Genomic DNA, 55,619 nt, shown 5'->3' with positions numbered 1-55,619 from the left:
GAGCCCCACGCGTTCCCACGGGGCGGCGAAGGCGCGCGGCAGTCCCGCGCCGACCGCCATCTCCAGGACCGGCGCGTCGGGCGCGAGCAGGTAGACCGCGCCGGCGTGGGCGTGGACGTCGTCCATCATCGAGGCCAGGGCGAGGGAGAGCAGCGCACCACCGGCCGTCCCGCCGCTGTCCGGGTACGGCAGCCCGGGAGGCATCCCGTCGGGCACGGGCACCACCTCCTCCGGCTCTATCGCTCCAGCCTGCCTCCGGGCGGCGCGCCGCGCATGCGGGCGGCGGGCTGACCAGCGCGGATCCCGGCGGCCCGGATGCCGCGGCCGACCGGGTGCGGTCTCAACTGCCGTACGGCGTCGCACAGATGGCATGTCGCGTTTTTGTTCCATCCTCTTGGCGTTCGAAGGAAGCGATGCTTCAATGTGGCGCTGTTAGGAAGGTTTCCTAACTTCTGACTCCCCGGAGACCCCCGTGCAGATCCCCCCACACCGTCATGCACGCACCCTCAACGGCAGGCGCCTGGCGCTCGGCGCGACCGCCGCCCTCTCGGCGGGCGTGCTCGCCGTGGGCGTCGGCTCGCTCGCGTCCGCCGCTCCCGCACCCGTCACCACGGCCGCGACCGCGCACGCCGCCGCGGCGGCCAAGGTCGCGGCGACCGGCCTCGACGACCCCCACAAAAAGGACATCGCGATGCAGCTGGTGTCCAGTGCAGAGAACTCCTCGCTGGACTGGAAGGCCCAGTACAAGTACATCGAGGACATCGGCGACGGACGCGGCTACACCGCCGGCATCATCGGCTTCTGCTCCGGCACCGGCGACATGCTCGACCTGGTCCAGCTCTACACCGACCGCAAGCCGGGCAACGTCCTCGCCCGCTACCTCCCGGCGCTCCGCAACGTCAACGGCACCGACTCGCACAGCGGCCTCGGCTCCGGGTTCGAGAGCGCCTGGCGGACCGCCGCCGCCGACACGGCCTTCCAGCAGGCCCAGAACGACGAGCGCGACCGGGTCTACTTCAACCCCTCGGTCCAGCAGGCCAAGGCCGACGGGCTGCGCGCGCTGGGCCAGTTCGCGTACTACGACGCGATAGTGATGCACGGCCCCGGCGACGACAAGGTCAGCTTCGGCGGCATCCGCAGGACCGCCCTGTCCAAGGCCAAGAGCCCGGCGCAGGGCGGCGACGAGAAGGCGTACATCAACGCCTTCCTCGACGCCCGCAAGGCGGCCATGAAGACCGAGGAGGCGCACAGCGACACCTCTCGCGTCGACACCGAGCAGCGCGTCTTCCTCAACAACGGCAACTTCGACCTCACCCCTCCGCTGAAGTGGAAGGTCTACGGGGACAGCTACACCATCAACCAGTGATCCCCGCGCACCACAGGACCGGGCCGGCCCCCCGTGCGAGGGGGCCGGCCCGGTCCGCGCCGGCGCCCGTGGCGGCGCCGGTGCCGTCCCGCGGGTCAGGCGACGCAGACGCCCGGGACCGCGAGCCGCTCGTACAGGTGCGGGTGGGCCACCGTGCCGTCGGGGTAGCGCTCGGCGGCGTCGCCGAACTCGGGGCTGGTGAGCGCCGCGTGCAGATGCCCGGCGGACTCCCAGACCGCGATGTTCATCAGCGCGCGGCTGCCCCCGACGCCCTTGTGCATCTGGGCGGAGATGAAGCCGGGCTGCCGCTTGAAGTACGCGGAGTCCTCGGTCCAGGCGGCCAGCACCTCCGCCACCTTGCCGTCCGGCGCCACGATGGTGTTGACCAGGACCACCGGCCCGGTCTCCTCCAGCAGCTGCTTGGGATAGGGGGACGTCTCGTCGACGTCGGCGAGCTCAATCACGGCTGTTCCTGTCGTCGGGGAGCGGTGAGGGGTCGAGCGTCACGGGGAGTTCCGCCAGTCCGCGGAACGCGGGGAAGGGGACGGCCAGCCAGCGCGCGTCCTCGGGCGGCGTGACCGGCGCGACGTGCGGGAAGCGGCCGAAGAGCGTGGCCAGGGCGATCCGCGTCTCCAGCCGGGCCAGTGGAGCCCCGACGCAGTAGTGCGGCCCGTGCCCGAAGGCCAGGTGGGAGCCGGCGTCGGCGCGGGTGACGGTGAAGCGGTCGGGTTCCCCGAAGGCCGCGGGGTCGCGGTTCGCGGAGGCGAGCGCGATCTGCACGAGCGCCCCCTTGGGGACGAGGGTGCCGCGGATCTCCACGTCCTCGGCGGCGTAGCGGAACGTGGCGTTCTCCACCGAGCCCTCGAAGCGCAGCACTTCCTCGACGGCCCGCGGCCAGAGCTCCGGGTCGCGCAGGACCGCGGACGACTGGTCCGGGTGGGCCAGCAGGTGGTGGACGGCGTTGCCGATCAGATACGCGGTCGTCTTGTGGCCGGCGAAGAGCAGTACCCAGGCCGTCGAGACGAGTTCGCGGTCGGTCAGGGCCCCGCCCTCGTCCTGCGCCCGGACCAGCGCGCTCATCAGGTCCTCGCCCGGATGCGCGCGCTTGCGGGCGACCAGCTCCACCAGGTGGTCGCGCAGCGCCCCCTCGGCCTCCTCCAGCGCCTTCCTGGCCTCGGGGCCGAAGCCGGTCTGCGCGACGGTGGCCGACCATTGCCGGGCCTGCTCGCGCTCGGACTCGGGGACGCCGAGGAGTTCGCAGATCACGTTGAGCGGCAGCGGGAAGGCGAACGCCGGAAGCAGGTCGACGGGCTCCCGTGCCGGGCACCGGTCCAGCAGTTCGTCGGCGATGCGCTGGATGCGGGGGCGCAGCGCCGCCACGCGGCGCGGGGTGAAGGCGCTGTTGACGATCCGGCGCAGGCGGGTGTGCTTCGGCGGGTCGGAGAAGAGCATGTTGTCGTCGAGCGCGACGGAGGAGTCCCCGAAGATCCGCTGGTAGGCGTCCATCGCGCCGTACATGTCCTTGCTCAGCCGCGGGTCGGCCAGCGCCGCGCGGGCGTCGTCGTACCGCGTGATCAGGTACGTCTCCACTCCATGCGGGGGCCGCATCGGGCACACCGGTGCGGCCTGCCGCAGCGCGGCGTACACCGGGTGCGGGTCGACGCGGAACTCCGGTCGCCCCTCGGCGACGGCGGCCGCCGCGTCACCGGGGGTGGCTGCGTGGGTCATGGCTGGTCCTGACATTCGGGCTGCCGTCGGTCACTGCGGCACGTCGCGTCCGCCGGGTGCTCGACGGACACATCATCGGAAACGCCACTTCGGACATCGTAGGAAGACTCCCCGGGGTCCAAATCCGGGAGGGGGCAAATGGATGACGCGCGCGAGCGGACCCCTCACGGCACCTCCGCCTCCCCCGTCACATCCGTATCGGCGACGGGCACTTCGGAAAAGGCCCTACCCAGCTATGGGTGAAAGTTGTACGGTCCACGGGGCCACGTGTCGCCAGGGAGGTATGTCATGGCCCCGCCAGCATTAACCGCTGTACCCGCTGTGCTCAGTCGCGCCCGCACCACGGCCCCGCCCGGCTGGAGCCGGTGGCTCGTGCCGCCCGCGGCGCTCTCCATCCACCTCGCGATCGGCCAGGCCTACGCCTGGAGCGTGTTCAAGCCACCGCTGGAGGGCGCCCTCCAGCTCAGCGGCACCCAGTCGGCGCTCCCCTTCCAGCTGGCGATCGTCATGCTGGGGCTGTCCGCGGCCTTCGGTGGCACCCTCGTCGAGCGCAACGGCCCGCGCTGGGCGATGTGCGTGTCCGCGCTCTGCTTCTCCTCCGGCTTCCTCATCTCCGCGCTCGGCGCCGCGACCAGCCAGTACTGGCTGATCGTGCTGGGGTACGGCTTCGTGGGCGGGATCGGCCTCGGCATCGGCTACATATCCCCGGTCTCCACCCTCATCAAGTGGTTCCCCGACCGCCCCGGACTGGCCACCGGCATCGCCATCATGGGCTTCGGCGGCGGCGCCCTGATCGCCTCGCCCTGGTCGACCCAGATGCTGTCGTCCTTCGGCGCCGACACGTCCGGCATCGCCCAGACCTTCCTGGTGATGGGCCTGGTCTACGCCGTCTTCATGTCGTTCGGCGTGCTGCTGGTACGCGTGCCGGCCGACGACTGGAAGCCGTCCGGCCGGCCCCCCGCCGCCGAGTCGGCGCGCCCCCTGGTCACGACCGCCCAGGTGTCGGCCCGCACGGCGCTGCGCACGCCGCAGTTCTGGTGCCTGTGGGTCGTGCTCTGCATGAACGTGACGGCGGGCATCGGCATCCTGGAGAAGGCCGCGCCGATGATCACCGACTTCTTCGCCGACACCTCGACGCCGGTCGCGGCCACCGCCGCCGCGGGCTTCGTCGGCGTCCTGTCGCTCGGCAACATGCTCGGCCGGATCACCTGGTCGGCCACCTCCGACCTCGTCGGGCGCAAGAACATCTACCGCGTGTACCTCGGCGTGGGCGCCCTGCTCTACCTGCTGATCGCACTCGTGGGCGACTCGTCCAAGCCGCTGTTCATCCTGGCGGCCGCGGTCATCCTGTCCTTCTACGGGGGCGGGTTCGCCACGATCCCGGCCTACCTGAAGGACCTCTTCGGCACCTACCAGGTCGGCGCCATCCACGGGCGGCTGCTGACCGCGTGGTCCACCGCCGGCGTGCTCGGGCCGCTGATCGTGAACGCGATCGCCGACCACGAGAAGTCGGCCGGGCGCACCGGCCCGGACCTCTACACGACGTCCTTCGTCATCATGATGGTCCTGCTGGTCATCGGCTTCGTCGCCAACGAACTCGTACGTCCCGTCAACGCCCGTCATCACGACGGCCCGTCGCAGACACCGGCCGTCGAGGCGGCCGGGCCCGAGTCGGAAGGAGCCGTCCGATGACCGAACCGTCCACGCCGGCCGGTGCGGAAACTCCGGACCGCCGTCCCCTGATGGCGCTCGCCTGGCTGTGGGTGGGCGCGCCCTTCGCCTACGGGGTCTACGAACTCGCCCTCAAGCTCAAGCAGTTGTTCGGCGGCTGAGGCACGGCAGGTTGTTGCGGAATCCTTACCCCCGTCCGGTGGGGGTGGGCGGGCCCGCGGGCGCACTCGTACGCTCGCGGGCATGCCCGCCTCCCTGACGGCCAGACTCGCCCTGGTCACCGCCGTTCCGCTGGCCCTCGCTGCCGCCGGTCTCCTGGTGCACCCGCACACGCTGAAGACCGCGACGGCGCATGACTGGGTTGTACTGCACGTGTGGCTGCTGCCGTTGTTCCCTCTCCTGCCGCTGGGCCTGGCCGTCCCCCTGCACGGGCGCCTCCGGCGCGACGCCGCGGGCGTGGCCGCGGCGCTGGCCTGGGTGGGCGGCTACGGCTACGCGGTCCTCTACACCGGACTGGACGCGGTCGCGGGCATCGCGGGAGGAACGGTGCGCGTGTACGACGCTCCCGGCCAGGAAGCCCTGCTGGACCACCTCTTCGCCACCGGGGGCGCCCTCGGCCGGGCGGGTGTCTGGGCCCTCGCGGGAGCCGTGCTCGCGACGGGCGCCGCGCTGCAGCTGCATGGCGGCGCACGGGACGGACTGCGGGCGGTACCCGGCACGGCCGTCCTGCTCGCCGCGTGCTGGTCCTTCCGGGACAGCCACATCTTCTGGCCCCGGGGCGTGTTCACCATGCTGGCCTTCGCCCTCGGCTTCGCCCTGCTGCTGTGGCGGTCACCGCGCCCGCCCGCACAACCGATGACCTGACGGGCACTAAGCCGCCGTGAAGTGGGGTAACCGCCTTCCGAACGAACGCGCGCTCGCGCCGTCGAGCGCCCACCACGGAGGAAGCGAACCATGCCCCACAGCCCCCGGACGAGCACCCGCACCGACCGCGGCACGCTCGGCGTCATCGGTCTGATATGCGCCGTCGCCGGCTTCTTCGTCCTCGGCATCCTGCTCGGCCCGGCCGCCGTGATCTGCGGCTGGCTCGCCATGGGCCGCACATGGCGGGGCGCCAAGCCGCTGCTGCCGCTCGTCGCCGTGGTCCTGGGGGCGATCGACACCCTCGTGGCGGTGCTCTGGATGACCGGCCCGCACTGGAGCGGCGGCAGCGGCATCCTCTGACCCGGCGTCCGCTCCCCGTCCCCGGCCGCCCAGGAGCCCGTGTGCCCGCCCCCACTGTCGTGTCGCCGCTCCGGGCGGCAGCCCTGCTGACCGCGGCGGTACTGGCCGCCGGATGCGGCACCGGCCAACGCCCCGACGGGGGCGGGTCGGTGACCCTGCCGACGGCCGGCGCGCGCTTCGACTACCAAATCGGCGGCGGCTATCCGCCGGCGAAGGGCGTCCGCGTGGTCTCCCGCGACCGCGCCGACCGGCCCGCGTCCGGGACGTACTCCGTCTGCTACGTCAACGCCTTCCAGGCCCAGCCCGGCGAGTCCTCGTGGTGGCGGCGCCACCACCCGGACCTGCTCCTGCACGACCGGCGGGGCGCCCCGGTCGTCGACGAGGAGTGGGACGAGGTGCTGTTCGACGTCTCGACGCCCGCCCGGCGGACCGCGCTGGCCGACGTCGTCGGCCGTTGGATCGACGACTGCGCCGCGCGCGGTTTCCAGGCCGTCGAACCGGACAACCTGGACTCCTTCGAGCGCTCCCGGGGCCTGCTGACCCCCGCTCAGAACGCCGCGTACGCCCGGCTCCTGGCGGCACGGGCGCACGCGGCGGGACTCGCCGTCGCGCAGAAGAACACCGCCGAACTCCTCCCCCGGCACGCCGACGTCGGCTTCGACTTCGCCGTCGCCGAGGAGTGCGGGGAGTTCGACGAGTGCGGCGACTACGCCGCCGCGTACGCGAACCGCGTCCTGGTCGTCGCCTACACCGCGGCCGACTTCGGCCGGACCTGCCGCCGCTGGGGCGGCCGCCTCTCGGTGGTGCTGCGGGACCGGGACGTCAGGCCCGCCGGGCAGCGCGGGCACGTCTTCCGCACCTGCTGAGCGGCGGCGGCCGATTCACCCCGCGGACACCGCGTACCAGCGGCCGTCGCGCTGGTGCACGAGTTCGGCGGCGACCAGGGTGTCGATGTGGCGCACGATGGTGGCCGGCTGGTAGCCCACGCTGGCGCTCAGGTCGTCGATGGTCGTGCCGTCGCCGCCCGCGGCACGCAACTGCTCCAGGGTCTTGAGCGCCGTGCGGGGCAGCGCGGGCTCCGGCTGGGGCTCCGGCCGCGCCTCGGGCCGGCGTTCCGGACTCTGCTCCGACCGTGGGGCGGGAGCCACGGGCACGGCCGCCACCACCGGCGCCGGACCGCCCGCGGGAGCCGCCGCGGGGGCGCTGGAAGGCGAAACCGGGCGGACGGTGGGCCGTCCGGCGACCGGGGCGCCGGCCGCGACGGGGCGGGGGGTGCGGTTGACCGTGCGGTGCTTGCGGCCCTTTTGGTTTCGTCGGGTGCTCATCTCACGCTCCTCCTTGGCTGCGATCTTGCAGGGCCAACGTGCGAACGCGGTTTCGGTCACGCGGATACGTGCATGCGGGGGACACCGCCCCGGGGAATGCGCTCCCCGCGCGCGGGGTTCCATCACGAGAGCCGAGTGAAAAGGGGAGCCTCATGGCGTCCACCGACAGCACGCGTGGCCACACCGTCACGGCGGTGCCCGGTACGCAGCACGTGACGGTCGAGATCGACGGACAGGTGGTGGCCGACACCCGGCGTCCGCTGCTCGTCCACGAGACCGGCCTGCCGGTCCGCTACTACATTCCGCCGGAGGACGTCGACCTGGCGCGGTTCCGGCCGACCGACACCCACACCACCTGCCCGTTCAAGGGCCTGGCCTCGTACTGGTCGTTCGGCGACCACACCGACGTGGCCTGGGCCTACCCGGAGCCGATCGCCACGGTGCCGGAGATCAAGGACCACCTGTCCTTCTACGACACGATCGCCGAGATCAAGGTCGCGGACGGCGTCTGACCGCCCGGCCACCGGCGCCCTCCGACGGGGCGGCGCCGGCCCGCGGCCGACGCGGGCAGCGGCCGATGCGGTGCGTGACTGCGCGCCACGGACCGTGATGCATCGCCCCACCAGGCACGAGTGTTCGTTTTGGGGCGCGCGGCGGGCTCCGGGGAGCAATGATGGTCACATGGCGAATCCGACCATCCTCACCGTCGACGACGACCCGGCAGTCTCCCGGGCGGTGGCCCGCGACATTCGCCGCCGGTACGGGGACCGGTACCGTGTGGTGCGCGCGACCTCCGGCGACGAGGCGCTGAGCGCGCTGCGCGAGATCAAGCTGCGCGGCGAGCAGCTGGCCGTCATGCTGGCGGACTACCGCATGCCGCAGATGAACGGCGTCGAGTTCCTCGAGGCCGCGATGGACCTGTTCCCGCTGGCGCGGCGCGTACTGCTGACCGCCTACGCGGACACCGCGGCGGCCATCGACGCGATCAACATCATCGATCTGGACCACTACTTGCTCAAGCCGTGGAGCCCGCCGGAGGAGAACCTCTATCCGGTGATCGACACACTGCTCGAATCCTGGCTCTCCACCCCCGACCCGACCGCCAGCGAGACCCGGGTCGTCGGGCACCGCTGGTCCGCGCCGTCGTTCAAGGTGCGCGACTTCCTCACCCGCAACCTGGTGCCCTACCGCTGGCTGCCCTCGGAGGACCCGGAGGCCGTCCAGCTGCTGACCGCCGCGGGACTCACCCCGGACGACGTACCGCTGGTGGTCACCGACGACGGTTCGACGCTGGTGCGGCCGAGCGAGGCCGAACTCGCCGCGCACGTCGGCCTCAGCACCACACCGTCCGCCGACTTCTACGACCTGGTGGTGGTCGGCGGCGGCCCGGCCGGCCTCGGTGCCGCCGTGTACGGCGCCTCCGAGGGCCTGCGCACGGTGCTCGTGGAGCGCAGGGCGACGGGCGGGCAGGCCGGCCAGAGCAGCCGGATCGAGAACTACCTGGGCTTCCCGGACGGTGTCTCCGGCGCCCAGCTCACCGACCGGGCGCGCCGGCAGGCGCTGAAGTTCGGCGCGGAGATCCTGAGCACCCGCGAGGTGACGGGACTGGAGGCGGCGGGTGCCGGACGGGTGCTGTCCTTCGGGGACGGCTCGGCGATCACGGCGCACACCGTGGTGCTCGCCACCGGCGTGGCGTACCGCAGGCTGGACGCGCCGGGGCTCGCCGAGTTCACCGGCGCCGGCGTCTTCTACGGCTCGGCCATGACCGAGGCCATGAACTGCGCCGGCCAGGACGTCTACATCGTGGGCGGCGCCAACTCGGCGGGGCAGGCCGCCGTGTACTTCTCGCGCAACGCCCACCGTGTGCACCTGCTGATCCGCGGTGCCGACCTGGGCCGTTCAATGTCGCGCTACCTGATCGACCAGATCGCCGCAATCGACACCATCGACGTGCACCCCTGCACCGAGGTGGTCGGCGGCAAGGGCGGCGACCACCTGGAGCAGCTGCTGCTGCGGGACGCGAAGACGGGCGCGGTGACGACCGTGGACGCGGAGTGGCTGTTCGTCTTCATCGGCGCGGAGCCGCGCACGGACTGGCTTGAAGGTGTCGTGGAGCGCGACGCGCGCGGCTTTGTCCTGACCGGCCCCGATCTGCTCACCGGCGGGCGGCGGCCGGGCCGCTGGCCGCTCCCCCGCGACCCGTACCACCTGGAGGCCAGCGTGCCCGGGGTCTTCGCGGCGGGCGACGTCCGCGCGGAGTCCGTCAAGCGGGTGGCGTCGGCCGTGGGCGAGGGCGCGATGGCCGTATCGCTCGTGCACCGTTACCTGGAGGCGCAGTGACCACCACGCCGGACCGGCTCGGACCGGAGCAGCTGAAGACCCTGTTCCTTTTCGAGGCGCTCGGGGACAAGCAACTGGCCTGGCTCGCCGAACAGGGCTGTGTGGAGCGGACACCCGGCGGCAGCGACGTCTACTGCGAGGGCGAGCCCGCCACCTGCTTCTACATCCTGCTGAGCGGCACCGTGGCGATGACCAGGCTGCTCCACGGCGACCAGGTGGAGGTCAACCGCACCGACCAGCGCGGGGTGTACGCGGGCGCGACGCAGGCGTACCTCGGCGACCGGGTGGAGCAGGTCTACCCCAACTCCCTGCGGGCGATCACCGACTGCGAGTTCTTCGTGGTCCCGGCGGGCGAGTTCGCCGGGGCGATGCACCGGTGGTTCCCGATGGCGGTGCACCTGCTGGAGGGGCTGTTCTTCGGCGTACGCCAGCAGAACACGATCATGGGCGAACGCGAGCGGCTGCTGGCGCTCGGCTCCCTCTCCGCGGGCCTGACGCACGAGCTGAACAACCCGGCCGCGGCCGCGGTACGGGCGACCTCCGCACTGCGCGACCGGGTCGCCGGCATGCGGCACAAGCTCGCCCTCATCGCGGACGGCCGGCTCGACACCCGGCAGCTGCACGAACTGGTCGAGCTCCAGGACGCCGCGATCAAGCGCCTCGCCTCAGCACCGGAACTGTCGGCGCTGCAGGCCTCGGACGCGGAGGACGAGCTGACGGACTGGCTCGAGGACCACGGCGTCAACGGCTCCTGGGAGCTCGCGCCGACGCTGATCGCGGGCGGCGTGGACGTGGAGTGGCTCGGCACCGTGGTGGAGACCGTCGGCGAGGACCGCCTGGAGGCGTCCGTGCGCTGGCTGTCGTACACCCTCGACACCGAACTGCTCATGGGCGAGATCGACGACGCCGTCACCCGGATCTCCGGGCTGGTCGGCGCCGCGAAGCAGTACTCGCAGCTGGACCGCGCGCCGCAGCAGACCGTGGACGTGCACGCGCTGCTGGACGCGACGCTGACGATGCTCCACGCGAAGATCCCCGGCGGGGTGCAGGTGGTCAAGGAGTACGACCGCACGCTGCCGCAGATCCAGGCCTACGGCGCGGAGCTCAACCAGGTGTGGACCAACCTGATCGTCAACTCCCTGGACGCGATGGCCGGTTCGGGCACCCTCAGCATCCGCACCCAGTGGGACGGCACGGAACGGCTGCTGGTCGAGATCGGCGACACCGGAGCGGGCATCCCCGACGAGATCCGGCCACGGATCTTCGAGCCGTTCTTCACCACGAAGCCGGTCGGCGAGGGCACGGGGCTCGGCCTCGACATCTCCTACCGCATCGTGGTCAACAAGCACCACGGCGACATCCGCGTCGAGTCCACCCCGGGCGACACACGCTTCACCGTGTGCCTGCCGGTCGCCCTGAGCCACCCGGGCGACGCCTCGGTCCCGGACTGAACCGGCAAACCGTCAGCCGAGCGACTTCCGCGACTTCCCGAAGCCGGCGGTGGGCAGCTGCTGGTCCGCGGCGCTCTTGAGCGACCGCAGGGCCAGCAGCAGCACCCCGATGTCGTCGATGAGGATCGGGTCGGGCAGCAGGTCCACCGGGCACACCAGGTAGATCAGCGCCGCCCAGAAGGCCAGCTTGCCCGAGCGCGGGACGTCGGCGCTGCGCAGCAGGTGCCTGACCCGTGCCATCTTCACCACCAGCACCACGGCGACCGCGAGCATGATCGCGACCGCCACCCCCGCGATGACCAGCACTGTCGTGGACCAATCACCCATGGCTGCCTCCCTCGTTCGCGTCTACCCCTGACGGGTGCGCAGAAACGGTACCCGACCCGGCACGAAAGGCCGTCCACCGCATGATCGCTTCACACCGGATCGCCGCCACCACCGATATCCGCGACCGCCGGCTCGCCGGCCTCGCGCTCAATCCCGCGGCCCCCGAGGACGTGCTGCTGCGTCTGCTGTCCGACGGGCCGACGGGCCGACGGTGGCGCGCCTGACACTGAGTGAAGGCCGGCCGCTGCCGGACGCCGTCGTCGAGGCGGTGATCACGCACCCGGACCGATCGGTGCGCGGCCGCTTCGCCTGCAATCCCCATGTCGACCCGGGACTGCGCCTGCGGCTGATCGACGACCCGGAGTGGACGGTACGGGCCCTGCTCAGCGACGGACCCGCACTGCCCTTGCACATTGCCCCCGCGCCGCTGCCGGACTGGGCCGTCCTCCACATGATCCGCACCTACGGGGACGAGCTCCAGGGCGGGTTGGGGTTCACCCGCCAGGTGTCCACCGGCTTCATGTGGTCGGCGCTCTCCCACCCGGACCCCAAGGTGCGGCTCATGGGCATCAGCTGGCGCGGCGTACCGGACGACGTGAGGGAGGCGCTGTTCGCGGATCCCGACGAGAAGGTCCGGAAGCGGGCCCGCGACTGGGTGCGCGACGAGGACCCGCAGTGGGTGGAGCAGCAGTTGCCGCCACACAGCTGCCACGGCCGCACCGACGGACTCCTGAACGGCGCCCTCAGCCGGAAAGTCATCGAGAACGTGCTCACCGCGCCGGCCGCCGAGGACGAACGCGCCATGATCGCGAGCAACCCCACCCTTCCCGCGGACGTGGTGGCGCTGCTCTCCGCCGATCCGGACGCCGAGGTCCGCCGGGAGATCGCCGGGCACCCCCGGCTCTCGCAGGAGGGTCGCCGGGCGCTCGGAGCGGATCCCGACCCGCTGGTGCGGCGGTGCACCGCCCACCGCCGCGACCTGGAACCCGACGAACTGCGGGCGCTGGCTGCCGACCCCGATCCCCGCGTGCGGCTCGCCGCGTCCATGCACCCCGCGCTGACCGACGCCGAACGGGCCGCCATCGACTACGAGGTCCCCATGGACGAGCCGTTCGTCCCGGGGATCCCGTCACGGGTGCCCGGTGACCCGGGCGAGTTGCGGCGCGACGCCCTGTCCGGCCATCCGATGCTGCGCCGCCGGGCCGCCCGGGACCGCTTCCTGCCGCCCGACCTGGTCGCGCGCCTCGCCGCCGACGCCGACCTCGGCGTCCGTGTCCTGCTCGCGCAGAACCACCCGGAGGCACCGGCGGCGCTGCTGCTGCGCAGCTTCCTGGAGTACACCGGTCGTAAGCGCGAACACCTGCTGCTCCGGGCGGACTTCCCCTCCGCCGGGCTGGCCCGGTACGCCGGCGACGAGGACCCGGCGGTGCGGGCGCTGGCCTGCCGGGACCCGGAGACCGCCGCGGAGACCGTGGACAAACTCACCCGCGACCCCGATCCGCGGGTCCGGGCCGCCGCGGCGGCCCACCCAAAGCTGCCTCCCGCCCGGCTGGCGGAGCTCCTCGACGACGAGGAACTGGCCCATCACGCCGCGGCGAACCCGGCGCTGGACCCCGTCGTCATGCGTCGACTCGTGGCGTCCGCTGCCGGATGAAGGGGGTCAGCCGGTCGTAGGCGGCGCGCAGTTCGGCGCGGGTGTACGCGTCCCGGACGGCGATGAGGGCGCCGTGGGAGGCGGAGTGGTCGACCGTGAAGCGGTCGTGCCAGCCGCCGCCCGAGGCGATGATCACGGGGGCGTCGACGCCGTCGAACTGGTCGGCGGTGATGTCGACACGCAGGCCGTTCTTCTCGATCCACGCATGGGAGGCGCCGTTCTCCCAGGCGCTGACGTACCTCCACACGCCCATCCCGTTCTGGTGGAGGTACTCGCCGAGAAGGACCGACGCGTCACCGCAGGAGCCGTGGGGGAAGCGCTCCAGGGAGACCAGGCCGGGGTCGGGGCAGTCCAGGATCGCCTGACGGAGCCCCAGGGCGAGTGTGCGGAGTTCGGACACGCGCGGAGTGTAACGCGTGAAGATCATTAGTACGAGAGGTGGCGCGGGGGCATCCGCCGCCGGAGACCGGCCGGTTGGCCGGGGCCGCAGTCAACTCAGCGGGCCCCGGGTCGTCAAGAGTTCACGGCAGGATTGGTACGCGGACGTTCCGGCGGGCCGGGAGGCCCCCTTCGTGTTCAACAAACGAAGGAAACGAACTCCTCGCAGGTCACGGACCGTTCCGAGCTCTCAACCCTTGAACGACTGTTGACCCGCCGGAAACAGTTCCTGTCGGAGCTCTTGACCGCGACTTCTCTCACGTCTTAACTCACGCCCTGAATTAAGTTGTGCGGCCGAGACAGGAGTTCCGATGAGACCCCACGTCAATGACGCCCACCGCAGACACTTAGGGCTGATAGCCCTGCTGTCCGTCCTGCTGGCCCTGATCGCCGTCCCCGCCGGACCGCTCGCCAAGGCCCACGCCGCGGCCTGCGGAACCGCCAACGTCGCCCAGGGCAGGACCGCCACCGCCTCCTCCACCGAGAACGCCGGCACGGCCGCGTCCAACGCGGTCGACGGAAATGCCGGCACCCGCTGGTCCAGCGCCTTCAGCGACCCGCAGTGGCTCCAGGTCGACCTCGGCAGTTCGCAGACGCTCTGCGAGGTCGTGCTCACCTGGGAGGCCGCCTACGCCAGCGCCTACCAGATCCAGATCTCGTCCAACGGCACCGACTGGAGCACCGTCGCCTCCACCACGACCGGCGCCGGCGGCACCGAGACCCGCGCCGTCAGCGGCACCGGCCGCTACGTGCGCATGAACGGCACGGCCCGGCACACCCAGTACGGCTACTCGCTCTGGGAGTTCGCCGTGCACACCACCGACGGCGGCACCGGCCCGATCCAGGGCGGCGGCGACCTCGGCCCCAACGTCCTGGTCTTCAGCCCCTCGACCACGGGCATCCAGGCCAAGCTGGACCAGATCTTCCAGCAGCAGGAGGCGGCGCAGTTCGGCACCGGCCGCTACGCGCTGCTGTTCAAGCCCGGCACGTACAACAACATCAACGCCAACATCGGCTTCTACACCTCGATCGCCGGGCTCGGCCTCTCCCCCGACGACACGACCTTCAACGGCGACGTGACCGTGGACGCCGGCTGGTTCAACGGCAACGCCACCCAGAACTTCTGGCGCTCGGCGGAGAACCTCGCCCTCAACCCCGTGAACGGCACCGACCGCTGGGCCGTCGCCCAGGCCGCGCCCTTCCGCCGCATGCACGTCAAGGGCGGCCTCAACCTCGCGCCCAACGGCTACGGCTGGGCCAGCGGCGGCTACATCGCCGACAGCAAGATCGACGGCACCGTGGGCCCGTACTCGCAGCAGCAGTGGTACACCCGCGACAGCTCGGTCGGCGGCTGGACCAACGGCGTGTGGAACATGGTCTTCTCCGGCGTCCAGGGCGCTCCCGCGCAGAGCTTCCCCAACCCGCCGTACACCACCCTCGACACCACGCCCGTCTCCCGTGAGAAGCCCTTCCTCTACCTCGACGGCAACGACTACAAGGTCTTCGTCCCGGCCAAGCGCACCAACGCGCGCGGCACGACCTGGGGCGCCGGCGCGCCGCAGGGCTCCTCGATCCCGCTGAGCCAGTTCTACGTCGTCAAGCCCGGCGCCACGGCCGCGACCATCAACGCCGCGCTCGCCCAGGGCCTCAACCTGCTGTTCACGCCCGGCATCTACCACGTCGACCAGACCATCAACGTCAACCGTGCCGACACCGTCGTGCTCGGCCTCGGCCTCGCGACAATCGTCCCGGACAACGGCGTCACCGCGATGAAGGTCGCCGACGTCGACGGGGTGAAGCTGGCCGGCTTCCTCATCGACGCGGGCACGGTCAACTCGCCGGTGCTGCTCCAGGTCGGCCCGCAGGGCGCGGCCGCCGACCACTCCGCCAACCCGACCACCGTGCAGGACGTCTTCATCCGGATCGGCGGCGCCGGCCCGGGCAAGGCGACCACCAGCATGGAGGTCAACAGCGACGACACCATCATCGACCACACCTGGATCTGGCGCGCCGACCACGGGGCCGGCGTGGGCTGGGACACCAACGCCGCCGACTACGGCCTGCGCGTGAACGGCGACGACGTGCTCGCCACCGGCCTGTTCGTCGAGCACTTCAAGAAGTACGACGTCCAGTGGAGCGGCCAGAACGGCAGGACGATCTTCTACCAGAACGAGATCGCCTACGACGCCCCCAACCAGGCCGCCATCCAGAACGGCGCCACAAAGGGCTGGGCCGCCTACAAGGTGGACGACTCCGTCACCACGCACGAGGCCTGGGGCGTGGGCAGCTACTGCAACTTCACCACCGATCCGACGATCCGCATGGACCACGGCTTCGAGGTCCCGGTGAAGCCGGGGGTCAAGATGCACGACGTCCTGGTGGTGTCGCTCGGCGGCATGGGCCAGTACGACCATGTCATCAACAGCACCGGCAGCGCGACATCGGGGACCTCGACCGTCCCGTCGAATGTGGTCTCGTTCCCCTGACCCGCACATGAGGCACGCCTGAGCCACACGAAGGGGTGCCCCGCCCGCCGGCGGGGCACCCCGTCCGTCTCAGTTGGCCGGCCGGGGCCGGGAGTGCAGGACCTCCCCCGCGGCGACCGCCGCCGCCATCGCCAGCCCGGCCGCCGGCACCGCCCAGGTACCGCAGAACGTGGCGGCCAGCACCAGCACGGCGCAGACCGGGAGCACCGCGTGCTCGGCGACGCCGCGCTTGGCCCGCCGGGAATGGATGAGCCAGACCATCAGCAGGAAGAGCGCGGTCGGCAGCGTCACCGCGGACGCGGCGGCCGTCTGCGAGATGTGCGCCTTGTGCACGGCCTGCTCGACCACCACCTCGATCCCCGCTCCGATGGCGGCGGCCGACCCGAAGACGACGTAGTGGCCGTAGCCCCACACGAACGACTGGACGCCGGTGGTCAGGTGCTGGTGGACGGGTACGGCGAAGTAGAGCCAGTAGGCGGTGAAGACGATGAGCAGTCCGCCGAAGGCGATGGGCAGCAGCTCGCCGAGCGCGGAGGTCTCGTCCAGTGCGGACTGCACGGCCACCGTGGCGGCGGCGACGGACTCGCCGAGCACGATGATGGTGAACAGCCCGTAGCGCTCGGCGATGTGGTGCGGGTGCCACGTGGTGCGCTCCGACCGCTCCGCCAGGACGGGCACCGCCAGTTCCGCGGCGGCAAGGATCACGAAACCCCAGGTGAACACGGTCCCGGGCACCAGCAGCAGCGCGACCCAGCCCACCTGGACGGCCACCAGACCGGCGACGTAGCGCAGCGCCGTCTGCCGCGCGGTCCCGGTCTGGTTGCGCGCCGCGCGCAGCCACTGGAAGGCGAGTGCGACACGCATGATGACGTAGCCGGCCACGGCGACGGTGAAGTCGTTGGCGTCGAAGGCGCGGGGGACCCCGGCCGCCAGCACGAGGACGCCGGTGATCTGGACGAATGTGGCGATGCGGTAGGGCACGTCGTCGGTGTCGAACGCCGAGGCGAACCAGGTGAAGTTCAGCCACGCCAGCCAGATCGCGAAGAAGACCAGGCAGTAGCCGAGGACCCCGTGCCCGGGACGGCCCTCGGCGACCGCGTGCACCAGCCGTACCCCGGCCTGGGCGACCGCCACCACGAAGCAGAGGTCGAACAGCAACTCCAGCGGGGTGGCGACCCGGTGCGGCTCGCACGGGTCGCGGGCCGTCATCCGCACCAGCGGACGGAATCGGCGGTTCGGCGGCGCGTGATCGTGATCGGTCATCCGCGCATCGTAGGACGCCCGCCGCGGCCCGTGCACGGCCGTGCCCGCGCCCCGGCGGGGGCGCGGGCACCGAGGGGGGACGGCGTCAGCGGGCGGAACCCTCCTGGAGCATTCCGGCGCGCAGTCGCGCGATGGTCCGGGACAGCAGGCGGGAGACGTGCATCTGGGTGCAGCCCATGATCTCGCCGATCTGGGCCTGCGTCAGCTCCTCCACGTACCTCAGGTGGAGCAGTCGCCGGTCGCGTTCGCTCAGCTCGGTCATCAGCGGGGCCAGGGAGCGCAGATCCTCTATCAGTTCCATGCCCGGATCGGGCGCGCCGATGAAGTCGGCGAGCACGGTCTCGCCGTCGCCGTCGTCGTCCGTGGTCAGCGCCGCGTCGAGGGAGGAGGCGGTGTAGCCGTTGGACGCGACCTGCGCCTCGACGACCTCCTGCTCGCTGAGGTCCATCAGCGCGGCGAGTTCGGCCACCTTCGGGGCCCGGCCGAGGCGGGAGGACAGCTCGTCCCGGGCGCGCGCCAGTTCGACCCGGCGCTCCTGCAGCCGGCGCGGCACGTGCACGGCCCACGTCGTGTCGCGGAAGAAGCGCTTGATCTCCCCGACGATGTAGGGCACGGCGAAGGTGGTGAACTCGACCTCGCGCGAGATGTCGAAGCGGTCGATGGCCTTGATCAGGCCGATGGTGCCGACCTGCACGATGTCGTCCATGTCGTCGCCGCGGTCGCGGAAGCGCCTCGCCGCGAACCGGACCAGCGACATGTTCATCTCAATGAGGGTGTTCCGCGCGTACTGGTGGTCGGGCGTGCCCTCCTCGAGAACCGTCAGCCGGTCGAGGAAGAGCTTCGACATGGCCCGTGCGTCCGAGGGTGCGACACTGCTCGGGTCGCTGATCCGCGGGAGTCCGACCTCGACGGCCTGCTCCACTCCCGACCGGACCACCGTCCTGCTGACGTCCGCGATCACGATGCCTCCTCAACCCCTCGAACGGCGTGTACCCGTGTGCTGCGGTTCGGGTACCCGGTCCGGCGCCGGGCATGCCTCCGGATTTCGGGGTGACGTAAATCTGTGGGCCGGGTCGCGTAGGACCGGCACGTCCGGGCAGACACACAGGGACCAGTGAGGCCTACGGGGTGATCGTACGTGTACAGCCTTCAAACGGATGACGAAGGACAGGTGCCCATCGCCGCACACGGCGGCGGGACCCTTCCCGCGTCCATCGGCGAGGCGCGTGACATGGCCCGTGCCCGCCTGACCGGACTCGATCCCGAACGGGTCGAGGACTGCCTGCTGGTGGTATCCGAACTCGTCACCAACGCGTTCCGCTACGGCGAGGGCGTCGCCGGCTTCGAGGTCCTGCCCGAACCGGACGGCATCCGCGTGTCGGTGGCCGACCACAGTTCGCGGCTGCCCGTCCCGCCGCAGACGGACGGCGGCTTCCTGCCCGGTGGCTACGGCTGGCGCCTGGTGCGCCGGCTGGCACGGGACATCCGCGTGACCCTGCTCGCCCGGGGCGGCAAGGTCATCCAGGTCGTACTGCCGCGCTGAACGCGCGCGCCGCTCCTTCCCGTCCATCCCGCCTCCCCTCCTGAGTGGCTCGCCCGGGACACGTGTGCGTGGACCCACGGATCGCGGATACACGCACCGTAGACACGACAAGGGACCCGAAACAAGGTCAGATCCCCATTCCAGGACCCCCATGGGTCCCCAGGAGGCACACCATGACCACGGGCATCATCATCGGGGCGGTCGTCCTCGTACTCCTGATCGCCGCCGCGGCGCTGTACCTGACGCGCCGCGGGCAGGGGTCCGGACATCTGAGGCGCCGTTTCGGCCCTGAGTACGAACGGGCGCTCGCCCGTCACGACGGCGACACGGCCGCCGCCGACAAGGAGCTGCAAGAACGCGTCGACCGCCACGGGCACCTGACGCAGCGCCCGCTGGAGGCCCGCAGGACCGAGGAGTACCGGGCCGAGTGGGCGGCCCTCCAGGAGCGGTTCGTGGACTCCCCCGCCCAGTCCGTGCGCGAGGCCGCCGGGCTGCTCGACCGGCTGGCCCGGGAGCGCGGCTTCCCGGCGGCCGACTCCGGCGAGCAGATCGACGCGCTGTCGGTGCACCGCCCGCGCCATCTGCAGGCGTACCGCGACCTGCGCGGTGCCGCCGGTCCGGGGCGGCAGGACGGCGAGCGCCCCACGACCGACACCGAGAACCTGCGCGCCCGGCTGCTGGAGGCCCGCGCGCTCTTCGACGACCTCGTCGCGGAGGGCAAGGGGCCCCGGCACACCGCGCGGGCCGACACCCCCGCCGCCGGCGCCGAGTCGGAGACCGAGACCGAGACCGGGAGCAGCGCCTCCCACCGTTCGCATCTGCCCTCCGGGAGTGCCCGATGAAACCCATGAACGAGACCGGCCACGACGACACCACCGAGCCCAGGACCGTCGAGAAGATCGACGTCAAGAGCAATGACGTCACCCCCGGCACGGAACGGACCGGCCGGCGGCCCGAACAGACCTCGCAGACCTCACAGCCCTCACGACCCTCGCAGTCCGGACGGACGAGCGAATCCGGCGCCGCGCGCGGTCCCGTGACACCTGATCGGACCGCCGACCCGCGCGAGTCCGCCGAGCCGGAGCGTGCGGCGCGGGCCCCGCACACCCCGCGGGAGCCGGGTGCCCCCAGGGCGACGGCCGAGGACACCGACAAGCTGCGGCGCCGGCTCCAGCAGGCGGTCGGCGGCTTCGTCGACGAGCCGCGGCACGCGGTGGAGGAGGCCGACCACGTCCTGGAGGAGGCCACCGAACGGCTCGTCCGGGAACTGGAGGCCAAGCGCCACGAACTGCGCACGGGCTGGGACGGCGGCCAGAGCCGCACCGGCACCGACACCGAGAAGCTGCGGCTGGCCCTGCAGGGCTACCGCGAACTGGTGGACCGGGTCCTGCACGTCTGACCCCGCGTCACCCGTCCGGAGGAAAGCCGCCGCGCATCGCGGCGGCTTTCCCCGTGCCCGCGTCCTCCCACGCCGTCAGTCGCCCTTGGCGTGCCCGGTCCGGGCCCACAGCGGCAGCCCGTACCAGCAGGCCAGGTACCAGACGGCCACCCCGGCCACGACATAGGGGACATAGGCGCCGTGCGTCGCCACCCGCAGCACGAGCAGCACCGCCGAAGCCATCGTGGCCAGCAGGAGGACGAGCCCGGCGAACGTCAGCCGCGAGGCCCAACGCACGCTCTGCGGCTTGATCCGCCGGCCGGCCACGATCCGGTGGAAGGACACCGGGCCGATCAGCGCCCCGGTCGCCGTCGCACCGAGCACCACGGTGACGATGTAGATGGTGTGGTCCACGACGCCGAGCCGCTGGTAGTGCGGGGTGAAAGCCACGGTGAGCAGGAAGCCGAAGAGGATCTGCACGCCGGTCTGGGCGACCCGGACCTCCTGGATCAGCTCACTCCACATGCGGTCCGCGCGTTCGTCCTCCGTCTCGTGCCGGCCTCGTCCTTCGTGTCCGTCCGCGGTGTCGGCCATCGTTCCCTCCCGGTTCCTCTGCGCGCGGCTTCGAGCGATATGTGCTTAATATGCGTTTCGCTGAGCTATGTAACATCTCATCAGATTGGGACGACCGATGGCGAAGACGTACCTTCTCCGCGGCACCGCCGCCGCCTGCCTGGCGGCCGCGGCACTCGCGTGGCCGGCCTCGGCCGCGGCCGCCACCACCCCGGCCCGCCCGGCGGCGGTCCCCTCCGTCGTGCAGGACGACGGAAACGGCAACGGCAACGGCCGGGATCGGGGTGACGACGACAACCGCTTCGGCAACGACCGGGGCGACTACAACCGCGACGACTTCGGCCGCGACGACGACCGTGACGGCGGACGCGGCGACGACCGTGGCGACGGACGTGGCGGACGCGACGACGACCGTGGCGACGGACGCGACGGCGGACGTGACGGCGGACGCGGCGACGACCGCGGTGACGGACGTGGCGGACGCGGCGACGACCGTGGCGACGGACGCGACGGACGCGACGGACGTGGCGGACGCGGCGACGACCGCTGCGACGACGACCGCGGCTACGGTCGCGACGGGCGCGACGGCGGACGCGGGGACCGGCGCGGTGGACGTGACGACCGCTGCCGCGACGACCGCGGCGGACGCGGCGACCACGGCCGGCACCACTGCAAGTGCGGCCGGCACCACCACGGCCGGGGCGGCCACGGCGGCCACGGCGGCGGCGGCAACTACGGCGGGGGCGGCGGCGGCAACTTCGGTGGCGGCGGCGGTGGCGGCATCGGAGGGATCGGTGGCGTCGGCGGCGTCGGCGGCTTCCCCGACAAGGACGCCGCGGTCGCCCCGGTCGCGGGGGGCCAGGGGGTCAGCAACCGCTCGCTGTTCGACCCGAGCGTGCTCGACGTGCTCTGAGCCGCTCCGCGGACGACGGTCCGGCCGCCCCCTCGCGGGGCGGCCGGACCGTCGTGCCGTCAGCGGCCCAGCCGCGTCCTGGCGAGCGCCGCGACCCCGAGTCCCGCGGCGACCGCGGTGCCGAGGAACGCGGCGACGATCCCCGCAACCATCGTCCACACCAGGCCGATCGCCTGCCGGCCGGGCGCCACCAGACGCCCCAGCACTCCGACGACCAGGCCGATCACGACCGCACTGACGATGCTCGACATCTCCACCCTGCCCCGGCCCGCGTACCCGCATCCGTATGTGTGTCCGCATCCTCCCGGCTACCCGCGCCCGGAGCGTCCACGCGGGCCGGCCTCCCCGGCACCGGGCCGCGCTGTTTCACCGGCCGGGTACGGGGCAGCCGACGGCTGCCGGGGGACCCCGGTACACAAGCCCGGTTCAGGGAGGTCGGCCATGGGCACGACGGGAGCGGCCGCCGCGGTGCGGCCCGGCAGTGCGGGGCGGCGCGCGATCCGGGCCGGCGCACGTGCGGGACTGACGGCCCGTGGGGTCATCTACGCGCTGACCGGTGTGCTCGCCCTGCGCATCGCCTTCGACGGTTCCTCGCGGCAGGCCGACCGCGGTGGCGCGGTGGCCGAGCTGGCGGCTCAGCCCCTCGGCGGATTCCTGGTCTGGGCCCTGACGGCCGGACTCGCCGGAATGGCCCTGTGGCGGCTGTCGGAGGCCGTCTTCGGGGCGGCCGGGCCGGACGGCGGCAAGGTGTCCAAGCGCGTGCAGTCGGCGGCCCGGGCGGTCTTCTACGGCTTCGTCACCTACTCGGTGGCCACCTTCGCGGTGGACGGGGGGTCGGGCGGTTCCGGCGGCGGGGCCGGGGGGTCGAGCGACCGGACTTCCAAGGACGTCACCGCCGAGGTGCTGGGCTGGCCGATGGGCCGCTGGCTGGTCGGCGCGGCGGGCCTGGTCCTGGTGGGGGCGGGCGGCTGGACCGCCGTCCGGGCGATCATGCGCCGCTTCCGCAAGCACCTGCGCGTCGGCGCCATGTCGCCGCGCACCCGCCGGGTGGTCGAGGTCCTGGGAGTGGGCGGCGGCACCAGCCGCGGGGTGGTGTTCGCCGCCGCGGGCTGCTTCGCCGTGGTGGCCGCGGTGCGCTTCGACCCCGGCCGGGCCAAGGGACTGGACGACACCCTGCGCACGTTCCGTGAGACGCCCGCCGGGCCCTGGCTGCTGGCGGCGGTCGCCGCGGGCCTGGTGCTGTTCGGTCTCTTCTCCGGTGCGATGGCGCGCTGGCGCGAGGTCTGAGGGACGGCCGGGGCACCGGCCGCCGGCCGGTCAGCGCCCCGGCAGCTTCACCACGGTGACGAAGAACTCGTCGATCTGCCGGACGACCTCGATGAACCGCGCGAAGTCGACGGGCTTGGTGACATACGCGTTGGCGTGCAGCTTGTAGCTGCGCACGATGTCCTCCTCCGCCTCGGAGGTGGTGAGGACGACGACCGGGATGTCGCACAGCGAGGCGTCGGCCTTGACATCGGCCAGCACCTCGCGGCCGTCGTAGCGCGGCAGGTTGAGGTCGAGCAGGATCAGGCCCGGCCGGGGGGCGTCCGCGTGCTGCCCGCGGCGGTGCAGGAAGTCCAGCGCCTCCTCGCCGTCCCGCACGACGTGCAGGACGTTGCGGATCTTGTGCTCCTCGAAGGCCTCACGGGTCATCAGCTCGTCGCCCGCGTCGTCCTCGACCAGGAGGACGACGATGGGCTCCGGCTGGGGCGGCACGGTCATGGCGTCATTCCTACAGTGCGGCGGGCCGCGTGGCGGCGGGCAGGGTGAAGCGGATGCGGGTGCCCTCGCGCGGCGCGGGGTCGAGCCAGATCCGGCCGCCGTGGTGCTCCACGATCTTCTTGGAGAGTGCCAGACCGATGCCGCTGCCGTTGCTCCCGGGCGCCCCCTCGCGCGGGCGCGGCACGACGCCGAAGACCTTCTCGGCGTAGGCGGGCGGTACGCCGATGCCGTTGTCGGTGACGGCGAAGGCGAGCAGGCCGTCCTCGTCCGGCCCGTCGGAGGTGATCGCGATCCGCGGTGCGCGCTCCGGCGAGCGGAAGGCGACGGCGTTGCCGAGCAGGTTCTGCCAGAGCATGGTCAGCAGCGTCGGGTCACCGATCGTGCGGGGCAGGGACGACGGCCGCTCGACCGCGGCACCGCACTCCCCGATCGGTCCGGCGAGGTCGGCCAGCGCCCGGTCCAGCGCCTCGTCCAGGGCGACCACGACATCGCCCTCGTCGGGGCGGCCCGAGCGCGCGAAGGCCAGCAGGTCGCCGAGGAGTACCTGCATCCGCTTGGCGCCGTCGACCGCGTAGGCGATGTACTGCAGCCCGCGCTCGTCGAGGCGGTCGCCGTAGCGCTTCTCCAGCAGCCGGCAGAAGGAGATGACCTTGCGCAGCGGTTCCCGCAGGTCGTGCGAGGCGACATAGGCGAACTGCTGGAGCTCGCTCCCGGCGCCGCGCAGCTGCTCCTCCCGCTGCCGGGCCTGTGCCAGTTCGGCGGCGGCGGACGAGCGGGAGCCCTCCAGTTCGCGCAGTGCCTCGCGCAGCGGGGCGAGCTGCCGCAGCGCCCTGCGGTGCACGAGAAGGGCGAGGCCCGCCGCGGCGAGCAGGAGGACGGCGAGAACGGCCGCGACGGCCCAGTACGGCATGGTGAGTCCGGCCCGCTCGTCGCCCGCGGCGGTGGTGGTGCGCGGCGGGGCGGCAACGGCCTGGTGGCCCACGGCCGGGCCGATCGGGGCCCGTGCGGGCGCCAAGCCGCCGGCGGCGGCCGCGTACCCGGCGGGCCGACCCGCCGCCGCGGCGGGCGAGGGCGGGAGGGCGGTGACACCGGCGACCGCGCCCGCCACCACGACCAGGGCGGCGGGGGCGAGGGCGATCCGTGCGGTACGGGTGGGCCGTGCGGGCCGTGCGCCGGTCATGACGCGGTGTCCCAGTCGAGGCGGACGACCGCGACGTCGTCGTCGAAGCCGCCGTGCCCGGCGGCCAGCGACTCGGCGCGGTCGATCAGGGTGTCGACGAACTCCGGCGCCGCCAGCCCGGCGTGCTCCCTGGCCAGCGTGAGCAGTCCGGTCTCACCGAGCCGCCCGTTGCCGGCCCGGCCCTCGAACAGCCCGTCCGTGAAGAGGGTGAGGGACTGCCCGGGGCGCAGGTCGAGCCGGCCCTCGGGCCAGTTCCCTGCGCCGGGGATCATCCCGAGGGCGGGGCCCCCGGGTGGTTCGGCGTACTCGACGTCGCCCTCCGGTGTGCCGCGCAGCAGGCCGTGGTGGCCGGCCCGCCACACCGACGCGCCGCGGCGGTCCGGGCTGAGGGTGAGCACCGTGGCGGTGGCGAAGATCTCGGGCGCCGCGCGCTCGGCGACCAGCACCTCCTCCAGCAGGGACAGCTGGCGTGCGCCCTGGACGCCGCTGAGGACGAGGGTGCGCCAGGCGATCCGCAGCCCGACACCGAGTGCCGCCTCGTCGGGACCGTGGCCGGACACGTCGCCGATGACGGCGTGGACGACGCCCTCCGCGGTCTCCACGACGTCGAAGAAGTCGCCGCCCAGCAGGGCGTCGACGCGGCCGGGGCGGTAGCGCGCGGTGACGCTGACGTCCTTGGTGCGCAGCATCGGGAGCGGGAGCAGGCCGCGTTCGAGCCGGGCGTTCTCCTCGGCCCGCATCTGGCTGGCGCGCAGGGCGACGGCGGCGCGTTCGGACTGCTTGCGCTCGACGGCGTACCTCAGTGCCCGGCCGAGCAGCTCCGGGTCCACACGCCCCTTGACCAGGTAGTCCTGGGCGCCGGCGGACACCGCCGCGAGTCCCGTGCGCTCCTCGGCCAGGCCGGTGAGCACGACGACCGCGGCCCGCTGGGTGAGGGCCAGGGCCCGGCCGAGGGCGGCCAGCCCCTGGCCGTCCGGGAGGTGCAGGTCCAGCAGGACGCAGTCGGCGGGGCGGGCACCGAGGGCGTCGCCGGCCTCGGCGAGGGAGCGCACCCAGCGCAGGTCGACCGGCACGCCGCTGTCGGCCACCAGTTCCTCGACCAGGAGTGCGTCGCCGGCGTCGTCCTCGACCAGGAGCACGGCGAGCCGCCGGCCCGTGCTGTCACCCGGTCTGGGGATCAACCCCCCAGGCGGAGTCAGGGTGTTGCCTTCCACATCGTCTCCCCACCCCAGCGATGCCCCTTGCGGGGCGATGGGATCGTACGCGAAGGACACCCTGGCGGGGCGGCCTTTGCCACACTGCGGATCATCTTCGATCATTGCCGTTGGGCAACAGTAATACCCTGCAACGGATACACGGGGCGCACCCGGGTCGGGAACAGCCCGTTCAAGAAGTGAGGATGCCGTGCGCGGCTATGCGCTGCGGCTCCGCCCGTCCGTCACGGCCGGGACGGCGGCCAGGCCCGTGGCCGACGCCGCGCTCCGGAAGGCCGCCAGTCCCTCCAGCAGGGCGCGCCGGGCCCGCTCGGGCATCGCGGCGACGACGGTGGCGAGCTCCCGCTCACGGCGTTCGCGCAGTTCGGTGAGGAGCGCCGCCCCGCGGGGCGTGAGCCACAGGCGCACCTCGCGGCGCGAGGTCGGGCTGATGTCCCGGGTGAGGTACCCCACCGCCTGCAGCCGGTCGCAGAGCCGGCTCATCGCGGGCGGCGCGGCGCCCAGCACCTCGCACAGGGTGCGCAGGTTGGCGCCCTCGTTCCCCTCCAGCGCGAACAGCAGGCGCAGCTGCGAGGGCGGGACGGGCGGATCCCCCGCGTCCCGGCCCCGGCCCCAGAGCACCTCCAGCGCCTCGACCATCGACGACGCCTCGGCGACGACGTCCCGGTCGGGCGGGCGGCTCGCGGACAAGGTCATCTCCTGGGCGTCATGTCCTGGGCCCGGAGCGGGCAGGAAACGGATATAGGGGTACACATCACGGCTCCCCTCGGCCCTGCCACCGTAACCGACCCTGCCCTCCTCCCAGAAGGACCCCCGCGAACCGGTGAACACCTCCGCTCTCCACGCCGCCGAGCGCGCCCTGCGCGCCGCCGCTCCCCATGCCCTCGCCGACGCCGTCCGCCGGATCCTGCGGCAGCACTACGGGGCGGGCGCGGTGGACGTCCTGCTGGCCGACTACGGCCAGACCGTGCTGCAGCCGGTGGCTGCCGGGGCCCGCGGCGGCGACGGCCTCGTTCCGATCGCCGGCAGTCCGGCGGGCCGGGCCTTCGGGGCGCAGGAGCCGGTCACCGAGGCCGTCCCCGGCGGTGTGCTGCTCCACCTGCCGGTGAGCGTGCGCGGCGACCGCATCGGAGTGCTGAGCGCCGGGTTCCCGGCGGAGACCGGCCCCGTGGACGCCGGAACCGTCGCGGACCTCGGCGAGATCGCCGAGATGCTGGGCCATCACATCCTGGTCGCCGACCGCGACACCGACCTGTATCTGCGGGCCCGCCGCCGCGACCGGCTCACCCTCGCCGCCGAGATCCAGTGGCAGCTGCTGCCCGGGCACTCGCTGGCCCGCCCGGGGTACTCGCTCGGCGCCCAGCTGGAACCCGCGTACGACATCCACGGCGACAACTTCGACTGGTCGGCGTCGGAGGACGACCTGACGCTCACCGTCACCAACGGCATGGGCCAGGGGATCGAAGCGGCCCTGCTGACCAGTCTCGCCGTCGGCGCGCTGCGCAACGCGCGGCGGGCCGGTGTGCCGCTGACCGACCAGGCGGCCCTCGCCGACCAGGCGGTCTTCGCCCGGTACCGGGGCGGGAGCTACGTGTCGGTGCTGCTGATGCGCTTCGAGCCGGCCACGGGCACCGTCGACGTGGTCGACGCGGGGTCGCCGCGCGTGTACCGGCTGCGGGACGGGGCCGTGGACACCGTCCCCTTCGAGCCGCAGATGCCGCTCGGCATGTTCGAGGACACCCCGTACGTCGTCCAGCGGTTCGAGGTGCGCTCGGGCGACCGGCTCGTCGTCGTCAGCGACGGGGTGTACGAGACCGCTTCCGCGTCCGGCGAGAGATACGGCGAACAGGCCCTGGCGCGGGCGATGCTGGCCACCCGGCTCGTGCCGCCGGCCGATGTGCCGCGGGCCGTGCTGCGCGAGCTCCCCGGCTACCGGGCGGTGGCCGACGCCGAGGACGACGCACTCGTCCTCTGCCTGGACTGGGACCGGGCCGGGCACGCGGCTCCGTGAAGGGGGCCGTACGCTGCGGCAACGGCCGACGGCGGCACACGCGACCGGTCATACTGGTGTCATGACCAGGGCGGCGAGCGAGAGAGCGAGATCCCGCGCATGACGCAGTCCCGGGCCGCACGCCAGGAGGCGCCCGCAGCGGACGAACCGCGCCTGACGGTCGACGAGTTCGCGGCGCGCGCGGGGACGACCGTCCGCACGGTCCGGTTCTACAGCGCCAAGGGCCTGCTGCCGCCGCCGGAACTCGGCTCGCGCCGCGTCGGTCTCTACGGGCCGGACCATCTCGCGCGGCTCGCGCTCATCGAGGAGTTGCAGCACCAGGGACTGACCCTGGCCGCCATCGGCCGCTACCTCGACCAGCTGCCCGGCGACATCACCCCGCAGGACCTCGCCCTGCACCGGGCGCTGGTCGCCACCTGGATGCCGGACACCGCGGAGGAGGTTCCGCGCGCCCGGCTGGAGCAGCGGGCCGGACGGGAGCTGAGCGGCCACGACCTGGACCGGCTGGCCGCGATGGGGGTACTGCACCCCACCGCGGACCCGCAGGTCCTACTGGTCAACCCGGCGATGCTGCACCTGGGGGTGCGTCTGCTGGACGTGCCGATCCCGCTGGAGACGGTGCTGGCCACCCGGGAGATCGTGCTGAAGCACGCCCGCGCGGTCGCGCACGAACTGCACCGGCTCTTCCAGCGCGAGGTGTGGCAGCCGTACGTGGCCGGGGAGCCCGACCGGGAGGACCGGGCGCGGATGCGCAGCCTCACCGAGGACCTCCAGCCAATGGTGGTGCAGGCCCTGGTCACCGCCTTCCAGCGGTCGCTGGCGGAGGAACTGCGCGTGACGGCGGCGGGGCTGGACGACGCGGAGAGGTGAGCCTCCGGGGGCGGCGGGCGCCGCCCCCGGAGGTGTGCGGGTCAGCCGTCGGTGAAGGTCTCGCCCCGTTCGGCCTTGCGCACCAGCAGTCCGGGCGCCGCGAAGCGCTCGCCGTACGCGGCCCGCAGCTCCTCGGCACGCGCGAGGAAGCCGGCCGGGCCGCCGGGGTAGCCGTTGATGTATTGGAGAACGCCGCCGGTCCAGGCGGGAAAGCCGATGCCGAGGATGGACCCGATGTTGGCGTCGGCGACGGAGACGAGGACGTTCTCCTCCAGGCAGCGCACCGAGTCCAGCGCCTCGACGAAGAGCATGCGCTCCTTGAGGTCCTCGAAGGGCACCTCCGCCGCCCCGGGCCGGGTGAAGTGCTCGCGCAACCCGGGCCACAGGCCCGTCCGCCTGCCGTCGGCGTACTCGTAGAAGCCGGCTCCGCCGCTGCGTCCGGGACGGCCGAACTCGTCGACCATGCGGTCGATGACGGCGTCGGCGGGGTGCGGCTGCCAGCTGCCGCCGGCCTCCTCCACCGCGCGCCGCGACTCGTCGCGGATCTTCCGGGGCAGGGTGAGCGTCAGCTCGTCCATCAGCGAGAGGACCTTGGCGGGGTAGCCCGCCTGGGCCGCGGCCTGCTCGACGGTGGCGGGGTCGACGCCCTCGCCGACCATCGCGACGCCCTCGTTGATGAAGTGCCCGATGACACGCGAGGTGAAGAAGCCGCGCGAGTCGTTGACGACGATCGGGGTCTTGCGGATCTGCCGCACCAGGTCGAAGGCGCGGGCCAGCGCCTCGTCGCCAGTGCGGCCGCCCTTGATGATCTCCACCAGCGGCATCTTGTCGACCGGTGAGAAGAAGTGCAGGCCGACGAAGTCCTCGCGGCGCTGCACCCCTTCGGCGAGCAGCGTGATCGGCAGCGTGGAGGTGTTGGAGCACAGCAGGGCGTCGGGGGCGACGATGCCCTCGATCTCCTGGAAGACCTTGTGCTTCAGGGCCGGGTCCTCGAAGACCGCCTCGATGACGGCGTCGCAGCCCGCCAGGTCCTGCGGATCGGCGGTGGGCCGGATCAGGGCGAGCAGCGCGTCGCGCTTCTCCTGGGTCGTACGGCCCTTCGCCAGGGCCTTGTCGAGCAGCCCCGCGGAGTACGCCTTGCCGCGCTCGGCGGCCTCGGCGGTGACGTCCTTGAGGACGACCTCGATACCGGCCTTGGCGCAGGAGTAGGCGATGCCCGCGCCCATCATGCCCGCGCCGAGGACGGCGACCTTGGTGACGGTGCGGGACGGGACGTCCTTCGGGCGGCTGGCACCGGAGTTGACGGCCTGCATGTCGAAGAAGAACGCCTGGATCATGTTCTTCGCGATCGGGCCGGTCACCAGCTCGGTGAAGTAGCGGGACTCGATGGTGAAGGCGGTGTCGATGTCGACCTGGGCGCTCTCCACGGCGGTGGCGAGGATGTTGCGCTGGGCCGGGTAGGGCGCGCCCGCGAGCTGCTTGCGCAGGTTGGCCGGGAAGGCGGGCAGGTTGGCGGCGAGGGCGGGGGTGCTGGGGGTGCCGCCGGGGATGCGGTAGCCCTTGGTGTCCCAGGGCTGCGCCGACTCGGGGTGCGCGTCGATGAAGGCGCGCGCCTTGGCGAGCATGTCCTCGCGGTCGGCGGCCACTTCGTGGACCAGGCCGTTCTCCAGGGCGCGCTTCGGGTCGTACTGGGTGCCCTGGAGCAGCACCTTGAGGAGCGCGTCGGTGATGCCGAGCAGCCGGACGGTGCGGACGACGCCGCCGCCTCCGGGGAGCAGGCCGAGCGTCGCCTCGGGCAGGCCGATCTTCGAGCCGGGCGCGTCGAGCGCGACCCGGTGGTGGCAGGCGAGCGCGATCTCGTAACCGCCGCCGAGCGCGGCGCCGTTGACGGCGGCGACGACCGGCTTGCCGAGGGTCTCGATGCGGCGCAGGTCGCGCTTGATCGCCATGCCCCTCTCGAAGATCTGCGGCGCGTCCTCGGGCCCGGCCTTGATCATGTCCTTGAGGTCGCCGCCCGCGAAGAAGGTCTTCTTGGCGGAGGTGACGACGACGCCGCGGACGCTCTCGCGCTCCGCCTCCAGGCGGTCGGCGACGGCCCGCAGGGACTCCCTGAAGGCCTGGTTCATGGTGTTCGCGGACTGGTTCGGGTCGTCGAGGACGAGGGTGACGACGCCGGTCTCGTCCTGCTCCCAGCGGATGGTGGTGTTCGTCGGAAGAGCGGTCATGTTCGGTCGGCTCCGTTGCGGGGTGCGGGACAGGAGGTCAGAGGCGTTCGACGACGGTGGCGATGCCCATGCCGCCGCCGACGCACAGCGTGGCGAGTCCGTACCGCTGGTCGCGGCGCTCCAGTTCGTCGATCAGGGTGCCCAGGATCATGGCGCCGGTGGCGCCGAGGGGGTGGCCGAGCGCGATGGCGCCGCCGTTGACGTTGACCTTGTCGTGGCTCAGGCCCATCTCCCGCATGAAGCGCAGGACGACGGCGGCGAAGGCCTCGTTGATCTCCACCAGGTCGATGTCGTCGATGGTGAGCCCGGCCTTGGCGAGCGCCTTGCGGCTGGCGGGGGCGGGGCCGGTGAGCATGATGGTGGGGTCGGAGCCGGAGACCGCGGCGGAGAGGATCCGGGCGCGCGGGGTCAGCCCGTAGCGCTCGCCGGTCTCGCGGTTGCCGATGGCGACCAGGGCCGCGCCGTCGACGATGCCGGAGGAGTTGCCCGCGTGGTGGACGTGGTCGATCTTCTCGACCCAGTGGTACTTCTGCAGGGCGACGGCGTCAAAGCCGCCCGCCTCGCCGATCGTGGCGAAGGAGGGCTTGAGGCCGGCCAGGCTCTCCGCGGTGGTGCCGGGGCGGATGTGCTCGTCGCGGTCGAGGACGACCAGCCCGTTGCGGTCCAGGACGGGGACGACGGACCGGTCGAAGCGGCCCTCCTTCCACGCCTCGACGGCGCGGGCCTGGGACTCGGCGGCGTAGGTGTCCACGTCGTGGCGGCTGAGGCCTTCGAGGGTGGCGATGAGGTCGGCGCCGACGCCCTGGGGGACGAAACCGGTGGTCCAGCTGGTCATCGGGTCCATGGCCCAGGCGCCGCCGTCGGAGCCCATGGGGACGCGGGACATGGACTCCACGCCGCCGGCCAGCACCAGGTCCTCCCAGCCGGATCGGATCTTGGCGGCGGCCATGTTCACGGCCTCCAGGCCGGAGGCGCAGAACCGGTTCTCCTGGACACCGGCCACCGTCTCGGGCAGACCGGCGGCGATCGCCGCGGTCTTGGCGATGTCGGAGCCCTGGTCACCGAGCGGGGTCACGACGCCGAGGACGACGTCGTCGATCGCGGCCGGGTCGAGACCGGGCAGGCGGCTCCGCAGCTCGTCGATGAGCCCGGTGACCAGGTCGACGGGCTTGGTGCCGTGCAGGGAGCCGTTGGCCTTGCCGCGCCCGCGCGGGGTGCGGATGGCCTCGTAGACGTAGGCGTCGGTGCTCAACGTCGGATGCCTTTCGGTGAGGGTGGTGGGGGGCCGGGCGGGTCGGTGCCCGGCGTGCGCGCCCGCGGGTCGTGCGGGTCAGTCCAGCAGCGAACGGCCGATGATCTCCTTCATGATCTCCGTGGTACCTCCGTAGATGGTCTGGACACGGCCGTCGGTGAATGCCCTCGCCACCGGGAACTCGGTCATGTAGCCGTAGCCCCCGTGCAGTTGGAGGCAGCGGTCGGCGACCCGCTTCTGCAGTTCCGTCGCCCACCACTTGGCCATCGAGGCGTGCACGGCGTCGAGCCGGCCGGCGGCGTGCTCGGTCACGCAGCGGTCCGTGAACGCCCGGGTGACCGCGCACTCGGTCGCCATCTCGGCTATCTCGAAGCGGATGTGCTGGTGCCGGGCGAGCGGGCGGCCGAAGGCCTCGCGCTCCTTGACGTACCGGGTGGTGATCTCCAGCAGGTGCTCGGCGGCGGCCGCGGCGGCGACGGCGATGCCCAGGCGCTCCTGGGCGAGGTTCGCCATCAGGTGGAAGAACGCCTGGTTCTCGGCGCCGAGCAGGTTCTCCTTCGGCACGCGCACGTCGGTGAAGAAGAGCTCGGCGGTGTCCTGCGCCTTCTGCCCGATCTTGTCGAGGTTGCGCCCGCGCTCGAAGCCGGGCATGCCGCGTTCGACGACCAGCAGGCTCAGGCCCCGCGCCCCGCCCTCGGGCGTGGTGCGGGCGACCACCACGACCAGGTCGGCGAGGATGCCGTTGGAGATGAAGGTCTTCGCGCCGTTCAGGACCCAGTGGTCGCCCGCGTCCACCGCGGTCGTGCGGATGCCCTGGAGGTCCGAGCCGGCGCCCGGCTCGGTCATGGCGATGGCGGTGATCAGCTCGCCGCTGCAGAACCCGGGCAGCCAGCGGCGCTTCTGCTCCTCGGTGGCGAGCCCCGTCAGATACGGGCCGACGACGTCGTTGTGCAGGCCGAGGGCCAGGCCGTGCGCCCCGGCACGGGCGAACTCCTCGGCCAGGACGACCGCGTAACGGAAGTCGTCGGTGCCCCCGCCGCCGTACTCCTCGGGCACGGCGATGCCCAGCAGCCCCTGGCGACCGGCCGCGAGCCATGCCTCGCGGTCGACGATGCCCGCCTTCTCCCACCGCTCGTGGTGCGGCAGGACCTCCTTGGCGAGGAACGTCCGCACCGTCGCCCCGAACGCCTCGTGCTCGGCCGAGAAGAGCTCGCGCTGCATGCTGCCCGCCTTCCGGGAGGGACGTCGTGGTCGGTCAGGAGTCAGGGCCGGGCGGGCCGGGCGGCCTCGGTGGCCAGCGCCGGGACGTCCCAGTCGCGGGCGACCTCGGCGGTGTGGGCGCCGGGCCGGGCCGGCGGCCGGCGCAGACTCGCGGGGGTGGCGGAGAAACGGGGGGCCGGGGCGGGCTGGGTGACGCCGCCGGTCGTGACAAAGGTGGCGCGGGCGGCCAGGTGCGGATGCTCGGCCGCCTCGTACAACGACAGTACCGGCGCGACACACGCGTCGCTGCCCTCGAACAGCTCGGTCCACTCCTTGCGGGTGCGCGTGGCGAAGCGTTCCGCGATCAGCGACCGCAGTTCGTCCCCGCGCGCGAGGTCGCCGCGGTCGGGCGCGTCGTCGGGCAGCCCCAGCAGCCGGGCGAACTCGGCGTAGAAGGCGGGCTCCAGGGCGCCGACCGTCATCCAGGCGCCGTCGGCGGTCCCGTAGACCGCGTAGTACGGGCAGCCGCCGTCCAGCAGGTTGGCCGCACGGCGGTCCTGCCAGGCGCCCGCGGAGAGCATGCCCCAGATCATCGCGCCCAGGTGGGCGGCGCCGTCCACGATGGCGGCGTCCACGACCTGGCCCGCCCCCGTGGCGCGGGCGTGGTGGAGCGCGGCCAGCACGCCGGTCACCAGGTAGAGGGAGCCCCCGGCGTAGTCGCCGAGCAGATTGGCGGGGACGGCGGGCGGGCCTCCCGCGGGGCCGATCATGCCGAGGGTGCCCGCGGTGGCGATGTAACCGATGTCGTGTCCCGCGCTCGCGGCCAGCGGCCCGTCCTGGCCCCAGCCGGTCATCCGGCCGTAGACGAGGCGGGGGTTGCGGGCGTGGCAGTCGGCCGGGCCGACGCCCAGGCGCTCGGCGACGCCGGGGCGGTTGCCCTCCAGCAGGATGTCGGCCCGTTCGGCGAGGCCGAGGACGAGTGCGGCACCGCCCTGGTCCTTGAGATCGATCACGACCGAGCGCTTGTTGCGATTGGTGAGGTCGTGGTCCGGGTCGACGCCGAGGCGGGCGCCGCCGGGCCGGTCCACGCGGACGACGTCGGCGCCCAGGTCGGCGAGGAGCATCGCGGCGAAGGGGGCCGGTCCGATCCCGGCGAGTTCCACGACGCGCACCCCGGCGAGCGGGCCGCCCGCGTCCGGTCCGGGTGGACCCATGCGTCCCTCGGCCATCGTTCCTCCGGCCTCGTCGAGGGGACATGACAGTAATGGTGTAACACTGATGATGCTATGGAGACCCGGAGCGGGTGACAAGGGGTGACGGACGTGGCACGGCCGGATGACGACGTACGGGTGAAGGACCTCTGGCGGGAGCTGGGGCTGCCGGGGATCGTCGACGTGCACACGCACTTCATGCCGGAGCGTGTGCTGGACAAGGTGTGGGCCTATTTCGACGGCGTGGGGCCGCTGACGGGGCGGCCGTGGCCCATCGCGTACCGGGAGGACGAGGAGGAGCGCGTCGCCGCGCTGCGCTCGTTCGGCGTCCGCGCCTTCACCTCGATGCTCTACCCGCACAAGCCCGCCATGGCCGCCTGGCTCAACGCCTGGGCGGCGGACTTCGCGGCGCGCACGCCGGACTGCCTGCACACCGCGACCTTCTTCCCCGAACCGGAAGCGGCGGACTACGTGCGGCAGGCGCTGGAATCGGGCGCCCGCGTCTTCAAGTGCCACGTCCAGGTGGGCGGCTTCGACCCCAACGACCCGCTGCTCGACGACGTGTGGGGGCTGCTCGCCGAGACCGGTGTCCCCGTCGTCACGCACTGCGGGTCCGGCCCGGTGCCCGGCCGCCACACCGGCCCCGAGCCGGTCGCCCGGCTGCTGGCCCGGCACCGGCGGCTGCGCCTGGTCGTCGCCCACATGGGCATGCCCGAGTACGGGGACTTCCTCGCCCTGGCAGCCCGTCACACCGGCGTGCACCTCGACACGACGATGGCCTTCACCGACTTCGCCGAGGCCGACGCCCCGTTCCCGGCCGCGCTGCGCGGGCAGCTGGCGGACCTCGGCGACCGCGTGCTGTTCGGCAGCGACTTCCCCAACATCCCGTACTCCTACCTGGAGGCGGTGGAGGCGATCACCCGGCTGGGCCTCGGCGACAACTGGGGCCGGGGCGTCCTCCACGACAACGCGGCCCGCCTGTTCGCCCTCGACTGAGCGCCCTCCGGGCGCCCTGACCACGGGGGCGGCGTGGGGGGCGGGCCCGGCGATCCCCGTGCCTCCGGGTGGCCAGAAGGTGCCCGCAAGGGCGGATGACGTGTGCGGCGATCCACCCGCCGCACAGCCTCACGGCCCGTCAGGCGGGCGGAATGCGGGACACCCCGCATGCGCCGCCCCGGGCGGCCTCGGGTCCCGGGGCCACTATTGCAGCGCCGCGTTAATTCGTTGAGGGGTCGGTGAAGGGCTGCGGGGGCCAAGTGCGGGCAGCCGTTGCGGTGGCAGGCGGCATGTTGTGCTCGTTGCCATCGTGGTTCGACGCACACGTAGATGGTGCTGCATCGCCTTCGCCGGGCGTTTCGGCACGCAGAGCGCACTGCTCCGCAAGCCGGCTCCTGTCGCGATCACCGCCTGCCCGATCGCATTCCTGACCTGGTGGTAAGCCGTGATGGCGGGAGGTTGAAGTTGGTCAGCGTCGGGGGCGCCGGATTTTCCTGTCGTCGAGGCTCGTGGCGGTGCCACGCAGTGTGCTGCGGCGGATTCCGCGGTTGGCCAGGTCGGCGGCTGCTCTGTCGCAGGCCCGCTGGACTGCGGCGGCGTCATCGGCGTCGGCGGGTTGCCGGACGACGCAGCGGTAGGTGGAATTGCGTGGCGGCAGCTCGGAGATGAGGGTTCCTTCGTCGGTCAACGTGGCGTTGAGGAGGTTGTGTTCGGCGGCGTTCCCGGTGAGTGCTGCACTCGGGCTTTGTCGAGGTCGGCAAACGTGCCGCGGACAATGCCGCGGCAGGTACGGTCACTCATGGGGCGAGGGTCTCCCTTCGAGGAGGGCGGGTTCGGCTGTCGGGTGTGCGTGGTTCTCGGCGAGCAGGGTGGCCAGTCCGTCGAGGAGGCGTTCGAGGCCGAAGGCGAAGCGGTCGTCCATGGACGGGGCGGTGAGGTCGCCAGCCAGGGCGACGAGGTTCGGGAAGGTCGTTTCCGGCAGTCCGCGCAGTCGGTCGGCCGCCGCCTGGGCGACTTCGGAACGGCTGGCGCCCTCGGTCTCGGATGCGGAGATGGGTGACTGTTCCTGGAGCACGAACCCTTGGACGAAGGCACCGAGAAGGTAGTTGGCCAGGGCGGCGTCGGCGTCGGTGAATCCGGCTTCACGTAGCCGGTCCAATTGCTCTTCCATGAGACGCAGCAGGTTCGGGCCGAGTGCGAGCCGCCCTGCGACGACCTTGGCGGAGTCGCGTTTGGCCAGCAGGTGCCGTCGGTAACGCAGCGAGTACTCGCGGAGCTGCTCCCGCCAGTCGCCCTGTCTGGGGGGCGCCTCGGCATCAGCCATGAGCTCGTCGGTGAGTAGGTCCAGTAGCTGTTCCTTGTTGCGGACGTGCCAGTACAGGGAGGCTGCCTTCACTCCCAGTTCGGCGGCGACCTTGCGCATCGACAGCCCGCTGATGCCTTCACGTTCCAGCACTCGCAGGGCTGCCGCCGCGAGGGTCTGGCGGGTCAGCCCCGGCTGTGCAGCGCCCTCGGCTGCGCTGTCCCGTGCCATCGGCCACCTCCGTCGAAGAAATCCGGCTTGCAATCTAACACCGTTAGGGGCAGGCTTTCGATTCCGATCGGCAAACTAACACCGTTAGGGTCTGTGATGGAGGAGTTCACCTCCCGGCGCAAGGGGCTCGTGCTTGCCACCTTGTGCGCCACGATGTTCATGGCGATGCTCGACAACGTCATCGTCAACAACGCCCTGCCCCGCATCGGGCAACAGCTGCACGCCGGTGTCAGCGGACTGCAGTGGGTGGTCGAGGGCTACAGCCTCGTCTACGCCGCAATCCTGCTCACCGGCGGCACACTCGGCGACCGGTACGGCCGCAAACTGATCTTTCTCACCGGACTGGCGCTGTTCACGGCAGGATCAGCGGCCGCGGCACTGTCCGGGGCAGTCGGCCCACTGATCGCCGCACGGATGCTGCAGGGACTCGGCGCGGCACTGCTCACTCCGGGCAGCCTGTCGATTCTGCGGCACGTCTTCACCGACGAAAAGGAACGGGCCCGGGCGGTCGGGCTCTGGTCCGGCGTCTCCGCCCTGGGCCTGGCGATCGGCCCGGTCCTGGGCGGGCCGATGGTGGATGCGTTCGGATGGGCCAGTGTGTTCTGGATCAACGTCCCGATCGGAGTGGCAGGGCTGCTGCTCGCCGCCCGAGCGCTGCCGGAGTTCGCAGGCAGGGCCAGGCGAGTGGACCTTCCGGGCCAACTGCTCTCGGTCCTCGGCTTCGGCGCCCTGGTCTACGTACTCATCGAAGGACCGGGCCGCGGCTGGACCGACACCCGTGTCCTGACCCTCGCAACAGTGGCGACAGCAGCCCTGCTGGCCTTCGTCGCGGTAGAACTCCGCACCACCGACCCCATGCTCGACCTGTACTTTTTCCGTGACCCGGTGCTCAGCGGAGCCGGGGTGACCGGATTCGTGATCAGCTTCGGCATGTTCGGGGCGTCGTTCTTCTTGCCGTTGCTCATGCAGGACGTGATGGGATGGGCGCCGTCGAGCGCGGGCCTGGCGGGGCTGCCCATGACCGCGATGATCGTCGTCGCCGCGCCGCTGTCCGGCACACTCACCGCGCGCTGCGGCCCCCGGATTCCGCTGGTGACCGGCCTGACCCTGTGCGCGGCAGCTCTCGCCGGCCTCTCGCTCTACGGTCAGCACGCCCGCTACCTGGAGTATCTGTGGGTGTTGCTCGCCATGGGAATCGGCATGGGGATGACCTTCACACCGGTGTCCGTCACCGTCATGAAACGCGTCCCGCTCGCCCAGGCCGGTATGGCCTCTGCGATCCTCAACATGCTGCGTGAGATCGGCGGCGTCGTCGGCGTCGCCGCCCTGGGAGCCGTTCTCACCAGTCGTCTGGCCGCCACGCTGACCGGATCGCTCGACCGGCTCGGCGTTCCCCCCGAAGCCCGCCAGGGCATCGCAGACTCGGCCGCCGGCACCGGTGCAGACACAACCCAGATCCTGCCCGCACCCGTCCACGACGCCGTGAACGCCGCCTTCGTCGAAGGGCTCCATCTGGCACTGCGTTGCGGCGGCGCGGCCATGGCCACCGCAGCTGTGCTCGTGGCCGTCCTCCTCCGCTCGACACCGAGCCAGGTCACCGAGCCCGCCGACGAACCGGTACAGCGAGACGAACCGGCTTATCGGTAAGAGGAGGACAAGCGGGGGGATGCGGCGGGCGACGGCGGTGGTCGTGATGCTGGACGAGGCCACTCGCAGGCGGTTGGAGCGGACCGTCGCGTCCGCATCCGGGCAGGTCCGGCAGGTACTACGGGCCAGGATCGTGCTGATCGCGGCGGACGGACCGACGAACAGCCAGATCGCTGTTGCCCGCGCCACCAGCCCGAACACAGTCTGATCATCAACATGCACGGACACGTCGTTCCAGGCGTCCCGAAACAACACCCGACCAGCTTGACCGAACGCATGAGGCCCCCGCACGGCGGAGAGCCGCACATGCCCGGGGCCGGGGCGGGATCCGCTCCGGGCGGCGCGCGTGCCCCGGACGACACGTTCGGGCGGTGCGGCGCGCGGGCGGGGGTCGGGCGGCGCACGATGGGGTGGCCCGATCCTCAGGCCGTCCCCGGGAGCCCAGCGCGATGACGCCCCGCACGCCCCGTCCGCACTGGCTGTTCGGCGACCAGTTGGGGCCGCATTTCCTCGACCCCGCGGGCGGTGGGCCCGATCCCGGGGCGCCCGTGGTGATGATCGAGGCGCGCTCGGTCCTGGCGCGCCGCCGCTTCCACCGGGCCAAGGCCCACCTGGTGCTCTCGGCGATGCGCCACCGCGCCGCGGAACTCGGCGACCGGGTCCACTACGTGCGGGCCGGGACCTACGCCGAGGGACTGCGCAAGGCGGTCGGCAAGGGCCCGGTGACCGTCTGCCGTCCGACCTCGCGCGCCGCGCTCGGCCTGGTGACCACGCTGGACGGGGTCGAGGTGCTGCCCGACCGCGGCTTCCTTGTGCCGGCGGCCGACTTCGCCGAGTGGGTGGACGGCAGGGAGGGCGGGCGGCTGCGGCTGGAGGACTTCTACCGCTGGGTGCGCCGCTCGCACGACCTGCTCATGGACGGCGACCAGCCGGTCGGCGGCCGCTGGAACCTCGACCACGACAACCGCGAGCCCCCGCCGCGGGACCGCCGCGGCGCCACGCTCGGCGCCCCGGAGCCGTGGCTGCCCGACGAGGACGCCGTCGACGAGGAGGTGCGGCACGACCTGGACCGCTGGGAACGCGACGGCCTGGTCCGCTTCGTCGGCCGCGACGGGCCGCGGCGCTTCGCCGCCACCCGCCGGGAGGCGCTCGCCGCGCTGCGCCGGTTCACCACCCACCGGCTGCCGGACTTCGGCCGCCACGAGGACGCGATGCTGGCCGGCGATCCGGTCATGAGCCACAGCCTGCTCTCGGCGCCGCTCAATCTGGGCCTGATCCATCCCGCCGAGTGCCTGGACCGGGCCGAACGGGCGCTGCGGTCCGGAAAGGCGCCGCTGAACAGCGTGGAGGGCTTCGTCCGGCAGATCGCCGGCTGGCGGGAGTACGTCTGGCACCTGTACTGGCACTTCGGCCCCGACTACCGGCACCGCAACGCGCTGCGCCACCGCACCCCGCTGCCGGACTGGTTCCTCGACCTGGACGCGGACGCGGTGCGGGCCCGCTGCCTGGCGACGGTGCTGGCCCAGGTCCGGGACACCGGCTGGACCCACCACATCCCGCGGCTGATGGTGCTGGGCAGCCACGCACTGCAGCGCGGCTGGGACCCGGAGCAGCTCACCGACTGGTTCCACCGCTGCTTCGTCGACGGCTACGACTGGGTCATGGCCCCGAATGTGACCGGCATGTCGCAGTTCGCTGACGGCGGCCTGATGACGACCAAGCCGTACACCTCCGGCGGCGCGTACATCCACCGCATGAGCGACCTGTGCGACGGCTGCGTCTACCGCCCGACGGAGCGGACCGGGGAGCGGGCCTGCCCGTACACCACCGGCTACTGGTCCTTCCTGCACCGGCACCGCGCCCGGCTGGCGTCAAACCACCGCACCGCGCGGGCAGTTCAGGGACTGGACCGGCTCGGCGACCTCCCCGACGTGCTGGCGCGGGAGGCCGGGCGCGGCGACGGACCTCCGTAACGGGCCCCGTGACGGACGTCGCACGGGGCGCACCCGTGACGGTGCGCAACCTTCGCCGCGCAGCGGGTACGCGAAGGGGGATGCGGCACGCCGCCCTCTACCCACCAGAGTCGAATTGTCACGGAGAGTAGCGAACTCAATGCACTCCAGGCACGTATAGTTACCTGCGTCACACCGGTAACAGGGAACGGTTAGGACTCCTGAGCGAGTCTCATACGTAGAGCCGCAGTTGGGCGCAGGGCCCGGAACCCGCCCGGCCCGGAGTGACAGTGAGGAGAAGCCATGCGACCGTTCGCGCTGATTCATGCCCGGCCGGCTACACCGGAAACGTTCACACCCAACTACACCTACGACTCCGCGCTTCAGCTGAACGTCCTGCCCGACGGACGTCCCGTCATCAGCGACCAGGGCCTGCTGCTGGCCACCGGCGCCACCGTCTCCACCGCGGGGTCCAAGACGCACTTCGACGACTGACCGCGCCTGCCCACCCGCTGCCCATGACCGTCCTGATCCTCACCTCCCCCGAGGACGTGACAGCCGACCTGGTGGTCGCCGCGCTGCACGACCTCGGGGCTCCTGTCGTGCGCCTGGACCCCGCCGAACTCCCCGGCGAGGTCTCCATGTCGGCCGAGTACGTCCGCGGCGACGTGCACGGCTACCTGTCCGTCCAGGAGCGCATGGTCAGCATGGGCAGCGTGCGCTCCATCTGGATCCGCAGGCCGGGCACCCCCGGCTCCGGCGCCGTCGAGCAGTCCGAGTGGCTGTCGGCGGAGGCCGGGCGGGCGCTGTACGGGGCCCTGCGCTGCGTGCCGGCGCGATGGATGAACCATCCCTCCGCCGCGGAGCAGGCCCGTTACAAGCCCTGGCAGTTGTTCACCGCCCACCACGCGGGGTTCGCGGTGCCGGCGACGCTGATCACCACGTTCCCGCAGGCGGCACGGGAGTTCGCCGAGCAGCATCCGCAACTGGTGGTCAAGTCCGTCTCCGGTACGCACCCGGGCAATCCGCCGATGGCCCTGCCGACCACCCTGGTCGCCCCCGACGCCGACTTCTCCGCGGTCGCGGCGGGCCCGACCCTGCTCCAGGAGTACATCCGCAAGGCCGCGGACATCCGGCTGACCTGCGTGGGGGGCCGGCTGTTCACCGCCCGCAAGAAGTCCGGCCCCGATCAGGTCGACGGGCGCTTCGGCAGTCCGGACGACGCGCGGTGGGAGCCCGTCACGGCCCCCGCCCGGATCGCGCGCGCCGTGCGCGCGTACATGGACACCGCCGGACTGGCGTACGGGGCCTTCGACTTCGCCGAGGACGAGGACGGCACCTGGTGGTTCCTGGAGTGCAACCAGGGCGGCCAGTTCGGCTTCGTGGAGCTGGCGACCGGGCTGCCCATAACGGACGCGATAGCGGGCTGGCTGGCACCCGACCCGGGCTGACGTATCGTCAGTACGCGGGGTCAGGACTCCCGGATGCCCCAGGGCGAGCCGTAGCCCGTCAGCAGGTCCAGGAAGGGCCGCGGCGCGAACGCCTCGGGCCCGAGCACCCCGGTGCCGGTCCAGGCGCCGGAGGCCATCAACTCCAGTGCCACCACGGGATTGACGGCCGTCTGCCAGACGACGGCCTGGGAGCCGTACTCGCGCATCGACCACTGGTTGTCGACCACGTGGTACAGGTACACCTCGCGCGCCCGGCCGTCCTTCGTCCCGGTCACCCAGGTCCCGGCGCACGTCTTACCGTGCATGCGCTCGCCGAGCGTGGCGGGGTCGGGCAGGCAGGCGGCCACGACGTCCCGCGGGCTGACCCGGACCGGACCGCCGTCCCGACCGGCGACCGTGACCGCCCCCGTACGGTCGAGTCCCAGCTGGTGGAGCGTTTTGAGGGTGCCGATGAACTCCTCCCCCAGCCCGTACTTGAAGGTCACCCGCCGCGCGTCGACCCAGCGCGGCATCAGCAGCACCTCCTCGTGCTCGACGTTGACGCAGCTGACGGGGCCGATGCCCTCGGGGAAGTCGAAGACCTCCGGCTCGCTGAAGGGGGCCGTGGTGAACCAGCCGCGGTCCTCCTCGTAGACCACCGGGGGGTTCAGGCACTCCTCGATCGTGGTCCAGATGCTGAACGAGGGCGCGAAGTCGTAGCCGTCGACGGTGAGGTTCGCGCCGTCGCGCACCCCGAGTTCGTCGATGGTGTCGAAGAGCTCGTCGGCCGCGTAGCGGGCGAAGACGTCCGACAGCCCGGGCTCGACGCCCATGCCGACCAGCGCCAGCCGTCCCGCCCTCTCCCACTCGGCGGCCCGCTCGAACTGCGCGTCGCCGAGCTTGACCCCGCACTCCTCGTACGGGCGCTCCGGATGCGGCCGGGACAGCGACATCGCCATGTCGAGGTAGTCGGCGCCCGCGGCGAGCGCCGCGCGGAACAGCGGCATCACGAAGCGCGGGTCGGTGGCGTTGAGCAGCACGTCGCAGCGGTGGGCGGTGAGCAGCGCCGTGACGGCGGCCTCGTCGGACGCGTCGACCCGGGCGGCGGTGAACCGGCGGTCGCCGGCGGCCGACACGGTGGCGACGGCGGCCTCCGCGCGCGCCGGGTCGTGATCGGCGACCACCATCGCCTCGAAGAACTCCCGCCGGGCCGCGATCCGCGTGATCGCGGTGCCCACGCCGCCGGCTCCCACAAGCAGTACCCGCATGGCTGTCCAGTCTCCGTTTCCGAGGCGGTGCCGCCTCTGGCAGGGGTGCCCCGTTGAGTCCGATGCACCCGATGCACCCGATGCCCTGATCGAACGCCCTGCCCGTTCCTACGGTCAATGGCGTTGGCATAAGCTCGGCTCAGCGTCCGGGAAGCGTGCGAGGGAGGCGGCCGTGCCGAAGAGACCGGTGTCCGAGGCGGAGCGCAGGCGCCGCCGCCCGACCCGCGGCGGAGCCGTCCTGTCGCACCGGCTGATCCTGGACACGGCGCTGCGCATGCTGCACGAGCACGGCAGCGCGGGGCTGACCGCGCGGCGGCTCGGCATGGCTCTCGGCGCGGACCCCAGCGCCCTGTACCGCTACTTCCGCGGCATGGACGACCTGATCCTGGCCCTCGCGGACGACCTCATGGGCCGCGCCGCCGACGGCTGGCAGGGCACCGGTGCCTGGCGCGACGACCTGCGCGACCTGGGCCTGCGGGTCCACGCCGCCTATCTGGCGCATCCGCAGGCGGCCGTGCTGACCGCGGGCCGCGTCTCCGGCCGCCCCCATGAGACCGCCGCGGACGAGACCATCCTCGGCATCCTGCGCACGGCCGGGTTCCCCGATCCCGACGCGGTCGCGGTCTACCAGGCCTTCATCGACCAGGCCCTGGCCTTCGCCGCCCTCGACGCGGCCACCCTCGCCCTCCCCGCGGCGGCCCGCGAGGCAGATCACGCCGTGTGGGGCGCCACCTACGCCCGGCTCCCCGCCCGCACCCACCCGCACATCGCCGCCACGGCGGGCCTGCTGGTGGCGCGCATGAACCGCAGCGCCTACCCCACCGCGCTGGAGATGTTCCTCGACAGCGCCGAGGGCCGTCTGACGCGGGCGCGCGGCGCCGCGGCACCGGTACCGCCGGACCGCCGCCCCTAGGCCGAGGCGGGGCCCGCGCGGGACTCACGGCCGGTTCACATCGCCTTTGCATACTGGAAGGTCCGGGAAGGCCGACGAAAGAGGATCGCCGCGTGCGCGTGCTGGTGGTGGAGGACGAGGAGCTGCTCGCGGAGGCGATAGCGGAGGGGCTGCGGCAGGAGGCGTTCGCGGTGGACGTGGTCCACGACGGCGAGGCGGCGCTGGAGCGGCTGGGGGTCAACGAGTACGACGTGATGGTGCTCGACCGCGACCTGCCGCGGCTGCACGGGGACGAGGTCTGCCGGCGCACGGCCGCCTCCGGTGCGGACGTGCGGATGCTGATGCTGACGGTGTCGACGACGGTCGCCGAGCGCGTCGCGGGGCTCAGCCTCGGGGCGGACGACTACCTGGCCAAGCCGTTCGCCTTCGCCGAGCTCGTGGCCCGGATCAGGGCGCTGGGCCGGCGGGTCCGCCCGGCGGCGCCGCCCGTGCTGGAGCGGGCCGGCATCCGGCTGGACCCGCATCTGCGGGAGACCTACCGGGACGGGCGGTACGTGGCGCTGTCGCGGAAGGAGTTCGCGGTACTGGAGGAGCTGCTGCGGGCGCAGGGCGGCCCGGTGTCGGCCGAGGACCTGCTGGAGCGGGTCTGGGACGAGAACATCGACCCCTTCACGACCATCGTGCGCGTCACGATCCGCGGCCTGCGCCGCAAGCTCGGCGAACCGGGCGTCGTGGAGACCGTCACGGGAGTGGGGTACCGGATCCGTTGAGCACCGCACCCGGCCGCACCGCACCCGGCCGCACCGCACCCGGCCGCACCGCACCCGGCCCCCCGACCGGCCGCTCCTGGCGCGGCAGCCTGCGCGTCCAGCTCACCCTGGTCTTCGGTCTGCTGTTCTTCGTGGCCGGCGGCGCCGTGCTGGCGGGGTCCTTGATCCTGGTCCGCCACAGCATGCGCTTCAGCCTGGACCTCGCCTTCAGCCCGAAGGTCTTCCCGGGGTCGGAGGTGACGAAGACGATCATCGTGGAGTCGATGCAGTCGAACCTGCTCGCCAAGGGCGGGCTGACGGTGCTGGCGGTCGGGCTGCTGGCGACGACCGCGGGCTGGCTGGCCGCGGGCCGGCTGCTGCGGCCGCTCAACCAGATCACGTCCACCGCCGAGCGCATCGCCGGCCGGACCCTGCACCGCAGGATCGCCCTGGACCTGCCCTCGGGCGAGGTGAAGCGGCTGGCCGACTCCTTCGACCGGATGCTGGACCGCCTGGACGGCGCCTTCGCGGGGCAGGAGCGCTTCATCGCCAATGCGGCCCACGAGCTGAAGACCCCGCTGGTGATCAACCGCACCCTGGTCGAGGTGGCGATGAACCGCCCCGGCGCCACTGAGGAACTGGTGCGGCTCGGCGAGAACCTGCTCGCCGTCAACGCCCGTCACGAGCGGCTCATCGACGCCCTGCTCACCCTGGCCCGCGCCGAGGACGCGCTCACCGACCGGGTGCCGCTGGACCTCGCGGACGTCGGCCGCACGGTGCTGGCCGCGACCGCGGCCGAGGCCGAACGGGCCGGTGTGCGGCTGGAGTCCGGCCTCGGCCCGGCGCCCGTGGTCGGCGACCCCATCCTGCTGGAACAGCTGGTGCGCAATCTCGTCGAGAACGCCGTCCGCTACAACGAGCGCGGCGGCCTCGTACGGATCACCTCCACCGATCTGCCGGGCGGCCCCCGGATCGTCGTCGGCAACACGGGTGCCGTGATCTCCGCGCACGAGATCCCGGTGCTCTTCGAGCCGTTCCGCCGGCTCTCCGACCGGGTCGGCTCCGCGCGCGGCAACGGCCTCGGCCTGTCGATCGTACGGGCCGTGGCGCAGGCGCACGGCGGCGATGTGACCGCCGAACCGCGCGCGGGCGGCGGCCTGACGGTGACCGTCGCCCTGCCCGCCCAGCATCCTCGCGGCGGTGTGAGGAGGGCGTGAGCCCCGGCGCTCACCGCCGTTTCACCTGCTGGCGTGTGGAGTTGGCGCATGAAACCCAGTGCGAGCAGTGAGCGACGAACACCGGGGACCGTACGCCGTGTCGCGGTCCGGCGGCTGGCCGCGGGGGCGGTGTGCGCGGCCGGCCTGGCGCTCGCCGTGGCGCAGCAGCCGGTGCGCGAGTGGGCGGTGGCCGTGGCGTCGGGGCACGGGAGCTCCTCGTCCCTGGACGGCGCCGCGTCGGCCCGCGTCCCGCAGCACGGCGACGGCAGGTTCACCGCCGCCCCCGCCGGGACGGGGAGCATCGGGCACGGCACCTGGCGGCTGCGCTACGCGGTGGAGGTCGAGGACGGCACGGGCTACACCGCCGCGTCCGTGGCCCGCGAGGTCGACCGGATCCTCGGCGACCGGCGCGGCTGGACCGCCGAGGGCATCGTCTTCCGGCGCGTGGCCGGACCGCCGTACGACTTCGTGGTCAAGCTGGCCACTCCGGACACCACCGACCGCCTGTGCGGCTCGTACGGCCTGGACACCGGCGGGGAGGTCAACTGCAGCGGCGGCAAGGACGTCGTGGTGAATCTCAGGCGCTGGGTGCTGCTCAGCCCGTTCTACGAGCACCGGACGGCCGACTACCACGCGCTGATCATCAACCACGAGGTCGGCCACCGCCTCGGGCACGGCCACCAGGACTGCCCGGGGCCGGGCCGGCCCGCACCGGCGATGATGCAGCAGATCAAGGGGCTGCACGGCTGCGTGCCGAACGCCTGGCCGTACGACACCAAGGGCCGGCCGATCTCGGGCCCGGCGGCCCCGTGAGCGGGCAACTGGTGCAGGTGCTGCGGGCGATGCCGCTGTTCTGGCCGGGGGCGCTGCTGTCGTCGGTGGCCGCGGGTGTGTGCGCCCCCCGGGTGGCGCGGCGGCTGGGCACGGGGCCCGTCACCGCCTTCTGCCTGGTGCTGGCGCTGGGCGGCATCGCCGTGACCACGCTGCTGGCGGACATCACGACGGACCCGAACGCCATGCGGCGGTTCGGGGCGGGGACCTTCGCGACCGACTGGACCCCGCCGGGCCCGGCCGACCTCGCGGGGTTCAATCAGCGCAGCCTCAATGTGCTGCTGTTCGCGCCGCTGGGGCTGGCCGTCGCCCGGACCCGTCCGGCACGGCGGGCCGTCGGCCTGGCGGCGGCGGCCGCCGTGCTGCCCTTCGTGATCGAGGCCGTGCAGTACGAGGTCGTGTGGCTGATGCGGGCCGCCGACGCCCAGGACATCGTCGACAACCTCTGCGGCCTGCTCGCCGGCCTGCTCGTCGGCACGGTCACTCGTCCCCTCGTCCGCAGGACCTCCCGCCTTCCCGCCCCGCCCGACGCGGCCGCCGACCCCGCAGCCTCGCACGGCGAGTTCCCGTCGAGGGCGTGACACAGGACACGTACGAAACGGTTTCGTTTCGCTGAGCACTCCCCTAGGCTCAGATGAGTACGAAACCGTTTCGTTTAGATCGGTGGGACCCCATGTCCGAAGCCGCCGTGGAGCGCCGCTCCCGCCTCACCCCCGAGCGGGAGGCGGAGCTGTACACCAGCACGCTCGACCTGCTCCGCGAGGTCGGCTACGAGGCCCTCACCATGGACTCGCTCGCCACGCGCTCGCGCTGCAGCAAGGCGACCCTCTACCGCCAGTGGGGCGGCAAGGCCGAACTCGTGGCCAGGGCGCTGCGGCACCAGAAGCCGGTGCACGCCGCCGACATCGACACCGGGAGCCTGCGCGGCGACTTCCACGCGATGCTCACCGTGGAGGACGACAGCCGGCTGGCGCGCGACTTCGCGCTCATGCGCGGACTCGCGATGGCGATGCACGCCAACCCCGACCTGCTGCGCGCCTTCCGTGAACTGATGGTCGAACCCGAGCGCAGAGGCCTGGACGTCGTCCTGCGGAGGGCCGTCGACCGCGGCGAGGTCCGCGCCGACAACCCCGCGCTCGGCTACCTGATGCACATGCTCGTGGGCGCCTTCGTCACCCGCGCCGTGATCGAGGACCGCCCCCCGACGGTGGCCTACCTGACCGCCTACCTGGACGCGGTGATCCTGCCCGTGCTCGGCGTCGGCCCCGCGGACGACGGCCCGCCCGCCGGCTGACCCGCCGCACCCGCATCCCCCCGCCCCCCTTCCACGACCCGACCGGGAGTACGTCCTCGTGGCCACTTTCCTCTACCGCATCGGCAGACTCGCCTACCGGCGACGGCACTTCGCCGTCCTGATCTGGGTGGCGCTGCTCGCGCTCGCGGGCGTCAGCGCCGCCAACGCGCCCTCGGCCGGGAGTTCGTCGTTCTCCGTGCCCGGGACGGAGTCCCAGAAGGCGTTCGACCTGCTGGACCAGCGCTTCCCCGGGTCCAGTTCCGACGGGGCGACCGCCCGCGTGGTCTTCAAGGCCCCCGCCGGCGGCAGGATGACCGACCCGGCGAACAAGAAGGCCGTCGCGGCGACCGTCGCGGAACTGCGCCGCGGCTCCGAAGTGGCCTCCGTGGACAACCCGTTCACCGCCAAGGCGGTCAGCAAGGACCGCACGACCGCCTACGCCCGGGTCGCCTACGACGTCCCCGGCATGCAGTTGAAGGACTCCTCGCGCGAGGCGCTGGAGAAGGCGGCCGAACACGCCCGCGCGGACGGGCTGACCGTCGAGATCGGCGGTGACGCGCTCCAGGCCGCACCCGAGACGGGGGCCACGGAGGTGATCGGCATCGCGATCGCCGCCGTCGTCCTCGTGATCACCTTCGGCTCGCTGGTCTCCGCCGGCCTGCCGCTGCTCACCGCCCTCGTCGGCGTCGGCATCGGCGTCAGCTCGATCACGGCGCTGGCGAGCGCGCTCGACCTGGGCTCCACCACCTCCACGCTCGCGATGATGATCGGCCTCGCGGTCGGGATCGACTACGCGCTGTTCATCGTCTCCCGCTACCGCGCCGAACTCGCCGAGGGCCGCGAGGGCGAGGAGGCCGTGGGCCGGGCCGTCGGCACGGCGGGCTCCGCCGTGGTCTTCGCCGGCCTGACCGTGGTGATCGCGCTCGTCGGCCTCTCCGTGGTGGACATCCCCATGCTGACGAAGATGGGCATCGCCGCCGCGGGCACCGTCGTCATCGCGGTGCTCATCGCGCTCACCCTTATCCCGGCGCTCATCGGCTTCGCCCGGCGGCGCATCCGGCCCGCCGGCGCGCCCGGCGGCCTCGCCCGCCGCCGCGCGAGGACGGCCGAGCAGCACGCCCACCGCAAGACGCGGGACCTGGCCGCGCGGGGCACCGGCCGGCCGAACATGGGCACCCGCTGGGCGCGCTTCGTCGTGCGGCGGCCCGTCGCCGTCCTGCTGCTGTGCACGGCCGCGCTCGGCGCGGTCGCCGTGCCCGCCGCGTCGATCGAACTCGGCCTCGGCGACGACGGGTCCCAGCCCGTCTCCACGACGCAGCGCCGCGCCTACGACCTGCTCTCCGACGGCTTCGGCCCCGGCTTCAACGGCCCGCTGGTCGTCGTCACCGACGCCCGGGGCGCCGCCGACCCGAAGGACGCGGTCAAGGAGGTCGGCACGAGCCTGGAGCGCCTCAACGACGTCGCCACCGTCACCCCGGCCACCTTCAACGAGGCCGGGGACACCGCGGTCATGAACGTGGTGCCGGACTCCAAGCCGAGCAGCACCGAGACCGAGGGGCTGGTCAAGGCCATCCGCGCCACCGGCGACGGGATCACCGCGGACACCGGCGCGCGGATCTCCGTCACCGGCACCACCGCGCTGAACATCGACACCTCGCAGAAGCTCACCGACGCCCTGCTGCCCTATCTGGGCCTCGTCGTCGGACTGGCCTTCCTCCTGCTGATCGTGGTCTTCCGCTCGGTGCTCGTGCCCCTCAAGGCGGCCCTGGGCTTCCTGCTCTCGGTGATGGCCGCCCTCGGCGCCGTCGTCGCGGTCTTCCAGTGGGGCTGGTTCGCCTCGCTGCTCGGGGTCGAGCAGACCGGCCCGATCATGTCGATGATGCCGATCTTCCTGGTGGGCGTGGTCTTCGGCCTGGCCATGGACTACGAGGTGTTCCTGGTGACCCGGATCCGTGAGGCGTACGTCCACGGCGAGCGGCCCGGCCAGGCCGTCGTGACCGGTTTCCGGCACGGCGCCCGGGTGGTCACCGCCGCCGCCGTCATCATGATCGCCGTGTTCGCCGGCTTCATCGGGTCCGGCGAGTCGATGATCAAGTCCATCGGCTTCGGGCTGGCGATCGCGGTCTTCTTCGACGCGTTCATCGTGCGCATGGCCATCGTCCCGGCGGTGCTCGCCCTGCTCGGCCGCCGGGCGTGGTGGCTGCCGAAGTGGCTGGACCGCGTCCTGCCGAACGTCGACGTCGAGGGCGAGGGGCTTCGGACGCCGGCCGCGGACGCCGGCCGGCACCAAGCGCCCGGCCGTGAGGACGAGGACGAGGGCGACCGGCTCCTCCCCGTGCGCGTCTGACCCCTGCTCGCCCGGCGGCGGAGCCCGCGGACCGACGCCCCCGCTGCGACCGCGCGGGGGCGTCAGTAGGTTGGTGGTGCCGGAGTCCGGACGACCACGAAGGGGACCGCACATGGCAGCGGAGGAGGACTCACCGCAGTTCCCGGTGCACGCCGCGGCGCGGGCCCCGGGTCTCGCCGCGCTGGACGAGGCGCTCACCGGCTGCCGCGCCTGCCCGCGCCTGGTGGCCTGGCGCGAGGAGACCGCCCGGGTGCGGCGCCGGGCGTACGCGGACGAGGAGTACTGGGCGCGGCCGGTGCCGGGCCTCGGCCCGGCCGACGCCGCCCTGGCCGTCGTCGGGCTGGCCCCCGCCGCCCACGGCGGCAACCGGACGGGCCGGATGTTCACCGGCGACCGCTCCGGCGACGTGCTGTTCGCCGCCATGCACGCGGAGGGGCTCGCCTCGCAGCCGACGTCCACCGCCCGCGGCGACGGACTGGAGCTGTACGGGGTGCGGGTGACCGCGCCGGTGCACTGCGCGCCGCCCGCCAACAAGCCCACCACGGACGAGCGGCTGACCTGCCGCCCCTGGCTCGTGCGCGAACTGGAGCTGCTGCGGCCCACGTTGCGCGCCGTCGTCGTGCTCGGCGCGTTTGGCTGGCAGGCCCTGCTGCCGGTGCTCGCCGACTCCGGCCGCCGCGTGCCGCGTCCGCTCCCCCGCTTCGGGCACGGCGCGCACGTCGAACTGCCGGGCCCCACCGGCGCGGAACCGCCGCTGCACCTGCTGGGCTGCTACCACGTCAGCCAGCAGAACACCTTCACCGGCCGGCTCACCCCCGCCATGCTCCGCGAGGTGCTGGCCCGCGGCGCCGCGTACGCCGGGCTGCGGCCCGGGGCGTGAGGCCCGCGGCCGTCAGCGCCGCGCGGCGGCGACGATGGCCTCGGCGACAACGGGCATCGAGGCCGGGTGGAGGCCGAGGAAGAGGTTCGGCTCGATCAGTTCCAGCTCCATGACGCGCGGCGCGCCGTCCTCGTCGTCGACCAGGTCGACCCGCGCGTACAGCAGCTCCGACGCTTCCGGAACGGTGGCCAACGCGGCCTCGGCGGTGGCGAGTTCGGCCGCGGTCGGGGTCCACGGTCGCACGCCCGGATGGGCGACCTTGGTCGCGTCGTAAGCCGTTCCGTGGGAGAGGACGGCGTTCTTGGCGACGGCGTGCAGGAAGCGGCCGCCGATGAAGACCAGCGCCCGTTCCCCGGTGGAGTCGATGGCCGGCATGTACGGCTGGACCATCGCGGTCAGGCCCTCCGCGTGCATCCGCGCGATGTGCGCCCGCGCCGCGTCGTCGCTGCCCGGGCGGTAGCGGCCGGCATAGCGAGCGCCCGCGCCGGCGGCCGGTTTGACCACGTACTCGTGGTCGGCGGGGAGGCCGTCCGGCTCGGTCCCCGGCAGCAGATAGCGGGTGGCAACGGTGGGGACGCCGCGTGCGGTCAGCTCGCCGAGGTAGCGCTTGTCGGAGTTCCAGCGGACGACGTCCGCCGGGTTGGCGAGCGTGGTCGCCGCGCCGCAGCGGTCGGCCCACGGCAGGAACTCCGCGGTCCGCCAGGTGTAGTCCCAGGTGGAGCGTATGACCGCCAGGTCGTGCGAGGCCCAGTCCACATCGGGGTCGTCCCAGCGGACGACGACGGCGTCGGCGCCCGCGGCGGCGACCGCGTCCCGCAGGAACGGCAGGTCGCGGTCGGTGCTGGTGCCCTCGCGCGGCGCGCACGTCACCAGCGCGACCCACGGACCGCTCGTACGGGTCGTGCGGCTCGTGCCTGTCGTGCTGGGCGGCACAGGGACTCCTCCGGGTCGGCTGCGTGACCCCGGCAGCGTATCCGGGCCGGGTCGGCACCGGCCGGGGGCCTCCCGCACGGCACAATTGCCGGCATGTCCAAGTCGCGCCCCGGCCGCCGTTCCGCCCCCCGCCCGCACACCCGGCCGGTCCTCCACTCCCCCGGCGCCCCCTGCCCCTGCGGCCTCCCCGCCGGCTACGCCGACTGCTGCGGCCGCTACCACGCGGGCCACGCCGCCGCGCCGACCGCCGAGGCTCTGATGCGCTCCCGGTTCACCGCGTACGCGGTCCACGACGCCGCCTACGTCCTGCGCACCTGGCACCCCGACACCCGCCCCGCGGAGCTCGACCTCGACCCCCACCTGCGCTGGGAGCGGCTGGAGATCCTCGGCACGACCGACGGCAGCGCCTTCCACACCGAGGGCACCGTCACCTTCCGCGCGCACTACGCGCTGCGCGGCGAGCGCGACGCCATGGAGGAGCAGAGCCGCTTCGTCCGCCACGACGGGGCCTGGGTGTACGTCGCGCCGCTGCCCTGAGCGCCGGCAGGGTCCCCGCCGGGCACCGCGGGCACCCGCACCACGGTCCGCCAGTGGGCGGGCAGCAGCGCGGCCCGGTCACCCGGCTGGGCGCCGGGCTCGTCCCGGAGGGGGCCGGCACGGGGTCAGGGCCGCGCGACGTCCACGCCCGGCGCGGCGCCCCGTGCCACTCCGTGCGGCGTCAGCGCGAGCACCCCCGCGCCTCGCACGGGGGTCTACGGCGTCAGGGTGAGAGGGGTGGGGCCGAACGTGGCGGCGATGTCGGGCGCCATGCCGAAGGCGGCCCGCTTCCACTCCTGTTCGTCCTCGTCGCTCTCCTCGGCGGCGTCCCACTCCGGCGACAGGCCCAGTTCCACCCGGCGGGCCCGCTCGTAGGGCAGCGGATCCCCGAGGGTCAGCAGTTCGTCCTCGCCCTCGCCCGTCTCGCAGTAGCGCCGGACGACATCGCCGCCCTCGGCCACCAGCCACGCCGATCCGTCGTTCCGGGCGCCGTAGTAGTAGGCCTGGGCCCGGCCGTAGTGGGCGCTGAGCATCGTGCAGGTCCGCAGGACTTCCTCGCTGCGCTCCTCGTCGCAGGGGTTGCACCAGTCGCCGACGATCAGGGTCCAACCGTCGAGCTCGGGGGACACATAGACCCGCGTGGCGAAGGCCGCGTCCTCGCCGACCCCGCCGTGGGTGTCGGAATCGAGCACGTTGACAGCGTCGGCAAAGGTCACCGGGCTGGGGTGGACAAGGCCGAGAAGCTCCATGAGCCCGGACTGGTCGCCGGTGGGTACGGCCATCCAGTAGTTCCAGCACGTCGTCAACGGCCTCGGGACGTCCCCCTCGTTCGCATCCACGTGTACACCCTCGCAGGCCGCCGTGCCGCTCCGGAACCGGGGTACGGGCACTTCCCAGGGAGCGGCGTACACGGCATCCTGCCGCGGGGGCCGCCGGACGAGGGGGGTGGGGTGCGTGCGTCGGGGGTGGGTGCTCGGCGGGCTGGCGCTGACGTCGGGGCTGGTGTCGGCACTGCTGGCAGTGGCCGTCAATGTGGCGACCGGCGGCGTGCTGCCGCCCGGTCTGCGATGGCTCGCGCCCTGGTCCTGGCCGCTGGTCGGGGTGGGCACGCTGGCCGCGGCGGGGCTCGCCGTGTGGCAGCAGCGCCTCCAGACGGCGGAGGCCGCGCCGGCGGACCCGTCTCCGCGCCGACCCGTTCCCGGGCAACTTCCGCCGCTGGTGGCCGATTTCACGGGCCGGGAGGCCGATCTGGCCGCGCTGCGGACGGCCGTCGCGGGCGGCGCCCGTGTCGTCGCCGTCGCGGGTGCGCCGGGTGTCGGCAAGTCGACATTGGCGAACCGGCTGGCCCATGAGCTGCGACAGGACTACCCGGACGGCCAGTTGTACGTGAACCTCGGCGCCGGCCGCGGCGACCCGATGCCGCCGGAGACGGCGCTCGCCCGCTTCCTCGGGGCACTCGGCGACGACGATCCGGACCGGGTCGGCGACACCGACACCCTGGCGGCCCGTTACCGGAGCCTGATGGCCGACCGGAGGGTGCTGGTCGTCCTCGACGACGCCCGGGACGCCGACCAGGTACGCCCGCTGCTGCCCGCCGGCGCCCGCTGCCTGACGATCGTGACGAGCCGTCCGCTGCCCGCCGACCTGCCGGAGGCCGCCGCGCACGAGCTGGCCGCGCTCGGCACCGACGACGCGCTCGACCTGCTGGCCCGGGTCAGCGGGACGGGCGGTGCCGCCGCGGACCCGGAGGCGGCTGCCTCGGTGGTCAGGGCCTGCGAGGGCCTGCCGCTCGCGATCCGGCTGGCGGGCGCCAAGGCCGCCCGCTCCCGGCTCGGCATCGCCGAACTCGCGCGGCGGCTGGAGGACGAACGGTCCCGGCTGGACGAACTGCGCTTCCGCAACTGGGCGGTGCGCGCCACCCTCGCCACCGCCTACGAGGACCTGGCCGCCGGGGACCGGCGCCTGCTGCGGCGGCTCGGGGGCTTCCCGGGCGGCGACTTCGGGCCCGGGGCGGCGGCAGCGGCGGCCGGCGCGGCGGGCCGCGTCGGCGACGGCGTCGACCGCCTGGTGGACGCGCAACTCGTGGAGTCCGTCGGCGGCGGCCGGCACCGCCTGCACGACCTGACCCGGCTGTTCGCGAAGGAACGCCTGGCGGAGGAGGAGCCGGGCGAGCCGGAACGCGTCAGCGAACGCCTCCTTGACTGGTACGCGGCCGCCGCCCGCGGCAACCCGCCCGGCTGGATCGCCGACGAGGCCCCCAACATCGCGGCGGTCGCCCGGCAGGGGGCCGCCCACGGCGCGTGGGAGCGGGTGTTCCGGCTGGCCGACGCGGCGGACCACGGCTGGCACCTCCAGCACTACCACGCACAGCGGCTGCGGGTCTGGCTCGCCGCCGCGGAGGCCGCCGAGGCGCTCGGCGACCGCCGCGGGCAGTCGCGGGCCGCCCTGACCGTGGGATCCATCCACGCCGCGGACGGCGACCTGGACCGGGCCGCCCCGCTGCTG

56 protein-coding genes and 1 pseudogene (2 of these 57 running past the window's edge) are annotated in these 55,619 nt (G+C 72.9%); 34 read left to right on the top strand and 23 right to left on the bottom strand.

The window, feature by feature from the left end; genetic code table 11:
• Nucleotides 1-204 carry the 5' portion of a SpoIIE family protein phosphatase gene (locus ACIP9H_RS23945; protein WP_401960792.1) on the bottom strand. Its footprint begins 2,001 nt before the window's first position, so only the first 204 of its 2,205 coding nucleotides appear in the window; its start codon is at nt 202-204; its stop codon lies off the left edge, out of view.
• Nucleotides 205-472: 268 nt separating this feature from the next.
• Here ACIP9H_RS23945 and ACIP9H_RS23940 point away from each other — a divergent pair, with 268 nt between their 5' ends.
• Nucleotides 473-1,366 (top strand): chitosanase, encoded by an 894-nt coding sequence (locus ACIP9H_RS23940; RefSeq protein ID WP_401586127.1) that lies wholly within the window; start codon nt 473-475, stop codon nt 1,364-1,366.
• Between the two features lie 95 nt (nt 1,367-1,461).
• Here the strand turns inward: ACIP9H_RS23940 and ACIP9H_RS23935 are convergent, their stop codons facing one another.
• Nucleotides 1,462-1,830 carry an antibiotic biosynthesis monooxygenase family protein gene (locus ACIP9H_RS23935; RefSeq protein WP_401586130.1) on the bottom strand — a complete coding sequence of 123 codons (369 nt, stop codon included), beginning with the start codon at nt 1,828-1,830 and terminating at the stop codon, nt 1,462-1,464.
• Entirely contained in the window at nt 1,823-3,094 is a 1,272-nt protein-coding gene (locus ACIP9H_RS23930; RefSeq protein WP_401960671.1) for a cytochrome P450, read from the bottom strand. The genes ACIP9H_RS23935 and ACIP9H_RS23930 overlap by 8 nt, the downstream gene beginning before the upstream one ends.
• Nucleotides 3,095-3,382: 288 nt before the next feature.
• Here ACIP9H_RS23930 and ACIP9H_RS23925 point away from each other — a divergent pair, with 288 nt between their 5' ends.
• The 5 genes from ACIP9H_RS23925 to ACIP9H_RS23905 all read left to right on the top strand — a co-directional run bounded on the left by ACIP9H_RS23925 (nt 3,383) and on the right by ACIP9H_RS23905 (nt 6,855).
• Nucleotides 3,383-4,786 (top strand): OFA family MFS transporter, encoded by a 1,404-nt coding sequence (locus ACIP9H_RS23925; protein WP_401586135.1) that lies wholly within the window; start codon nt 3,383-3,385, stop codon nt 4,784-4,786.
• Nucleotides 4,783-4,926, top strand: a complete 144-nt coding sequence (locus ACIP9H_RS23920; RefSeq protein WP_401586137.1) for a hypothetical protein — start codon at nt 4,783-4,785, stop codon at nt 4,924-4,926. The genes ACIP9H_RS23925 and ACIP9H_RS23920 overlap by 4 nt, the downstream gene beginning before the upstream one ends.
• Nucleotides 4,927-5,008: 82 nt before the next feature.
• Complete coding sequence (locus tag ACIP9H_RS23915; protein WP_401586140.1) at nt 5,009-5,629, top strand: hypothetical protein; 621 nt, start codon at nt 5,009-5,011, stop codon at nt 5,627-5,629.
• 90 nt (nt 5,630-5,719) lie between these two features.
• Nucleotides 5,720-5,989 (top strand): hypothetical protein, encoded by a 270-nt coding sequence (locus ACIP9H_RS23910; RefSeq protein ID WP_401586142.1) that lies wholly within the window; start codon nt 5,720-5,722, stop codon nt 5,987-5,989.
• A 41-nt stretch (nt 5,990-6,030) separates the two neighbouring features.
• Nucleotides 6,031-6,855: an endo alpha-1,4 polygalactosaminidase gene (locus ACIP9H_RS23905; RefSeq protein ID WP_401960667.1), complete on the top strand. Its 825-nt coding sequence runs from the start codon at nt 6,031-6,033 to the stop codon at nt 6,853-6,855.
• A 15-nt stretch (nt 6,856-6,870) separates the two neighbouring features.
• Here the strand turns inward: ACIP9H_RS23905 and ACIP9H_RS23900 are convergent, their stop codons facing one another.
• Nucleotides 6,871-7,314: a hypothetical protein gene (locus tag ACIP9H_RS23900; RefSeq protein WP_401586144.1), complete on the bottom strand. Its 444-nt coding sequence runs from the start codon at nt 7,312-7,314 to the stop codon at nt 6,871-6,873.
• Nucleotides 7,315-7,466: 152 nt separating this feature from the next.
• On the opposite strand from ACIP9H_RS23900, the gene ACIP9H_RS23895 reads away from it, so the two are divergent.
• From ACIP9H_RS23895 to ACIP9H_RS23885, 3 genes are all read left to right on the top strand, one after another.
• The gene (locus ACIP9H_RS23895) at nt 7,467-7,826 is read left to right on the top strand and encodes a DUF427 domain-containing protein (RefSeq protein ID WP_401586146.1); all 360 of its coding nucleotides are present in this window, start codon (nt 7,467-7,469) and stop codon (nt 7,824-7,826) included.
• 169 nt (nt 7,827-7,995) lie between these two features.
• Entirely contained in the window at nt 7,996-9,654 is a 1,659-nt protein-coding gene (locus ACIP9H_RS23890) for an FAD-dependent oxidoreductase (RefSeq protein WP_401586148.1), read from the top strand.
• On the top strand, nt 9,651-11,105 hold the full coding sequence (locus tag ACIP9H_RS23885; RefSeq protein ID WP_401586150.1) for an ATP-binding protein: 1,455 nt from the start codon (nt 9,651-9,653) through the stop codon (nt 11,103-11,105). The genes ACIP9H_RS23890 and ACIP9H_RS23885 overlap by 4 nt, the downstream gene beginning before the upstream one ends.
• A gap of 12 nt (nt 11,106-11,117) precedes the next feature.
• Here ACIP9H_RS23885 and ACIP9H_RS23880 read toward each other — a convergent pair whose 3' ends face one another.
• Complete coding sequence (locus ACIP9H_RS23880; RefSeq protein ID WP_401586152.1) at nt 11,118-11,432, bottom strand: YkvA family protein; 315 nt, start codon at nt 11,430-11,432, stop codon at nt 11,118-11,120.
• Nucleotides 11,433-11,512: 80 nt separating this feature from the next.
• Between ACIP9H_RS23880 and ACIP9H_RS23875 the strand changes: the two genes are divergently transcribed.
• Both ACIP9H_RS23875 and ACIP9H_RS23870 read left to right on the top strand, forming a co-directional pair.
• Nucleotides 11,513-11,656, top strand: a complete 144-nt coding sequence (locus tag ACIP9H_RS23875; protein WP_401960662.1) for a hypothetical protein — start codon at nt 11,513-11,515, stop codon at nt 11,654-11,656.
• Entirely contained in the window at nt 11,644-13,086 is a 1,443-nt protein-coding gene (locus ACIP9H_RS23870; RefSeq protein ID WP_401960659.1) for a hypothetical protein, read from the top strand. Before ACIP9H_RS23875 ends, ACIP9H_RS23870 begins: the two co-directional genes overlap by 13 nt.
• Here the strand turns inward: ACIP9H_RS23870 and ACIP9H_RS23865 are convergent.
• A complete protein-coding gene (locus ACIP9H_RS23865; protein WP_401586157.1) occupies nt 13,052-13,486 on the bottom strand; it encodes a hypothetical protein in 435 nt (144 codons plus the stop codon). The genes ACIP9H_RS23870 and ACIP9H_RS23865 overlap by 35 nt on opposite strands.
• A gap of 349 nt (nt 13,487-13,835) precedes the next feature.
• Here ACIP9H_RS23865 and ACIP9H_RS23860 point away from each other — a divergent pair, with 349 nt between their 5' ends.
• Nucleotides 13,836-16,010, top strand: a complete 2,175-nt coding sequence (locus tag ACIP9H_RS23860; protein WP_401960656.1) for a discoidin domain-containing protein — start codon at nt 13,836-13,838, stop codon at nt 16,008-16,010.
• A 69-nt stretch (nt 16,011-16,079) separates the two neighbouring features.
• Here the strand turns inward: ACIP9H_RS23860 and ACIP9H_RS23855 are convergent, their stop codons facing one another.
• Both ACIP9H_RS23855 and ACIP9H_RS23850 read right to left on the bottom strand, forming a co-directional pair.
• Nucleotides 16,080-17,273, bottom strand: coding sequence for a low temperature requirement protein A (locus tag ACIP9H_RS23855; RefSeq protein WP_401960654.1), 1,194 nt, complete (start codon nt 17,271-17,273; stop codon nt 16,080-16,082).
• Between the two features lie 85 nt (nt 17,274-17,358).
• A complete protein-coding gene (locus tag ACIP9H_RS23850) occupies nt 17,359-18,231 on the bottom strand; it encodes a SigB/SigF/SigG family RNA polymerase sigma factor (protein WP_401586516.1) in 873 nt (290 codons plus the stop codon).
• Nucleotides 18,232-18,444: 213 nt separating this feature from the next.
• Between ACIP9H_RS23850 and ACIP9H_RS23845 the strand changes: the two genes are divergently transcribed.
• The 3 genes from ACIP9H_RS23845 to ACIP9H_RS23835 all read left to right on the top strand — a co-directional run bounded on the left by ACIP9H_RS23845 (nt 18,445) and on the right by ACIP9H_RS23835 (nt 20,215).
• Nucleotides 18,445-18,816, top strand: coding sequence for an ATP-binding protein (locus tag ACIP9H_RS23845; protein ID WP_401586163.1), 372 nt, complete (start codon nt 18,445-18,447; stop codon nt 18,814-18,816).
• Between the two features lie 173 nt (nt 18,817-18,989).
• Nucleotides 18,990-19,658 carry a hypothetical protein gene (locus tag ACIP9H_RS23840; RefSeq protein WP_401586164.1) on the top strand — a complete coding sequence of 223 codons (669 nt, stop codon included), beginning with the start codon at nt 18,990-18,992 and terminating at the stop codon, nt 19,656-19,658.
• On the top strand, nt 19,655-20,215 hold the full coding sequence (locus tag ACIP9H_RS23835; protein WP_401960651.1) for a hypothetical protein: 561 nt from the start codon (nt 19,655-19,657) through the stop codon (nt 20,213-20,215). Before ACIP9H_RS23840 ends, ACIP9H_RS23835 begins: the two co-directional genes overlap by 4 nt.
• A gap of 75 nt (nt 20,216-20,290) precedes the next feature.
• Here ACIP9H_RS23835 and ACIP9H_RS23830 read toward each other — a convergent pair whose 3' ends face one another.
• The gene (locus ACIP9H_RS23830) at nt 20,291-20,788 is read right to left on the bottom strand and encodes a DUF6328 family protein (RefSeq protein WP_401960648.1); all 498 of its coding nucleotides are present in this window, start codon (nt 20,786-20,788) and stop codon (nt 20,291-20,293) included.
• A 97-nt stretch (nt 20,789-20,885) separates the two neighbouring features.
• Between ACIP9H_RS23830 and ACIP9H_RS23825 the strand changes: the two genes are divergently transcribed.
• Nucleotides 20,886-21,680, top strand: a complete 795-nt coding sequence (locus ACIP9H_RS23825; protein ID WP_401960646.1) for a hypothetical protein — start codon at nt 20,886-20,888, stop codon at nt 21,678-21,680.
• A gap of 89 nt (nt 21,681-21,769) precedes the next feature.
• On the opposite strand, the pseudogene ACIP9H_RS23820 reads toward ACIP9H_RS23825, so the two are convergent.
• A pseudogene (locus ACIP9H_RS23820) lies at nt 21,770-21,937 on the bottom strand (GlsB/YeaQ/YmgE family stress response membrane protein); the annotation flags it as partial.
• A gap of 184 nt (nt 21,938-22,121) precedes the next feature.
• On the opposite strand from ACIP9H_RS23820, the gene ACIP9H_RS23815 reads away from it, so the two are divergent.
• Nucleotides 22,122-22,967, top strand: a complete 846-nt coding sequence (locus ACIP9H_RS23815; protein WP_401960643.1) for a DUF1206 domain-containing protein — start codon at nt 22,122-22,124, stop codon at nt 22,965-22,967.
• A gap of 30 nt (nt 22,968-22,997) precedes the next feature.
• Here ACIP9H_RS23815 and ACIP9H_RS23810 read toward each other — a convergent pair whose 3' ends face one another.
• From ACIP9H_RS23810 to ACIP9H_RS23795, 4 genes are all read right to left on the bottom strand, one after another.
• Nucleotides 22,998-23,444: a response regulator gene (locus tag ACIP9H_RS23810; RefSeq protein ID WP_401586176.1), complete on the bottom strand. Its 447-nt coding sequence runs from the start codon at nt 23,442-23,444 to the stop codon at nt 22,998-23,000.
• Nucleotides 23,445-23,454: 10 nt separating this feature from the next.
• A complete protein-coding gene (locus tag ACIP9H_RS23805) occupies nt 23,455-24,624 on the bottom strand; it encodes an ATP-binding protein (protein ID WP_401960640.1) in 1,170 nt (389 codons plus the stop codon).
• Nucleotides 24,621-25,805, bottom strand: a complete 1,185-nt coding sequence (locus ACIP9H_RS23800) for a PP2C family protein-serine/threonine phosphatase (RefSeq protein ID WP_401586182.1) — start codon at nt 25,803-25,805, stop codon at nt 24,621-24,623. Before ACIP9H_RS23800 ends, ACIP9H_RS23805 begins: the two co-directional genes overlap by 4 nt.
• A 231-nt stretch (nt 25,806-26,036) precedes the next feature.
• A complete protein-coding gene (locus tag ACIP9H_RS23795; RefSeq protein ID WP_401586185.1) occupies nt 26,037-26,534 on the bottom strand; it encodes a MarR family winged helix-turn-helix transcriptional regulator in 498 nt (165 codons plus the stop codon).
• 127 nt (nt 26,535-26,661) lie between these two features.
• Between ACIP9H_RS23795 and ACIP9H_RS23790 the strand changes: the two genes are divergently transcribed.
• On the top strand, nt 26,662-27,849 hold the full coding sequence (locus ACIP9H_RS23790; RefSeq protein WP_401960637.1) for a PP2C family protein-serine/threonine phosphatase: 1,188 nt from the start codon (nt 26,662-26,664) through the stop codon (nt 27,847-27,849).
• Nucleotides 27,850-27,948: 99 nt separating this feature from the next.
• A complete protein-coding gene (locus ACIP9H_RS23785) occupies nt 27,949-28,719 on the top strand; it encodes a MerR family transcriptional regulator (RefSeq protein ID WP_401960634.1) in 771 nt (256 codons plus the stop codon).
• Nucleotides 28,720-28,760: 41 nt separating this feature from the next.
• Here ACIP9H_RS23785 and ACIP9H_RS23780 read toward each other — a convergent pair whose 3' ends face one another.
• The 4 genes from ACIP9H_RS23780 to ACIP9H_RS23765 form a co-directional block, all read right to left on the bottom strand.
• Complete coding sequence (locus ACIP9H_RS23780) at nt 28,761-30,944, bottom strand: 3-hydroxyacyl-CoA dehydrogenase NAD-binding domain-containing protein (protein ID WP_401960632.1); 2,184 nt, start codon at nt 30,942-30,944, stop codon at nt 28,761-28,763.
• A 37-nt stretch (nt 30,945-30,981) separates the two neighbouring features.
• Entirely contained in the window at nt 30,982-32,196 is a 1,215-nt protein-coding gene (locus ACIP9H_RS23775; protein ID WP_401960629.1) for an acetyl-CoA C-acetyltransferase, read from the bottom strand.
• A gap of 78 nt (nt 32,197-32,274) precedes the next feature.
• Nucleotides 32,275-33,417: an acyl-CoA dehydrogenase family protein gene (locus ACIP9H_RS23770; protein WP_401586200.1), complete on the bottom strand. Its 1,143-nt coding sequence runs from the start codon at nt 33,415-33,417 to the stop codon at nt 32,275-32,277.
• A 41-nt stretch (nt 33,418-33,458) separates the two neighbouring features.
• Nucleotides 33,459-34,610 carry a CaiB/BaiF CoA transferase family protein gene (locus ACIP9H_RS23765; RefSeq protein ID WP_401960627.1) on the bottom strand — a complete coding sequence of 384 codons (1,152 nt, stop codon included), beginning with the start codon at nt 34,608-34,610 and terminating at the stop codon, nt 33,459-33,461.
• 108 nt (nt 34,611-34,718) lie between these two features.
• On the opposite strand from ACIP9H_RS23765, the gene ACIP9H_RS23760 reads away from it, so the two are divergent.
• Entirely contained in the window at nt 34,719-35,603 is an 885-nt protein-coding gene (locus ACIP9H_RS23760) for an amidohydrolase family protein (protein WP_401586205.1), read from the top strand.
• A gap of 469 nt (nt 35,604-36,072) precedes the next feature.
• Here ACIP9H_RS23760 and ACIP9H_RS23755 read toward each other — a convergent pair whose 3' ends face one another.
• Nucleotides 36,073-36,390, bottom strand: a complete 318-nt coding sequence (locus ACIP9H_RS23755; RefSeq protein ID WP_401586518.1) for a DUF6204 family protein — start codon at nt 36,388-36,390, stop codon at nt 36,073-36,075.
• A gap of 6 nt (nt 36,391-36,396) precedes the next feature.
• A complete protein-coding gene (locus tag ACIP9H_RS23750) occupies nt 36,397-37,137 on the bottom strand; it encodes a TetR/AcrR family transcriptional regulator (RefSeq protein WP_401586207.1) in 741 nt (246 codons plus the stop codon).
• 96 nt (nt 37,138-37,233) lie between these two features.
• On the opposite strand from ACIP9H_RS23750, the gene ACIP9H_RS23745 reads away from it, so the two are divergent.
• From ACIP9H_RS23745 to tgmB, 4 genes are all read left to right on the top strand, one after another.
• Nucleotides 37,234-38,784 (top strand): MFS transporter, encoded by a 1,551-nt coding sequence (locus ACIP9H_RS23745; RefSeq protein WP_401586210.1) that lies wholly within the window; start codon nt 37,234-37,236, stop codon nt 38,782-38,784.
• A gap of 449 nt (nt 38,785-39,233) precedes the next feature.
• Nucleotides 39,234-40,757 (top strand): cryptochrome/photolyase family protein, encoded by a 1,524-nt coding sequence (locus ACIP9H_RS23740; protein WP_401586212.1) that lies wholly within the window; start codon nt 39,234-39,236, stop codon nt 40,755-40,757.
• 282 nt (nt 40,758-41,039) lie between these two features.
• Complete coding sequence (tgmA, locus tag ACIP9H_RS23735) at nt 41,040-41,231, top strand: putative ATP-grasp-modified RiPP (protein WP_360910595.1); 192 nt, start codon at nt 41,040-41,042, stop codon at nt 41,229-41,231.
• A 23-nt stretch (nt 41,232-41,254) separates the two neighbouring features.
• Nucleotides 41,255-42,187: an ATP-grasp ribosomal peptide maturase gene (gene tgmB / locus ACIP9H_RS23730; protein ID WP_401586215.1), complete on the top strand. Its 933-nt coding sequence runs from the start codon at nt 41,255-41,257 to the stop codon at nt 42,185-42,187.
• A 20-nt stretch (nt 42,188-42,207) separates the two neighbouring features.
• Here the strand turns inward: tgmB and ACIP9H_RS23725 are convergent, their stop codons facing one another.
• Entirely contained in the window at nt 42,208-43,434 is a 1,227-nt protein-coding gene (locus tag ACIP9H_RS23725) for a saccharopine dehydrogenase family protein (protein ID WP_401960621.1), read from the bottom strand.
• A 172-nt stretch (nt 43,435-43,606) separates the two neighbouring features.
• Here ACIP9H_RS23725 and ACIP9H_RS23720 point away from each other — a divergent pair, with 172 nt between their 5' ends.
• The 8 genes from ACIP9H_RS23720 (at nt 43,607) to ACIP9H_RS23685 (ending at nt 51,644) form a co-directional block, all read left to right on the top strand.
• The gene (locus ACIP9H_RS23720) at nt 43,607-44,347 is read left to right on the top strand and encodes a TetR/AcrR family transcriptional regulator (protein WP_401960619.1); all 741 of its coding nucleotides are present in this window, start codon (nt 43,607-43,609) and stop codon (nt 44,345-44,347) included.
• 92 nt (nt 44,348-44,439) lie between these two features.
• Nucleotides 44,440-45,096, top strand: a complete 657-nt coding sequence (locus tag ACIP9H_RS23715; RefSeq protein ID WP_401586224.1) for a response regulator transcription factor — start codon at nt 44,440-44,442, stop codon at nt 45,094-45,096.
• A complete protein-coding gene (locus ACIP9H_RS23710; RefSeq protein WP_401586227.1) occupies nt 45,093-46,292 on the top strand; it encodes a sensor histidine kinase in 1,200 nt (399 codons plus the stop codon). The genes ACIP9H_RS23715 and ACIP9H_RS23710 overlap by 4 nt, the downstream gene beginning before the upstream one ends.
• Before the next feature lie 48 nt (nt 46,293-46,340).
• A complete protein-coding gene (locus ACIP9H_RS23705; RefSeq protein ID WP_401960615.1) occupies nt 46,341-47,105 on the top strand; it encodes a DUF3152 domain-containing protein in 765 nt (254 codons plus the stop codon).
• On the top strand, nt 47,102-47,704 hold the full coding sequence (locus ACIP9H_RS23700; RefSeq protein WP_401960613.1) for a hypothetical protein: 603 nt from the start codon (nt 47,102-47,104) through the stop codon (nt 47,702-47,704). The genes ACIP9H_RS23705 and ACIP9H_RS23700 overlap by 4 nt, the downstream gene beginning before the upstream one ends.
• Before the next feature lie 92 nt (nt 47,705-47,796).
• Entirely contained in the window at nt 47,797-48,417 is a 621-nt protein-coding gene (locus ACIP9H_RS23695; protein ID WP_401960611.1) for a TetR/AcrR family transcriptional regulator, read from the top strand.
• Between the two features lie 58 nt (nt 48,418-48,475).
• Complete coding sequence (locus ACIP9H_RS23690; protein WP_401960608.1) at nt 48,476-50,764, top strand: MMPL family transporter; 2,289 nt, start codon at nt 48,476-48,478, stop codon at nt 50,762-50,764.
• Between the two features lie 112 nt (nt 50,765-50,876).
• Nucleotides 50,877-51,644, top strand: a complete 768-nt coding sequence (locus ACIP9H_RS23685; protein WP_401586239.1) for a uracil-DNA glycosylase — start codon at nt 50,877-50,879, stop codon at nt 51,642-51,644.
• A gap of 12 nt (nt 51,645-51,656) precedes the next feature.
• Here ACIP9H_RS23685 and ACIP9H_RS23680 read toward each other — a convergent pair whose 3' ends face one another.
• A complete protein-coding gene (locus ACIP9H_RS23680) occupies nt 51,657-52,577 on the bottom strand; it encodes a hypothetical protein (protein ID WP_401586241.1) in 921 nt (306 codons plus the stop codon).
• A 93-nt stretch (nt 52,578-52,670) separates the two neighbouring features.
• Between ACIP9H_RS23680 and ACIP9H_RS23675 the strand changes: the two genes are divergently transcribed.
• Entirely contained in the window at nt 52,671-53,114 is a 444-nt protein-coding gene (locus ACIP9H_RS23675; RefSeq protein WP_360910571.1) for a YchJ family metal-binding protein, read from the top strand.
• 215 nt (nt 53,115-53,329) lie between these two features.
• On the opposite strand, the gene ACIP9H_RS23670 is transcribed toward ACIP9H_RS23675, so the two are convergent.
• Complete coding sequence (locus tag ACIP9H_RS23670; protein ID WP_401586244.1) at nt 53,330-53,953, bottom strand: hypothetical protein; 624 nt, start codon at nt 53,951-53,953, stop codon at nt 53,330-53,332.
• 115 nt (nt 53,954-54,068) lie between these two features.
• On the opposite strand from ACIP9H_RS23670, the gene ACIP9H_RS23665 reads away from it, so the two are divergent.
• Nucleotides 54,069-55,619 carry the 5' portion of an ATP-binding protein gene (locus ACIP9H_RS23665; RefSeq protein ID WP_401586247.1) on the top strand. The gene runs 825 nt beyond the window's last position, so 1,551 of the gene's 2,376 nt are visible here — the first part of the coding sequence; the start codon lies at nt 54,069-54,071; its stop codon lies off the right edge, out of view.

The sequence above is a fragment of the Streptomyces sp. NPDC088732 genome, assembly GCF_044751205.1.
In the GTDB taxonomy this organism is placed as follows: Bacteria; Actinomycetota; Actinomycetes; order Streptomycetales; family Streptomycetaceae; genus Actinacidiphila.
This window is presented reverse-complemented; position numbering and strand designations above follow the sequence as displayed.

Bases quoted from the DNA above. Each gene is read 5' to 3' on its own strand.
- ACIP9H_RS23930 (WP_401960671.1), bottom strand. From the start codon at position 3,094: ATGACCCACGCAGCCACCCCCGGTGACGCGGCGGCCGCCGTCGCCGAG.
- ACIP9H_RS23925 (WP_401586135.1), top strand. From the start codon at position 3,383: ATGGCCCCGCCAGCATTAACCGCTGTACCCGCTGTGCTCAGTCGCGCC.
- ACIP9H_RS23920 (WP_401586137.1), top strand. From the start codon at position 4,783: ATGACCGAACCGTCCACGCCGGCCGGTGCGGAAACTCCGGACCGCCGT.
- ACIP9H_RS23915 (WP_401586140.1), top strand. From the start codon at position 5,009: ATGCCCGCCTCCCTGACGGCCAGACTCGCCCTGGTCACCGCCGTTCCG.
- ACIP9H_RS23910 (WP_401586142.1), top strand. From the start codon at position 5,720: ATGCCCCACAGCCCCCGGACGAGCACCCGCACCGACCGCGGCACGCTC.
- ACIP9H_RS23900 (WP_401586144.1), bottom strand. From the start codon at position 7,314: ATGAGCACCCGACGAAACCAAAAGGGCCGCAAGCACCGCACGGTCAAC.
- ACIP9H_RS23895 (WP_401586146.1), top strand. From the start codon at position 7,467: ATGGCGTCCACCGACAGCACGCGTGGCCACACCGTCACGGCGGTGCCC.
- ACIP9H_RS23890 (WP_401586148.1), top strand. From the start codon at position 7,996: ATGGCGAATCCGACCATCCTCACCGTCGACGACGACCCGGCAGTCTCC.
- ACIP9H_RS23880 (WP_401586152.1), bottom strand. From the start codon at position 11,432: ATGGGTGATTGGTCCACGACAGTGCTGGTCATCGCGGGGGTGGCGGTC.
- ACIP9H_RS23875 (WP_401960662.1), top strand. From the start codon at position 11,513: ATGATCGCTTCACACCGGATCGCCGCCACCACCGATATCCGCGACCGC.
- ACIP9H_RS23860 (WP_401960656.1), top strand. From the start codon at position 13,836: ATGAGACCCCACGTCAATGACGCCCACCGCAGACACTTAGGGCTGATA.
- ACIP9H_RS23855 (WP_401960654.1), bottom strand. From the start codon at position 17,273: ATGACCGATCACGATCACGCGCCGCCGAACCGCCGATTCCGTCCGCTG.
- ACIP9H_RS23840 (WP_401586164.1), top strand. From the start codon at position 18,990: ATGACCACGGGCATCATCATCGGGGCGGTCGTCCTCGTACTCCTGATC.
- ACIP9H_RS23835 (WP_401960651.1), top strand. From the start codon at position 19,655: ATGAAACCCATGAACGAGACCGGCCACGACGACACCACCGAGCCCAGG.
- ACIP9H_RS23830 (WP_401960648.1), bottom strand. From the start codon at position 20,788: ATGGCCGACACCGCGGACGGACACGAAGGACGAGGCCGGCACGAGACG.
- ACIP9H_RS23825 (WP_401960646.1), top strand. From the start codon at position 20,886: ATGGCGAAGACGTACCTTCTCCGCGGCACCGCCGCCGCCTGCCTGGCG.
- ACIP9H_RS23815 (WP_401960643.1), top strand. From the start codon at position 22,122: ATGGGCACGACGGGAGCGGCCGCCGCGGTGCGGCCCGGCAGTGCGGGG.
- ACIP9H_RS23810 (WP_401586176.1), bottom strand. From the start codon at position 23,444: ATGACCGTGCCGCCCCAGCCGGAGCCCATCGTCGTCCTCCTGGTCGAG.
- ACIP9H_RS23805 (WP_401960640.1), bottom strand. From the start codon at position 24,624: ATGACCGGCGCACGGCCCGCACGGCCCACCCGTACCGCACGGATCGCC.
- ACIP9H_RS23795 (WP_401586185.1), bottom strand. From the start codon at position 26,534: ATGACCTTGTCCGCGAGCCGCCCGCCCGACCGGGACGTCGTCGCCGAG.
- ACIP9H_RS23785 (WP_401960634.1), top strand. From the start codon at position 27,949: ATGACGCAGTCCCGGGCCGCACGCCAGGAGGCGCCCGCAGCGGACGAA.
- ACIP9H_RS23780 (WP_401960632.1), bottom strand. From the start codon at position 30,944: ATGACCGCTCTTCCGACGAACACCACCATCCGCTGGGAGCAGGACGAG.
- ACIP9H_RS23770 (WP_401586200.1), bottom strand. From the start codon at position 33,417: ATGCAGCGCGAGCTCTTCTCGGCCGAGCACGAGGCGTTCGGGGCGACG.
- ACIP9H_RS23765 (WP_401960627.1), bottom strand. From the start codon at position 34,610: ATGGGTCCACCCGGACCGGACGCGGGCGGCCCGCTCGCCGGGGTGCGC.
- ACIP9H_RS23750 (WP_401586207.1), bottom strand. From the start codon at position 37,137: ATGGCACGGGACAGCGCAGCCGAGGGCGCTGCACAGCCGGGGCTGACC.
- ACIP9H_RS23745 (WP_401586210.1), top strand. From the start codon at position 37,234: ATGGAGGAGTTCACCTCCCGGCGCAAGGGGCTCGTGCTTGCCACCTTG.
- ACIP9H_RS23740 (WP_401586212.1), top strand. From the start codon at position 39,234: ATGACGCCCCGCACGCCCCGTCCGCACTGGCTGTTCGGCGACCAGTTG.
- tgmA (WP_360910595.1), top strand. From the start codon at position 41,040: ATGCGACCGTTCGCGCTGATTCATGCCCGGCCGGCTACACCGGAAACG.
- tgmB (WP_401586215.1), top strand. From the start codon at position 41,255: ATGACCGTCCTGATCCTCACCTCCCCCGAGGACGTGACAGCCGACCTG.
- ACIP9H_RS23725 (WP_401960621.1), bottom strand. From the start codon at position 43,434: ATGCGGGTACTGCTTGTGGGAGCCGGCGGCGTGGGCACCGCGATCACG.
- ACIP9H_RS23705 (WP_401960615.1), top strand. From the start codon at position 46,341: ATGAAACCCAGTGCGAGCAGTGAGCGACGAACACCGGGGACCGTACGC.
- ACIP9H_RS23695 (WP_401960611.1), top strand. From the start codon at position 47,797: ATGTCCGAAGCCGCCGTGGAGCGCCGCTCCCGCCTCACCCCCGAGCGG.
- ACIP9H_RS23685 (WP_401586239.1), top strand. From the start codon at position 50,877: ATGGCAGCGGAGGAGGACTCACCGCAGTTCCCGGTGCACGCCGCGGCG.
- ACIP9H_RS23675 (WP_360910571.1), top strand. From the start codon at position 52,671: ATGTCCAAGTCGCGCCCCGGCCGCCGTTCCGCCCCCCGCCCGCACACC.